Origin of the sequence: Diplocloster agilis (genome assembly GCF_019042275.1) — a bacterium.
Classification (GTDB): Bacteria; Bacillota; Clostridia; order Lachnospirales; family Lachnospiraceae; genus Diplocloster; species Diplocloster agilis.
Map to the genome: position 1 here is coordinate 57,672 of NZ_JAHQCW010000008.1, position 57,671 is coordinate 115,342.

Below are 57,671 nucleotides of genomic sequence, written 5' to 3' on the forward strand. Positions count from 1 at the left end.
GACAAGGACCGGATCGGGGCCGCAGGAATCAGTATGGGAGCCGCTACCAGCGTATATGTAAGCGGCATGGACGACCGGATTAAAAGTACGGTGTCCATGGGTGGTATCGGCGATTGTTTTACCTGGATGCGCGGCGTATGGGAAAAATCGGGCGGTCGTTTTGATGATTTTCTGGCCCGCCTGGACCGTGACCGCGAGCTGACAGCCGTGACCGGTCATTCCCAGGTGATCCATTCCCTGGACATGTATAACGGAACAGAGGAAGATAAGCGGAACCTGCTGATCGAAGGCTTCTTAAACAGCGATGTCAATACCTATGTGACTCTGGCTTCCCTGCGCAACATGCTGTATTACAGACCGCTGGAAAAATGCCCGAATATCCGCAATCCTATTTTCTTTGCCCATGGAGGCGACGATCTGGTCGTTCCGGTCGAACAGTCCCGCCGGATGTACGAAGCTGTGGCTTCCGGCAGAAAACAGTTCAAAGAATATCCTGGAGTCGAGCACAACATACCTATGGATCCGAACCGGATGCTCGTCTTTGAAGATATGAAGCAATGGTTTACAGAAACTCTTTAACAAAAATGTATAATGAACAAGGGAGGAAATGAAAAATGAAAAGAAAACTTTTATCCGTTTTACTAGCAGTTACCTTAGTTGCCGGTATGCTGACCGGCTGCGGCAGCAAAGAAGAAGCGCCTGCTGCCGATCCCGCATCCGAACCTGCTAAAACCGCCGCGCCGGAAGCCACTCCGGATGCAGCTCCCGCTGAAAGCCCCGCCGCAGACGCAGCCCAGACCGACGCTGACAGCGCTAGCGGCTTGAAAATCGGCGTCTGCTACTGTATGTTAAGCGCCCCCGCTGTAAAAGTATTCGCACAGGGCATCCAGGAAAAAGCAAAAGAGCTGGGCGTGGAACTCATCGAACTGGACGGCGGATTTGACGCATCAAAACAGACCGACCAGATCAATTCCCTGGTGTCTCAGAAGGTTGACGGCATCGTCTTAAATCCGGTTGACGGAACCTCCATTATCCCTGCGGTAAAAGCTGCCAAGGAAGCCGGAATCCCGGTTGTTATGGGCGCTATGGATATCGATGAATCCGGCAGAGAATACGTAGTCTCCTTCGTAGGAGCTGATGATAAAGATGTAGGAGCCGCAGCCGGTAAGAAAATGCTGGAAACACTGGGCAACAAAGGCGGTAAAGTAGCCATCGTGGAAGGTACCGCAGGAACCTCCGCCGCAACTCTTCGTACCGAAGGATTTGAGGAAGCGGTCAAGGGAAGCAACATCGAAGTGGTAACCAAATTATCCGCTGATTTTGATAAAGCAAAAGCCATGTCCATTACGGAAGATATTTTAACAAAATATCCCGATCTGTCCGGTATCTGGGTACATGACGACACCATGTGCGTTGGCGTTGCACAGGCTATGAAATCCATGGGATACTCCGGAGAGGACTTAAAAGTAGTCAGCTACAACGGAAGCAAAAACGGCGCCGACATGGTGAAAAGCGGCGAGATCGTGGCAACCAGCGTGCAGCCCCTGGTGGACGAAGGCCGTACCTCTATTGAAGTTCTGGTGAAAGCCATTAACGGCGAAACTGTTGAGACCTGGTATAAAGATAAGATTGACATGCTGGATGCGGACAATGTAGACAGCTATGATCCTGCTTTACTCTGGTAGGATGGCAGGCCGGCTGAGGATGGGGCTTGATAGCTTGCCCCATCCTCAGCTTTTCATTCGATCGGAAAAAGCGTGCCGGCTGCGGTGCGGATAGATTGCAGAAACGGAGAATGCATATGAGTACAGACGATTACATTCTGAAATTAGACCATATTGAGAAAAGCTTCCCCGGTGTCAAGGCGCTAAAGGACATCACTCTTCATGTAAAAAAGGGCGAGGTCCGCGGGCTTGTGGGAGAAAACGGCGCCGGAAAGTCGACGATGATGAAGGTATTGACCGGGATTATCCCTATGGATTCCGGCCGAATTACCATAGACGGACAGGCGGTCTCCATCACTTCCCCCTTACATGCGCAGACCTTGGGTTTAAGCATTATTTTCCAGGAATTCAATCTGGTCAATTCCCTGAGTATCGCAGAAAATATCTATGTGGGACGCCTGCCGAAGAAGGGGATGCGGGGTATCCAGTGGAAAAAGGTCCATGAGGACGCGAAAGCGCTTCTTAACCGGGTAGGCCTGGACGTGGACCCTTCCGCCCGGGTCGGCTCCTTAAGCGTAGCCGGCAAACAGATGGTGGAGATCGCCAAAGCCCTGTCCCAGAATTCTAAAATTATTATCATGGACGAGCCTTCCGCCACATTGACGGACAAGGAATTGGAACATCTCTTCGGCATCATCGATGATCTGAAAAAACAGGGCGTTACCGTGATCTATATCTCCCACCGGCTGGACGAAATCTTCCGGCTGTGCGACAGCGTAACCGTAATCCGGGACGGAGAGGTGATCGACACGAATCCCATCGAATCCCTCACGAAAGAGCTGATCATTTCCAAAATGGTAGGCCGGAACATGGATCAGGAATATCCTGTCCGGGCAGGCTCCTCGAGTGATGAGGTGATTCTGGAGGTTCGGGATCTGTGCCGGAAAGGGGTATTTGAGCATATCAATTTTTCCCTGCATAAAGGGGAACGGTTGGGTATCGCCGGACTGGTCGGAGCCGGAAGAACCGAGATCGTCCGCGCCATCTTCGGAGCGGACAAACTGACCGGCGGGGAAATCCTCCTCCACGGTAAGCCGGTTACCATCCGCTCGCCAAAGGAAGCCATTTCTCACAAGATCGCTCTCGTTACGGAAGACCGCAAGACCCAGGGCCTGGTTCTTGAGAGCTCGATCAGTGAAAATACCACGCTGGCCGCCCTGAAGAAAATCTGCCGTGCCGGATTTGTTAACCGCCGGGAGGAGAACTCCGTCGCCGCGCAGTATGTAGAAACGCTGAAAACCAAAACCCCCGGCACCAAAGCCCTGGTCTTAAACCTAAGCGGAGGGAATCAGCAGAAAGTCGTCCTGGCTAAATGGCTGTATACCGACGCGGAAGTGCTGATTCTGGACGAACCCACCCGCGGAATCGACGTGGGCGCCAAATACGAAATCTATCAGCTCATCAATCAGCTGGCGGACAGCGGAAAAGCCATCATTATCATTTCTTCCGAAATGCCCGAGGTCATCAGTATGAGCGACCGCCTTCTGGTCATCCACGACGGAAAATGCAAAGGGGAGCTGACCGGGGATCAGAAGACCGGCGAAAACATTATGAAATACGCCATACTGGAGGAGGATGCCTGATGAAGACCAATGCAAAAAAAATAATATACCGTTACTCCAGTCTGATTTTACTGTTTCTATTTATCCTGATCGCCTCCATCTTCGCGGAGAACTTTTTCACCGCCAGAAACCTGACGAATGTAGTGCGGCAAAGCTGCGTGCTGGGGCTTCTGACCGTGGGTATGTCCTTTGTGCTGATCTGCGGGCACATGGATCTGTCCATCGGAAGCATTATGACCTTCACCGGACTGATCGCCATTTCCTTCGGGACCCGGATGCCGGCCGGCGCGGCCATCGCCTGTGCTTTGCTGGCGGGTATCTTGTGCGGCGCGGTGAACGGCCTTATCATCACTCTGACCCATGCAAATTCCGGTGAATCGCTGATGATTACCTTTGGCACCCAGCTTCTGTTCTCTGCGGTCAGCCTTCTGTACACCGGCGGGTTCTCCCTGTCCGGAAGCGAATCGGATTTTTACAACGCCCTTGGAACCGGCAGCATCGGAAAATGGCTTCCGGTCCCGGTATTGATCTATATCATCTTCGCGGTGCTGCTCTGGGTGCTGGAAAGCAAGACCTCCTTCGGCCGTCAGATGCATATGATCGGTTTTAACCCTGTGTGCAGCCATCTGTCCGGCGTGCGCACCGGCCTGGTGAAAATGGTCTGCTATTGCATTTCCGGCTTCTGCGCCGCGGCGGGAGCCATTATCCTGACTTCCAGGACCCTGGGCGCTACGCCCACGGCGGGTGTCGGCTATGAGATGGATGCCATCGTGGCGGCGGTCCTGGGAGGCATCAGCCTTTCCGGCGGCCTCGGGAGCATCGCCAAAGCTTTCGTCGGCGTCATCACCTTAAGCGTGCTGAGCAACGCCATGAACCTCTTCGGCTTCCAGTCCTTCGACCAGAGCATCGTCAAGGGCTGTGTCCTGATCGCGGCCATTGCCTTCGATGTGTGGAACCGCAAGCAAACTGTCTGAGAGAGGGAAGGTGATACTATGACGAAAGTTAAGAAAATAGTTACGGAGCAAAAAACACTGGTCTTTTTACTGCTGCTGGTGATCCTGATGGGTATCATATCTCCTTTTTTCCTGACCGGAGATAACATCGTCAACGTTCTGGTGCAGTCTTCCATCTACGGGATCATGGCCTGCGGTATGACTTTTGCGATCATAGGCGGAGATTTCGACTTATCGGTGGGGTCCACCATGGCCCTGTCCGGTCTGGTGGCCATCCTGTGCGAGCCTTATGTGGGACAGGTTCCCGCTATGCTGCTGGCATTGCTTACCGCCGCGGCAGTAGGTCTGGTGAATGGATTTCTGGTGGCCAAATGCCGGATCAGTTCCTTTATTGTTACGATCGGAACCTCCTATATTTTCAAGGGAATTGCGCTGAAGATATCCAACGGAGATCCCATCGCCAGCTCAAACCCCTGGTTTGGCCGGATGGGAAATGATAAGATCCTGGGAATCCCGTATCTTGTGATTATTATGGTTCTGCTGGTTCTGATTACACATTATGTGCTGACGGCCACCAGATTCGGCCGGAATATCTATACCATCGGCGGCAACATGGAAGTCGCCCACAACAGCGGCATCCGTACCGGCTTTTACAAGACATCGATCTTTGTGTTAAGCGCATTTACAGCCGGCATCGCCGGTATCCTGAACGCGTCGAAGTTAAACACCGCCTCCGCGGTACAAGGCGACAACGCTGCGCTCTCTGTTATTACCGGTGTGGTAATCGGAGGGACGAGCCTGATCGGGGGAGTCGGGAGTATCGGGAAGAGTATGATCGGGATATTGATCTTTTCTGTGATTACCAATGCGCTGGATTTGATGGGTGTGTTTTCTTATTATCAGACGGGGATTCGGGGGCTTATGCTGATTGTTATTATTGGTATGGAAGCTTATGCACGGTATCGGGAATCCTAAAGGGGCCTTGAGGCCCCTTTGGGGACATGTCCATTTCGGTTTGGGACATGTCCATTTCGGTTTGGGACATGTCCATTCCAGTTTGGGACATGTCCATTCCAGTTTGGGACATGTCCCATTCATTCAGTTCCGCCCGCCGGAAGCGTACTCCCCAGGGCAAATATCCATCACATCCCGCACCGGCTGAATCAACGCCCTCTCATACCGGCACTTCCACTGCCGGCCGCGGTCAATCCCCTTCTCGGAAATCCCATCAATCGTCTCGCCACTCTGAACCGGAGCATTATTCTCAAATATATAGATCACAGTATTATACGCATGATTTACCACCTGGTTCGGGTCCAGTCCATGGTAATGATACTGAACATCCGGAAGACCCACCGCATAGAGCCCCAGCGTATCCACCACGCAATCCTCTGACCCATCCACGGTAAAAAACCTGGCGTTCACCCCAAAATATAGGAACCGCAAACCGTCTTTATAAGGATTCTCAAGCAGCTGTTCTCTGGTGAGCAGTTTCCCGCTGGCCGGGAACCATACCGCCTCGCACTCCGGCAAAAACCCCAGAACTAAGTCCAGCCATCCCGCCAGCATATCGCAGCGTTCCATATAGGGCAGTCCCGCCGCCAGAAAGTCAGCGAGAACCAGCTCATATCCGCATTTATCCAGAAGCTGCTCTGCTTGCGGACAGTCCCAGAACTGGCTTCTCTGAAAAGCGTCTATGCGCTCCTGGTCAAATGGCTGATAATCCATCATCATAACCTGCGCCGGCACCTTCTCCCCATCCTTATACTCCACAAGATACCGGAACAGCGCAAACGAAGTCAACTTCTGATCCGCGTCCGTAACCAGATCCGTCCTGCCGTATCTCTTCTCAAGCTCCCCTTTCAGCGTTTCCGCCAAAGGACGTTCCCCTTTCTCACGAAATAGCAGATGCATGTAATATACATGGGAAAATTCCGCTTCCTCTTTCGTATTTTGCCGGAATGTTTCTTTTGCCATCCTGCCTCTCCTCTCTGGCCGGCATCTGCCTTCAGCCTAACCGCGCCTCCCACTCTTGCTCTTTAAATCCGACCAATACAAAATCGGAGCCAACAATCAACGGCCGTTTCACTACCATTCCGTCCGACGCCAGTACCTCAATCATCTCATCCCCACTCATATTCGGCAGCTTATCCTTCAAGCCCAGCTCTTTGTAGACCATGCCGCTGGTATTGAAAAATTTCCGGACCGGAAGCCCGCTTCTCGCTATCCATTCCTTTAATTCTGAAGCGGTAGGCCGGTCATCTTTAATGTGGCGGTCCTCAAAAGAAACTTCATGGGCCTGCAGCCACTTTTTTGCCCTCTGGCAGGTAGAACATTTCGGATACTCCATAAATAATACGTTCATACGAACACCTCCAACGCCGCAGTTCAGCGGCATAAATTCTATAGAAAAAGGCCTGTATCCCTTTTCTTGCATACTTTTGCGGGATTGTTAAAATAATTTTAACCTTTCCCCTCTACTCATTGACTCCTTTTTCTTCTCATGATATCATTAGATCGAATCAAACACAATTCAACTTTAAAACAAGAAATACCACATATAAAATTATATTTATACAAATGTTACAGAAGTTTCCAGCTATTATTCGGAAATCTCATTGAAAGGAACCTACATGAACAGCCAGCGGCCAAATTTACCTACCAATACAACTGAATTCATCGGAACAGCCGTACTGGATACCATCGGTCTGCTCATTCCCAATATCGATCCCGCGCTGCAGGCACATACCGGTTATGATCCCCGCTACCGCTCTCTTGGCGTCTTCAGCTCCCGTACCGGCGCGGCCGGACAGATTATGGCCGTCGATGAAGCGGTAAAGGCCACAAACTGCGAAATTCTGACCATCGAGCTTCCCCGTGACACCAAAGGCTGGGGCGGCCACGGTAACTATATTGTACTCGGTTCTGAAAGTGTCTCCGACGTACGCCGTGCCATCGAGATCAGTCTCGAACTGACCAATGTAAACGCCGGTGAACTGTACATCAGTCAGGCCGGGCATCTGGAATTTGCTTATTCCGCCAGAGCAGGCGCCGCATTGGCCCAGGCTTTTGATGTCCCTTATGGGCAGCCTTTCGGATTCATCTGCGGTTCTCCCGCCGCCATCGGACTGGTCATCGCCGACACTGCTGTGAAAGCCTCCCATGTAGAAATCGTAAAATATATGACGCCCAATATCGGAACCAGCCATTCCAATGAGGTAATCATCGCTGTGACCGGAGACGCTTCTTCCGTAAAAGAGGCTGTGATCACAGCCCGGGAAACCGGTCTGCAGCTGTTGAATTCCATGGGCAGCATCGCCGAGTCTCCCACCGGTATTCCTTACCTGTAAGCTGTATTTTTAAACTTTAACGGGGTTCTTCCTCAGGTTTGGGTATGCCTGAGGAAGAACCTTTAACGGTAACTCCTACCCGTAAATATTCCCGGAACATATTACTTGTAACACATATCTGCAAAAACCCGGACAGATCAGCACTATTATAACATAGATAGCCGATTCTGTCCGGGTTTGCATAAAATAGTATCATCCGAAAATCAACCCGGGTAATACCCGGTTGTCTATTTTTTACGCATCATGAATAAATAGTTTCGATTGAGAAACTCTCCGCCTGTGGTGGGCCGCGTAAGCGGCACCCTACTTTTCCCGCTGTGCGATCCCCCGGAGGGAATTTCCTCCATAGGAGCACTATAGGAGCATTTTCCTAAAGAAGAATGTAAACGCCCAAATGCCGCGCTTTAAGTGGTCCCGGCGCTCACAAGCCCCCCATGCATAACTATACGTCCTGAGGTGAAAACATATGAAATCAGAATCCCGCGCCAAAGCTACACTGATCACCGCCATGCTTCTGTTCGGCAGTATCGGCTTATTTGTAAAAGGTATCCCGCTGTCGTCCGCCCAGATCGCATTTACCAGGGGATTCATCGGCTGTTTGATCCTGCTTGCTTTTGGCTGTCTGGGAAAGCAGAAAATGAACTGGTCCCATATCCGTTCCAATCTCCCGGTACTGTTCGCTTCCGGAGCCGCGATCGCGCTAAACTGGATTTTTCTGTTTCAGGCGTATCGCTATACAACCGTACAGACCGCCACGGTCTGCTATTATTTCGCACCGGTGATCGTAACATTGGTCTCGCCCCTCCTGCTAAAAGAACGGCTGACGCCGTTAAAAGTAATCTGTATCGCCGCCTCTGCCGTCGGCATGTTCCTGGTGGCGGGCGCAGGCGGCAAAGGCCCTTCCGAGCCCGCCGGGATCGTCTGCGGTCTCCTGGCCGCTTTATTCTACGCTTCCGTTATGGTATTAAATAAGTTCCAGCGCAACCTGACCGGAACCGAGAGTACCTTTGTCCAGCTTGCGGTCGCCGCCCTCTGCCTGCTCCCCTACGTGCTGGCTACCGGGGGGATCGGGCTCGGGGCTTTGCATGCGCTGCCTTTATTTCTGCTGTTGTTCGTCGGTATCGTTCACACCGGCATCGGATACCTGCTCTATTTTACGTCCCTGCACCAGCTCAAAGGGCAGACCGCCGCGGCCATGAGCTATATCGACCCGGTATCCGCTCTTTTGATGGCCGGCATCTTTCTGGGCGAACGCATGACCGGGATACAGCTGCTTGGAGCCTGCCTGGTCCTGGGCGCTGCCTTTGCCAGCGAATATAAATAAAAAAGCTAAAAGGGGACATGTCCATTCCGTTTGGACATGTCCCAAATCGATTTGGACATGTCCCCTTTTGGTCTTTTGGTACCCGGGCTATGTCCCCTTCTGGGCTATTCTTTAATTCCGCCGGCCGTCAGGCCGCTCTTCAGCTTATCCTGCATAAAGATATAGAAGATAATCGTAGGAATCGCGATCACGATAATCGAGGCGAATAACGGCCCGATATCGCTCTTGTTAAGCGCCAGGTTGAAGAATCCCGGCGCCATGGTCAGCGTGTAGTGGGACTGCACGCTGTTGAACATCAGCGGGATTGTGTAATCATTCCAGGTCAGCATAAATACCACCACCAGCACATTGACCACCGCCGGTGACACCATCGGCAGCAGCACGTAGAAAAATGTGGTAAATGTGTTACTCCCGTCTATGGTCGCCGCCTCGATAAAGGAATCCGGGATGGTGTCGAAGAAATTCTTCAGGATCATAAGGGCCAGCGGCAGGTTGATGGCCACCATCGGAATGATCATGGCAAAATACGTGTCTTTCAGATTCAGGAACCGCTCGATCGTGGAGATCGGCAGCAGAATCGATATCACCGGTATGGAGTAGAAGGACAGGATCAGAATGAAAAGGAAATTCCTCCCCCTGAACTTTAATTTCGAAAACGCGTAGGCGGCCAGTGAAGAAAACACCAGAATAATCGCCAGAGATCCGCCCACTACCAGGATACTGTTTAAAAACATCCGGGGCAGGAAATACTGTCCCTTAATCTGAAACGTAAATACGGTCTGATAGTTTACAAGACCGTTGCCTTTCAGCGACAGAAAAAAGGAATTGACCAGCGGAACGATCCAGATCACCGCCAGCAGGATCAGGCACAGAAGTATCAGCCAGTCTCCCGCTTTATATTTCTTAACTTTGTGCAATAGTTTCATGCTCTTCCTCCTCCGCCCCTATTCATCCCTGTTGAACAGCTTCACCTGGAGCGCGGATATGACAAACGCGATCACCAGGATCACCACCGCCAGCGCGCTGGCCAGCCCGTTGTTGGCTTCCAGGCTGAACCGTTTGTACAGATAGGTCATAGGGAATTCCGTGGCCCCGGCCGGGCCTCCCTGCGTCATGATGTATACCAGGTCGAAGAATTTCAGCGTTCCGATGGTCCCCATCAGCACCATGGTCAGATGCGCCGGCTTCAGCAGGGGAAATGTAATATAGCGGAACCTCTGCCAGTAGCCCGCCCCGTCAATGGTGGCGCTTTCATATACGTCGTGGGAAATATTAGCCAGGCCCGCACGGTAATAGATAATCCCCATGCCGGTCCATTGGTAGACATTTGCCGCCAGGATGCAGTAGAGCGCAAGCCTCATGTCGCTGAGCCAGATATGCTGCAGGGATTTTAAGCCGACCGCCCCCAGAAACGAGTTCAGGAATCCAAAGTTCGGTTCGTAGATCTGATTAAAGGTATAAGCAATAATTACAGAAGACAGTACCGACGGCACGAAGAAGATCACTTCAAAAAGTCTGCTGCCAATCAGCCCTCTCTCCAAAAATATAGTCATGACCAGGCTGATTCCCACCTGAAACACAATCGTCAGCGCCATAAAGATGACGGTATTCTTAATCGCCGTCCGAAAATTCGGGTCCGCAAACAGGGTTTTATAATTTCCGATCCCATTCCAGGTCATATTCGATAAATCAATCCCTTTAAAATCCGTAAAACTGACTGTGATGTTATATAAGACCGGGATCAGCAGAAATACCGTTACGGTCAGAAAACATGGTAGTATATATAAATAAGGTGTAACTTTTTTCATAATCTGCCTCCTGCTTCAGAAAAGGCGCACGCTTCTATTTTGAAGATTCATAAGCCTGCTGCATCTGCGCAGTCGCGTCTTTTGCATCCATCATTCCCTGCACAAATGCCTGGACGACCTCGCCGGTCTTATTATCAACCGCGGCATTACCGGTCGATCTGGGTCCGGCCAGCTGATCGGAAAGCGTGTCGCTGATGACGCCGATGGTATCTTTTGCTTCCTGGGAAGGAAGATTCGCAGTATCCAGCGTAACGCCTGCCGCGCAGGGAATCCCATACAATTCTTCCAGCCATATCTGCGCCGCATCCCCGGCTGCCCACTCGGCAACCAGCTTCATCGCCGCTTCTTTGTTTTTGGAATTTTTGTTGATCGCCCAGCCGTGGTCGATGGAGCCTACCACATAGGGATTGTCATTGATCGGAGTGGGCATGGCGAATACGCCGATCTCGTCCTTGGCTATCTTGGAATCCGCAAGCTGCGTTCCCGCCAGATAGGCTCCCGCCTGCCATGCGCCGGTCAGAATCATGGGGGATTTTCTTTCTTTAAATAAACTGTCCGCGTCAGTAGTGGGATCAATGCCGAAGGAGTTCTTAGGGATAACCCCGTCGTCCATCATCTTCTGCAGATCCTCGAACCCTTTCAGGAAAGCCTCATCCTCAAAGCTGGCCTCGCCGGCCGCGGCTTTCGAAACGATTCCGGGATTCTGGTTGTTTACCAGCCACAGATAGAGATAGGCTACATTCAGCGCTTCTTTTCCGCCGAAGATCATAGGGATCGTGTCATTTTCCACTGCTTTTGCGTAGTCCGCGAACGCCTGATAACCGTTGGGAACGCTCTGCCCCAGCTCGCCTAACAGGGTTTTATTATAGAATACATACCACTGTCCGCCAAAATCAACCGGGAATATTTTCAAGTCCTCATCCACATAGGTGCTTTCCAGCATCTTTTCGTTAAAGAGCGTTTTCCAGTCATCCCCGATCACCTGGGCGGCCAGCCCGTCCAGCGGTTCCATATAATCTTTGTATTTTTCATAGTTATCCAGGTTCATGGCAAATACGTCCGGCCCTTCCCCATTAGCCAGATCCAGCGTCAGCTTGTCCCAGTAAGCCCCCCAATCCATAATCTGAACATCTACGTCAATGTCCGCATTCTCTTCCTGGAACGCCGCGGTCATCGGCTCTATCACGTTATTGTAAGGGATCCACCCCCAGAAGCTTAAGGAAGCCGCAGACGCGCTGTCTCCCGTATCACCGGCCGTATCCTTCTCCTGCTGCGCTCCCGCAGTTTGGGAAGGTTCTGCCGTATCGGCGCCCTGTTCCTTCTCAGATCCGCATCCCGATAATATCGTACCCACCATCGCCGCAGCCAGCAGCAATGAACATAATTTCCTCCAATTTCTAGTCATCAACAACTTCTCCTTTCGTTTTCCACAGGCTTGCACAGGTATAACCGGAGTCTGCTTACGCCCCCTGCGGTCCTGCTGCCTGTGTTATGTCTCGCTGATCAGCGGACATACCGAGTCTCTCTCAATGATCTCCGAAGGAAATATCACTTTCTTGCCTTTCATCAGATTTTTACCCATGATGTTTTCCGCCAGCATCCGGACCGCCATTCGGCCCAGCTCTTCCTTCGGATAATTTACGGTTGTCAGTCTGGGATTTACATAGTTGGTGGTCTCAATATTATCAAACCCGATGACGGAGATGTCCTGGGGAATCCGAAGCCCCCGCTCCTGAATCGCGCGCATGACGCCCAGAGCCATCTTATCTCCCGCCGCTTCCACAGCATGAATCGTCTGACCGCTGTCCAGCAGCTCTTTCATCTTGTTATATGCGATCTCGATATCCCAATGGCCGTTTCGGACCAACTCCTGCTTAATCGGGACATGGTAATCCATCAAAGCCTTCAGATATCCCTGAAAACGCTCATCCTTATGATCAAAGATGGGGCCGCCTTCTTCGATGGATCTTTTATAGGTCTCGCCGCCGATATAGGCAATATTGGTCCGGCCCATCTCGATGAGTTTGCGTGTCAGTTCATAAAAAGGCTGCTCGTACTCGACGGTTACACAGTCCAGCGTTTCCTCAAGAGGCGCATCAAAGATGGAGATAATATTTGAAAAATGTGACACCAACTGTCTAAGGAGATCTTTGGGCATATTCCCAATCAGGATCAACCCGTCTACCTCAGACTCCATGACTGTTTTCATAATCAATGAATTTTCCAGATCCGTAGCGCTGTAGGCGAAATTGATGGAGCACTTATTATCGATAGCCTCCCTCTCAATTCCATGGATAATGGTAGCAAAACAGGAATCCTCGAACTTTTCCTTCGTAACGGTCAGGATATATCCGATCTTCTTCATGGTGGATTTTTTCTTTAGTGATGTTTCCCGTTTTTTCGCTTTGTCATAGCCCAGTTCCCGGGCGCAGTTCCAGATAAGCTCTTCCGTCTCTTTCGATACGGAAAAATTCTCATCTTTATTAATCACTCTGGATACTGTCGTCAGGGAATATCCTGTTTTTTCCGCAATATCTTTTAACCTCATTGTCTACTCATCCTCACCTGTATTTTACTAAATTTACTAAAATTAATTATAGTTTGATTTTATTTATCAGTCAACTATTATTTCGTTTTTTTATGATTTTCACAATTTTTGCTGGATGTATTTGTGAAAATCAGAGACATTTTATTTGTTTTACGAAAAATATTGACGTGTTTTACTAATTATGTTATGTTTGTGTCATGAATTTTCTCATGTATTTTACTTACTAATTTACTAAATTTTACTAAATTTACTTTTATTACTTATTATTTTATCAGTACTGCCATTGTATGTTAACTACTGTATGTACTACCATATGTAAACTACTATATGTTGACTGCTGTATGTTAGCGGCTGTATATTAGCCGCCGCATATCAACTACCGCATCATTTTATTTTAGCTACTTTATGATTTTATTTTTCAAAATTGTAATTTACCTGAACTATAAGTTTATCTGAATTATTTACATTCGTTTCAATTTCAATTACAACATGCCGACGGGATAATAACCTTTTTATCCCTGCTAAGGAGATCTTTATGCTGCAAAACAAATTTTTACCTACCTATGAGCCCACAGGGAAATACCTCCCAACCTGGGAGTCCTTGAATGAGCATACCCTGCCGAAATGGTTCATGGATGCCAAATTCGGTATTTTCATCCATTGGGGCCCGTATTCCGTACCGGCCTGGGCTCCCAAAAAAACCGCTACCGGGGAATACTACAACGATCAGGTTGGCAATCATCCCTACGCCGAGATCTACGGTTATGGGATGATGTATAAAGATTCCGCTGTCTGGAAGCATCACAAAGCCACCTATGGCGCGGGCTTCCAATACGAGGACTTTTTCCCGCAGTTCCGGGCGGAAAACTGGGACCCAGGGCTGTGGGCAGAGACCTTCCGCAAGGTAGGCGCGAAATACGTAGTCCTGGTGACCAAGCACAGCGACTGTTACAGCATGTTCGACACCAAGTTAACGGACAGATGCTGCACCAAAATCGGGCCTATGAGAGACATCACGGGTGAATTGACTGCTGAGCTGCGAAAACAAGGGTTAAAGTCCGGTCTCTACTATTCGACTACCTTTGACTGGTACTCCCGGAATTTCCCTCATGTGATCTACAAGGAATTTACCCACGGACAAATCAAAGAACTGGTGGATCAGTACCATCCTGATATCCTCTGGTCGGATGATTATTGGAAACCAATTGAGAAAAGCTGCAGCGACACCTGGGGCAGCAAAGAATTAATCAGTTACTTTTATAATCACTCCGAGCATCCGGAAGAGGTTCTGGTCAACGACCGATGGGGCTGCGAGAAAGATGGAAGGCAGATCGGGGATTTCTCGACGCCGGAATACACGGCCCTGCCCACCATCCAGGATTTTTACTGGGAAACCAACCGCGGAATCGGCCGCTCCTTTGGTTACAACCAGGAAGAGGGCGACGAGGATTACGCCGCCGCCGAAGATTTGATCTTTATGCTGGCGGATATTGTCAGCAAAAACGGTAATTTATTGCTCAATGTAGGCCCCAGAGCAGATGGGACGATTCATCCGCTCCAGCTGCAAAGGCTGGAAGAAATCGGCTCCTGGCTTCAGGTCAATGGAGAGGCAATCTACCAGACCAGGCCATGGATCGATGCCGCCGGCCTGACGGGCGCAGACGGACGCGTCCGTTTTACCCAAAAAGGCAGCGCCGTATACGCCAACATATTTGATACAAAGACCCGGGACTTCACTATCCGCAACCTGTTCGTGCCCTCCGGCACAAAGGTGGAGCTTCTCGGATCAGACGCTCCCGTCGTATGGGAACAGCAGGGGGCCGACACCATTTTCCACCTGCCGGCCGCACAGTCTGCAGTTTCCTTTGTTCTTAAATTTAATGAGGAACCGCTGCGTTTATTGCGAAAACCCGGCCTTCTGGTTCCCGAGAACCGGACAGGGGAAATATTCCGCAGGATGGGATATTACAGCGTGAACCTATAACCAAAGGGGACATGTCCATTTCGACCCATACAAAAAGGGGACATGTCCATTTCGGCCAGTTTATTCTCAGGATTAGGCAAAACCAGCTGACAGCTCTGCCCGATTCTAAGGAATGGTCAAATGGACATGTCCCCTTTTTACTATTCTTTGGCCAGCTCCCGCACCGCTACGACAGCCTGGTCTATCTCTTCCGTGGTATTCGCATATGAAAAACTGAACCGTACAGCTCCCTGTTCCACGGTTCCCAGCGCTTCATGCATCAGCGGAGCGCAATGCGCGCCCGGCCGGGTGGCGATCCCGTATTCTTCCGATAACGCGTCGCTTATTTCCGCAGAATCGTAATCCCGGATGTTGAGCGACACGATCGCCGCCCGTTCATTGCTCTCAAAGTCCCCATACACCTTCACGCCCGGGATATCCTTCACGCCTTCATAAAACCTAGTCATCAGCATGCGTTCTCCCGCCCGGATCCGGTCTATTCCGGTCTCATTCAGATAGTCAATCGCAGCGGATAATCCCGCGATACCGTGCAAATTCAAAGTCCCCGCCTCCAGCGCGGTGGGCATGTCATGGGGATGCTTTTTCTCGTAGGTCCGAATTCCGCTGCCGCCTGTCTTAAGGGGTTCCACCGTAACATTCTCCCTGATACAGATCCCGCCGGTACCCTGAGGTCCCAGCAGGCCCTTATGTCCGGTAAAACATAGAATATCGATTCCCATTTGCCGCATATCGATCGGAAATACACCCGCCGTCTGCGCGGCATCCACCACAAAAAGAATTCCTTCTCTTTTGCAAAAGGCTCCGATATCCGCGATGTCCACCAGATTCCCGGTCAGATTGGAAGCGTGTGTGCAGATTACCATGCGCGCTTTTCCGGCCGCCATTTCCTTTAATTGTTCTGTATCCGGCCGGCCGTTTTGATCCGCGCCCGCAATTAAAAGCTCCACTCCCTTGGCCTGCATTTCATAGAGCGGCCGAAGCACGGAGTTATGCTCCAGCACCGTCGTGACCACTCGGTCTCCCGGTTTGAGAACCCCTTTGACCGCTGTGTTTAACGCTTCTGTCGCATTGGCGGCAAATGCCGTCTGCGTCGGTATTCCCAAGCCGAAGAAATCCGAAATTTTTTCCCTGGCCTCATATATGATCCGGGAGGCATCCAATGAGGCGCCGTGCGTCCCCCGCCCGGCGTTCCCCGAATGACGCATAGCCTCACCGACCGCGCGAATGACGCTTTCCGGCTTCCAGAAACTGGTCGCCGCGTTATCCAGATATATCACAATCCAACATCCTCTCTGATGAAAATCCGCCAAAACTGTCGTTTACGGCCTTATGACTTTCCCGGCCTGAGCCATTTTTTCAACGATGGAATACATATTCGTAACGCTTCCTACGGCCAGTTTTTCTGTAAGCCCAAAATGATTCAGACAGGTTCCGCAGGTCAGGATCTCTACTCCCTGGCTTTCCATATACTTCAGATCCTCCAGTGCATCCGAGCCTTCCACCGTCAGCCTTGCCCCTCCGTTGTAAAACAGAACCGTATCCGGCAGCGGTTCCAGCTGCGAAACCGCAAACAGAAATCCTTTTATCAGGAGTCTTCCCAGTTCCTCGTCACCGGCGCCCATCTGATCGGAGGCAACCACTACAACCGCCCCGTCCCCATTTTTTAACTTATCGGCATCGGCTTCCTTTTCCATTGTAATCGTCAGCCGGAATTCCTTCTCGGATAACTTCTCCACCTCACAGGCCGCGCCGGAATGCCCGGCCATTTTCTCCACATTTTTCACAGCCGTCTCATTATCCACCAGCACTTCAATCACCCCGGGGCCCTTAAGCTCCTCTATCGCCTTTTTTGTCTTTATGACAGGAATCGGACACCTGTCGCCTCTGGCATCTACCCGTATCATTTTCTTACCACCTTCCTGCCCTGTATCATATCACAAATAAGGGTTTTATGATATAATTACCATGATGTGACAGAAATGTCAAATATGATCCGTTTGTACCATATCATCCGTTTGTACAGTGTTCACATTTTAATCATATAATTTTAAAGGAAAGCGAGTGAATGAAATTGAAATCCTATCGAAAAGAGCTCTACTTCAACATTCCCAGCAGGCGCGGCCTGGTCAACATTACCCCTCAGGTACAGCAGGCAATCCGTGACAGCGGCATAAAAGAAGGCCTGGTCCTGATCAACGCCATGAACATTACGGCAAGTGTGTTTATTAACGATGACGAAAGCGGGCTTCATCAGGATTTTGAAACCTGGCTTGAGGGGCTGGCTCCCGAAAAACCTTACAGCCGTTATCATCACAACGGATTCGAGGATAACGCCGACGCCCATCTGAAAAGATCCGTCATGGGCCGGGAAACTGTAGTGGCCGTCACCGACGGAAAACTGGACTTTGGGACATGGGAACAGATATTTTATTATGAATTTGACGGAAAGCGCCAGAAGCATGTCTTGATCAAGATAATAGGAGAATAAGGGAAAATTGGGGCGAAAACGGGAAATTCCAGCCGCGTCTTCACAATCTATCTTTAATTATTTCACAATTCATTTAAAATTTCATAATATCAGATACACATCTTCTGATTATACTTTAATCATAGTCAACAAGACAACAACTTCTTTTTCATAAATGACCTCCTTTTTCATATAAAGCCGATGGAACAGTCCATCGGCTTTCTCCTTGCCATCTTTACTTTTTAACCCTCTAGGATCGGATAAAGTTTGTCCTGACTGTCTTCTCTGTATCCGGCAGCGCAATACCGGCTTCTCTCCCTTTTTCAAAACATTTCATCATCCATGCCATGTTCTTTGCAAGATTCCGCATTGTCTGTATTCCTTCGCCGTCCGACTCCACTTCACCCGGTCTCATTCCGTGAATGACATTCCAATAGGTTGTTCCCGCTACCGGCATCTGCGAAATTCCAAAATATTTATTCATTACATCAAAGGACGCCGTCGTTCCGGCGCGCCTTGCGACAGCCACAGACGCTCCCGGCTTGTACGCAAACACGTTTCCGGAGCTGTAAAATACCCGGTCTAAAAAGGAAAGGACACGCCCCGACGGATGCGCATAATAAACCGGAGTGCCGAAGATAAATCCATCCGCTTCCTTTGCCTTTGCCACAAACGCATTTACCTTATCGTCCGTGAAAACACATCCGCTTTCGCCGCACCTGCCGCATCCGATACAGTCTCTGACCGGAGCGCCGCCAATCTGAAAAATCTCGTATTCGATTCCTTCTTTTTGCAGCTGCTCTCCTATATAGGAGAGGGCACAAAAAGTATTCCCCTTCATATTTGAACTTCCATTTAACATTAAAACCTTCATACACGTCTCCCCTTCTTTTCTTCCGCTACTATCTTTTATCGCTATGAGCACTTAGTGCCCGTATTTTGGGCACTTACGTGCGATGCATGAAAAATAGTCAGCGAGGCTTTTTCGAGCGCTACTATTTTTTATCGCTATGAGCACTTAGCGCCCGTATTTTGGGCACTTACGTGCGATGCATGAAAAATAGTCAGCGAGGCTTTTTCGAGCGCTACTATTTTTTATTTTGTTTCCCGAATATTTATGCTATAATGTCGGGAGAACAGCGGCGCCGGCTTATTCTCAAGCGCACGTGCGCCAAAATATAAAATATCGATAACCGCAAAGACAATGGAAAGGAATATATCATATTATGTGGATAGCAGACGGCTGGAAAGATTACGAGGTGCTGGATACCTCGAATGGTGAAAAACTGGAGCGTTGGGGCAAGTACCTGCTGATCCGTCCCGATCCCCAGGTCATCTGGGACACCCCCCGCACCCAGAAAGGCTGGAACGCACCCAACGGCCATTACCACCGCAGCAGCAAAGGCGGCGGTGAATGGGAATTTTTCCATCTGCCCGAGCAATGGACCATCTCATACCAGTCCCTGACCTTTAACCTGAAGCCTTTCAGTTTCAAGCATACAGGACTGTTTCCCGAGCAAGCCGCCAACTGGGACTGGTTCGGCGCGAAGATCCGGGAGGCCGGGCGTCCGGTAAAAGTGCTGAACCTGTTTGCCTATACCGGCGGCGCAACCTTGGCAGCGGCGGCGGCCGGCGCTTCGGTCACCCACGTGGACGCTTCCAAGGGGATGGTCGCCTGGGCCAAAGAAAACGCCCGTTCCTCCGGCCTTGCGGACGCTCCGATCCGCTGGCTGGTGGATGACTGCGTCAAATTCGTGGAGCGGGAGATCCGCCGGGGCAATCAGTATGACGCCATCATCATGGACCCGCCTTCCTACGGCCGCGGGCCAAAGGGCGAGATATGGAAGATCGAAGATTCCATCTATCCCTTTATTAAGCTCTGCGCGAACCTTTTATCGGAGAAGCCATTGTTCTTCCTGGTCAATTCTTACACCACCGGGCTGGCCCCTTCCGTACTGACTTATATGCTCTCCACAGTATTAAAATCGCAGAACGGGCATGTCATGTCGGATGAACTGGGTCTGCCGGTCACCTCCAACCAGCTATATCTCCCCTGCGGCGCTTCCGGACGCTGGGAGGCTAATTAAACGGCTGATTCCTATATCCGTTCACATACAAACATAAAGCCGGCAGTACGGAATCACCATCCGTTACTGCCGGTCTTTTCAGCGCTTCCGGTACCAACACGCTTTACAGTTCAATTTCCATATGATCTTCTTCCGGATAATCCACCACATAGCAGTCGTTATAATACACTCTCTCCGGCAGAACAATCAGCACATGGCTCTTGTCATTATGTAACGCCATAGGCGCCAGATGCCATACGGCCGCGTTCAATTTTACCACTGTGCCCTTGGGAACCAGGAAAGCTTCCGTCAGCTCAGGAACCGGCTCTTTCGACGGAGTCGCCACATGGATCACAACATCGTCATCCAGGGGAAGCAGTACCTCGCCGGTATAGTTATGATATTCCGCGGAATCAACGATATATTTTTCCGGTTTGTCCACCACCAGGGAAGAAAACGCCACCGGCATCCTTCCTGAAGTATGGTATAGAACATGATCATGGTAAAAACTACCCAGATTTTTGCCGGTGGGTTCAACCAGATTATAAAACTCACCGTAGGGAGCGAATCCTTCCACTGTCAATTCCTTTGCTTTAATTTTTCTCATCAGAAATATCCTCCTTCATTAATTAGTATAGGCTGTACACCCATGGCCATTATAGCATAAAATACTCCGGATGTATCCAGTATTATCCTGATTTCCTGATTCTTTTCCATAACCTGTTTTTCATGACAGCGCCTGCCTTTATCCTCAGTCAGGACCGCCATCTCCCGCATCCGTAGATCTCCCTGTCCTCAATACTGCCGGAAATGTACAGGATACCTCTTGTCCCGGCTCCTTCAGCAGCTCTAATACAGCCCGGGCCGCCCTTCGGCCCAACTCCTCCTGGGGATGTACAATCGTAGTCAGACTGATATCCATCGTCGCATATTCCGAATCATCAAATCCCGTAACCGCCATATCCTCCGGCACCCGGATTCCCTTATCCTTCAAAAGCTGAATCAGACGGAACGCAATTCTGTCGTCGTGGCACATCACCGCCGTACAGCCGCTGATCCTATCCAGATACTCTCTCATTTTATGGCCGGTAAACATCGTTTGTATATCTTCCGACGAATACCATAGAATCCTGTCATTCTTTATTTCCAGCTGATGCTCCAGCATAAACTTCATATATCCTTCATACCGGGCCACTCCGGTACTTTCATCCAGCTTGCAGACCGCCGCGATCTTCCGATGCCCTAACCCATATAAGTGCTCCGCCAGTTTCCAAAATCCGCCCGCATCGTCCAGCATCATACTGCCGGCCCGGAAGCCCGACGTTCCCCGCATTTCATCCGCTCTGCGGTGGAGAAATACCAGCGGGTGTTCCCTGGCAAATGAACAATAAAGCTCCCGGTTGATCAATGGAAGCCCTGATTTTACAGGCTCCGCGATCAGACCGCTGACCCGGTCGCCGGTCATCCTTTTGATGGCCTCCCGCTCCAGCTCGTATTGTTGGGAAAGGATACACAGCCGCATGGCATATCCGTTTTCATACAGGCAGTCGCTGATTCCTTTTAAAACCTGCGGAAATATATAATCATTCACGCTGTTCATCAGGACTCCGATGCTCTTAAGGCTGCTCTTCTCCTCGGTTTGCCGCGCGCCGTTTCCCGGAGATACATAGGTTCCGCTGCCTTGTATTTTATATACGAGGCCTTCCTCCTCCAAGATCTTCATCGCCTGTCTGACCGTCTGCCTGCTCACGTCAAATCTGCCGCATAATTCTTCTTCTCCCGGAATCCGTTTGTCTTCCTCAAAGAATCCGCTCTTCACCTGATCACGGATCCAGCCTGCAACCCTCTGATATTTAAACTCTGGCATTTTAACCTCCATCGGTGCGTCTTTTCACACATTGCAAGGCGAACACTTTTTTGTTCAGCCTTTGTTTTTTCATAAGTATAGGATTTGGAAATTTTATGTTAAAATCGGGATTGTCTGAAATTATTATACAATAATACATACAACTTTACAACAAAAACAATACAATTTAAAATATTTCATAATTTCCTTACACTCTAAATACAATTTTTACGTATTTTCATTGACTATTGTACGGTTATATGTTATATTATATTCTAATATAACAATCATTTTAAATACATTTCGGTCCCTTTTTATTTCACTATCCTTTTCCTGGCGGGGTGAGGCAATTGAACACAAGTACATGGTTTCAAATGATACAATACATATATGTCAACGATCGAACCACCGAAATAAGTCATATGACCGAATCTGAAATAAAAAGCTTATATAATAAGTTAAAGAACAGCCAGGAGGAACCGGAGCGCGAAAAACCGGGAATGCCGTAACAGCCAATAAGCAGTTACGGTATTCCCGGTTTTAGCATTCCATGTTCTGTCTCATTTCACCGGCAATTCTTTCGTATATTTCACCATCAGGTATCCCACCGCGGCCGTTATCAGCAGTTCCGTGACCGGCATGGCAAACCACAGCGCGCCGGCTCCCATAAACAAAGGCAGAAACCAGATCAGCAGCCCGCTGACCAGCACTCCCCGGAAAACCGACACGAAGAACGAGGCCCGGGGCTTCATCAGGGATTGAAAGTAATAGGTGGAAAATATATTAAAAGGCAGCAACAAAAACGAGATCCCGTAAGCCCGGAGAATCGAAGGCCCAACGGCCAGCACTTCAGCGGTAGGATTCATAAAGATACGGATAAACCCATTCGGGAAATAAAGGATCAGCGCAGTCCAGGCCAGCCCGAAAAAGGCGGCGCTCAACAGCGCATATCTCAGTGTCTGCCGGATCCGTTCCCATTGCCGGGCTCCGAAATTAATCGAAAATATCGGTTGGGAAGCCTGTCCCACACTGTACGCGCAGCACTGTACTATCGTACTGATATTGACTATGACGCCATAGACCGCCAGCTCATTGGTTCCCGCATATTTCATAATCTGCCTGTTAAACAGCGTCGTCAGGATGCCCATCGCAATGTCGATAAAAAAAGTGGAAAATCCTGTGATCCCGATATTTTTCAGTTTTACCGGCAGTCCTTTCGGCCTGGTAAACCTCAGCGTATTCTTACCGGTCAAAAAGTGGGAAAGCATAATGAGAAAGGTAATAAGCGCCCCTATAGCGGTAGCCACGCCCGCCCCTTTAATACCCATATCCAACCGGAATACGCAGATATAATCCCCAGCCACATTAAAGATCCCTCCGGCCAGGACAGCGGCAGTCGCAAGGCCCGGATTGCTGTCGTTGCGCAGAAATGCCGCCAGCATCTGGTTAAATAAAAAGAAAGGCACCGCAAATTTCACCGGTCCTAAGTATTCCCTGGCTAGCGGCAGCAGCGTCTCTTCCGCGCCGAAAAATTTCAGCATCGGCCGGTCAAAGAACACTATGGCCCCCCAGCTTGCCAGGGCCAGCACAATGGTACCGACCAGCGCGGCGGTAAAGTATTCGTTCGCCGCTTCGCCCTGCCCTTTTCCCCTGGCTGTGCTGAACAAAACTGATCCGCCGATTCCCGTCAGAAGCCCCAGGCTGTATATAATATTCCAGACCGGAGCTACCACAGCCAGCGCGGCGGTACCGGCCGGTCCCTGATACTGACCCACCATGGCCATGTCCACCAGTCCGTAGATGGAAGAGATCAACGCGCTTCCGAAAGCCGCCGCCAGATATTTAAAATATATCTTTCTCACTTTCCCATGTAATAGATCCATGATGTCCTCCTTTAATAAATGTACTGAACAAAAAAACCGGATAAAGAACAGGCATTTCAACCTGTCACCTTATCCGGCTTCGCATTTCTCTTGAATGATCCGCCCTCCGAGTGAGCGTAGATATTATAGCATATGATTTTCGAACAATCAAGAATAGAAAAACCTTTTATTAGCTTCTCTGCAAAGAAGAATACCAACCGATGGATTTTCACCGCTCACCAATCTCCAGATAATAACGTTTCCCAGCCAGTGTTTGAAATTCAATTCTGTCACTGCTTACGCGCTGCGCCTCTACCGTGCTGCCCGCTTCATCCAGCAGTCTGGCCTGTTGAATACCGGCATAGTGAACGGACACCGTCCCCGCTTTGACTGCATGCACACAGGCACGCAGCAGCCGGCCCGCTTTCCATTCCACATCCCAGATATTATTCCCCCGGGCTGCCAGCCCCTGAAAGCTTCCGTCCCGCCACTCCCGCGGCAGCGCAGGCAGCAGACGCGTGACGCCCGTCTTGCTCTGCAGCAGCATCTCACAGATACCCGCCGTCAGTCCAAAGTTTCCGTCGATCTGGAACGGAGGATGCGCGTCGAAGAGATTCGGATATATACCTGTCCGGATCAGCATTTGAATCAGCCGATAAGCCTTATCGCCTTCTCCGGTTCTGGCCCGGGCATTGATCCTTTGCCCCATTCCCCAGCCGGTGCTCACATCCGTGCGCTGATCCAGCGCCACAACCGCGGCGCGCAGAAGCTTCTCATTGTCCAAGGAAATCAGGCTTCCCGGATACAGCCCCAGCATATGGGACAGATGGCGGTGCGCATATCCTTCCGATTCTTTTATACTGTCCGCCTTGCCTTCCTCGAACCATTCTTTCAGCTGTCCGTCATCTCCGATTTCAACGGGGCCTTTTAGCCGCTTCTGGTTCTCTTTCCAGATTTCCGTCAATTCACGGTCCACCCCCAGCAGCCCGGCCCCGCGGATGGCGTCCTCATAGAGCTGCCAGATCAGCGTATGCTCGTAGGTATTTCCCTCGGTCCGCGGGCCGTGCTCGGGTGAATAGGCCGGGGACGCTGCCAGCGTTTTGTCAGCCCTCAGGACCAGCAGCTGGTCATAAAGCTTTGCCTCCTCGCGCATCATGGGGTATATGATATTTTTCAGCATCTCCTTGTCGCCTGTAAATTCATAGTATTCCCAGCAATTCTGAAGAATCCAGGGCACCGCCGCAGGGGACCAGCCCCAGTCGAAGGACCAGCCCGGGCAGGTCCAGCCAAACGGAGTATTCTGGGTATGGGCCATGAATCCATTTTCCGGCTCCATGGGCGTACTTTCGATACCGGCATAGATCTTCGCGGTAACCCGGCCCGGCTCTCTTAAGGAGTCCACATAGCGGATCAGCGGCAGGATACATTCCGCCATATTGGCGGGGCCTGCCGGCCAGTAATTCATCTGAAGGTTCACATTCAGGTGATAATCGGAGCTCCAGATGGGAGCATTGGACACGTTCCAGACCCCCTGAAGGTTCGCCGGGAGCTGTGAATCCTCACGGGAGGAACTGATCAGCAGATACCTTCCATACTGGAACAGCAGCACCTCCAGATAGCTTTTCTCCGATTCGGAGGCCAGTCCGCTTTTATATCTTTCCAGCAGCCGGTCTGTCGTATAACGGGAGCTTTCCGTTCCAAGGTTAAGGCTGACCCGGGAAAATATCTTCCGATAGTCACGGATATGTTCTTCCTTTAACCGTTCGTAACCACAGGCAGCCGCGCGTTCCAATACCTGCGCGACTCTCTCTCTGAGCGCCTCCGAGGTTTCCCCGGTGCGGTATGCAGGCCAGCGGTTTTCATAATCGGTCGCGGCGGCCAGATATAAGACAGCGGATTCTGCCTCATTGATAACCAGCCGGTCACCGGCCGCCTTTATATTTCCCCCGTCCGTCTCTACTTTTAGGATCGAGCAATATTTTAGCCCGTTATCCTTCACTTCTCCTTCAAGTTTAAGAATATTCTGTTCTGCAATCGTAATTCCCTGCTGCGCGGAGTCAAAAGAGATCACCAGATTCAGCTTATCTTCTCCCTGGGCCGACAGCTTTGCAGCCAATACCTTCGCCGGATGGCTCATAAAATATTCCCGTTCGTAACGGGTCCCACCGTGTACCTTCGGCGTTTCATCAGAAGCGCAGCAGGCTTGGCCGCAGTCAAAGGCCACCTGCGCCATCGCATTGTCAAGATTAAGGCTCCGCCGGTAATTTCCGGCAATGTCCTCATCTATCCCTTCGTACCGGATTCTTAAGTTTCCCCAGCACTGATAAGCGCCGTATCCATCGACGCCTCCTGTCAGTTCCTCGCAGGCCTCGGAGGCCTCGGCATTTCTTCCTTCCCGAAAGAGCTTCTGTATCTTTCTGAGGGTCTTGCCATCGCGCCCGCGTTCTTCCAGATTCCCGCCCATATAATCCGGCCGGCCAGGGCCGGGGCCTCCGGTCCAGAGGGTCTTCTCATTAAAGGTCAGGCGTTCTTCACCGATTCCGCCATAAATATTCGCCCCCATATCACCGTTGCCGATCGGCAGGGTGTACTGCTGCCATATATTTTCCTCCGCCGACCTGCCGGCACCGGGACTTAATATCAGAGCGCCTTTGGCGGCCGGTTCGTTATATTGTAGAATAAGCTTTGATCCGTTCAGGCCCGGATTCTTCCCCAATTGTTCCATGAGTGGTCTCCTATTCGATTATTCCGGCTGGTTCTGCCAACTTCCCTTTCCGCCGTCCGTTTACATTTGTACCGGAAGCGCATACTCTCTTAAAATACAAACCTTGGTCGAATACAGGCGGGACATCAGGGACGCCGGGCTGTCCGACAGCAGGATGGGTTCCTTCCCCTCCTCAATAATCGTAATCCCCTCCTGAAGCCGCCGTATCCTCATGATATCTGCCTGCTGCGGGCTGATCTTACCCTCTTCCAGAAGTTTTAGCAGCTTCTGTTCATACACCGCCGAAGGCTGCTGATGGGTAAAGCTCTCGATATTCAGAATCGGAACCGTTTCGGCATCATCCCTGTATACATTCCGGCAGATCGGGTTTTCCTTAAGATGCTCCCGCAATTCTTCCTCGCTCGAAAAGGTCACGGAGATCTGCTTATTCTCCGTCAGATCCAGTTCCTGGTATTTCAGCAGAAGTTCCTGGAATACATCCGCATAAGGGGAATATCCCATGGACACATGATGCACGCTGTCCCAGAACGCCCGGTCTGTAAAATACAAAAACTCCGTCTTACCGTTATGTTTCTTGATATACTGGAGCAGCACCTCGGGAGACGGATACTCGCTGGTATTCTTGCTGATGAAGATCTCCGTCAGTGTGCGGGCCATGAATTCCAGTATGGAAACATGCCGGTTAAAAAAGACCTGGGTATAAGAATAATAGCGGTTCATCAGGAACTGATCGGCGATGGATATCCCTTTGGGATGAACCCCGATAATCTCCCCGCCGTGATAATCCGTCCTCGCTAAATTTCTCAAAAAGAGGCCCAGCTCAAATCCGCCGTAGCTGGTCCCGGAAAACGTGGCGTCCCTCATGATATAATCGATCCGGTCGGCGTCCAGTTCGGAATGGACCAGCTGCACCAGGCCGGAGATTTTGGGATTGCGTTCCACATTTCCAACTATAATATCACAGATATTTTCAATGGTGATCAGAGGACAGCCGCCGCAATGTCTGTCAATGATACCGCGGATATCCCCGTCGCTTTTAATCACCTGTTCCGTAATATGTTCATGGTGATAGGGATTCGAGGGTTCCTGCATATAGTGCAGCCGGGTATCCCCAACGGAATGAAGTCCATCGATCACCCTTTGCTTCTGATTCCTCACAACGTCCTCGGGATTCGCAGGCAGGCTTTTATACGCCCGCTCCCCCACATGGGAAAGCGGGTAATGCCCGATGTCATGAAGCAGCCCGGCCAGCCGAACCAGCTGCCGTTCTTCGCCGGAATACCGCAGCTGGATCGCCATCTGATCCGCCAGATGCATTACGCCCAGGGAATGGATAAATCGGGTATGTTCCGCTCCCGGGAATATCCAGTTCGTAAGCCCCAGCTGTTTGATACTCTGCAGTCGCTTAAAAATCGGGAGCTCTATAATTTCCTTTTCCACGGCCGTGAATTCAATAAAGCCATGCACATTGTCCAATATTTTGTCTATAAATCTGACCTGATATCCGTCCATTTTTCATCCTCCGAAAACTGCCCCATTACCGCATCCTGCACACGGCAGCCCAATTAAGGCTCCCAATGATCCAGCTTAGCCAACAGTTCCACATTTCCCTGCTCTACCTCATTAAACACCGAGGCATCAAACTCGTCCGCCGCCGTTTCGGGATTATACCATTCCTGTCCCCGGAAATATGCATCCAGATCCGGATCGCTGAACATGTAACCATGTCTGGCATAGATTTCATTTTTTGCCAGATGGATTATGAGACTCGGGCAATCCTGAAAATCTTCCTCTTCATATTTTCTTTTGTCCGTTTCAAACATCGGCTCCATGACAATGTCCATACCGGTGCGTTCGTGCTGTTCATGCCACCCCACTACCTCGGGCCAAAAAGAACATTGTTCCCTGTATGCCGCCGGCTCATTTTCTCCTGACGAGCCGCCGTCCGGTAATATTTCCGGGTCTGATACGCTTCCCTGGCGCCGCACTGTGGAACCGGTGACCGACATGCCGATCGGATTGCTGTCACTTAACTTTAAGTCTTCCACCGTTACGGTGATCTCATCCCCGTTGAATGCAAACCGCAGCACACCACTGCTGCCCCAGCCGTCGTCGGCAAAAGAATACTCCGCCTGTCCAGCCTTAATCTCACAGGAAATCTCATCCACTCCGGCTTCCCGGTTATAGGAGCTGGTATTATAGTAATAGCTTCCTGTCATCTTCGTCTGTTCGATTTCCACCGACAAGCTCGCGCCGCCCTGCGCCCTTGTGTAGTCCGCCGAATAGCCTCCCGTGGTCCATAAACCGCTATAGGAAGAATAATCTTCCCGTTCCGGAGTTTTCCCGCATCCGAGCGTCTGAAAGGCCAATAGTATCAAGCTTAATAATGTAAGTTTTCTAAGCATCCAAGTAGTCCTCCTGTTTTCAATACTGCCGCTGTCAAATTATTATATAGTCTCACTATAACATCCTATCACACATCCGGTATAATAAAATACTGTCTCTATTATATATTCCCGGAACCTAATTGACTATATTTATTTTTATTTCGTAATAGCCGGTCCGCTATTCAGGAATACTAAAGCATCTGCAACCCTCCACTATAACACCAGCCTTTTCAACTATGATATGATCTTCTTAGTCAGGAGGTACATCCATGAATACTTACAGAACTTCCCAGGTGGCGGCCATCGTCGGAGTGCATCCGAATACGGTGCGGCTGTATGAAAAATTGGATCTTATACCAAAACCGGAGCGGAGGCCTAACGGCTACCGCATATACACGGATTTTCATATCGAGCAGTTCAAGCTCGTGCGGCTCGCTTTTCAGGTTGAGGTGCTGCAAAACGGCCTTCGGAAAAAAATTGTCCGCATGGTAAAAGCGTCAGCCTCAGGTAACTTTGATCATGCGCTGGCCCTCACACAGGAATATCTGACCCAGCTCGGCCAAGAGCGTCAAAACGCGGAGGAGGCGGTTGAAATCGCAAAACGCATCCTGGCCGGGCAGCCCCAGGAAAACGCGCGTTTTCTGAAACGCAGGGAAGTATCCGCCTATCTGAATATTTCCATGGATACTCTGCGGAATTGGGAGATGAACGGCCTGCTTTCGGTCAGGCGAAAACAAAACGGATACCGGGTGTACACAGACCAGGACATCAAACGTTTGAAAATTATTCGTTCCCTGCGCTGCGCCAACTATTCACTGGAAGCGATTTTGCGCATGCTGCAGCAATTATCGGCCAATCCGGACGCGGATCTCAAAGAGGCGCTCAACACGCCGGAGGAAGACACGGACATTATCTCGGTGTGCGATAAACTGATCGTTTCCCTGTCCGCCGCCGAACATAACGCCCTGCTTTTAATCGAAAAACTGCAGGCGATGAAAATCCGTTTTTCCTAAACCCTCCACTTTACCACCAATGTTTTTCTTGGTGGTATTCTTTTTTCACAAACAAGGAGGTAAACATATGCAGGAAATCATTAAAGTGGAGCATCTCACAAAATCTTATGGCAAGCGGATCGCGGCGGACAACATAAACCTGTCCGTCCCCCGGGGAACGGTCTTCGGACTGCTGGGCGCTAATGGGGCCGGAAAAAGTACCACTATGGAGTGCATCTTAGGCACCAAAAAAGCGGACGGCGGAAAGGTATCCGTGCTGGGCATGAATCCGCTGACGGACCGCAGACAGCTGTTCGAGAAGGTTGGCGTGCAGTTTCAGGAAGCCAGCTATCCGGACAAAATAACCGTATCCGAGCTGTGCGAAGTCACCGCGTCTTTGTACCGGCAGACGGCCTGCCCGGATGAGCTGCTGGACCGCTTCGGCATCGGCGGCTGTAAAAAAAGCCTGGTCAAAGATCTGTCCGGCGGGCAGCGCCAGCGCTTGTTTATCGTTCTGGCCCTCATTCCCGATCCCGAAGTCGTCTTTCTGGACGAGCTGACCACAGGGCTGGACGCGAAGGCCCGCCGGGATGTCTGGAAAATACTCTTTGCCCTCAAAGAAAAAGGGGTAACGATTCTTCTGACTTCCCATTTTATGGATGAGGTTGAGGTACTGTGCGATCGCATTTGTATTTTAAGAAAAGGAAACATCGTGTTTTCCGGCACGGTTTCGGAAGCGGTAAAAAACAGTTCCTGCGATAAATTCGAGGACGCCTATCTTTGGTATGCGGAAAGGGAGGAAGAAACAAATGAAAGCTTTTAAGACCATGTTAAAGACGGAGCTGAAATTGTCCCTGCGGGGAATGGATATGTTCATATTTGCGATTTGTATGCCCTTGATTGTACTTATCATTCTTGGGGTAATATATGGAAACAAGCCGGCCTTTGAAGGCGCGGGATATACATTTTTGGAGCAATCCTTCGGGGCGCTGGCCGCTATCTCCATCTGCGCCGGCGGGGTGATGGGACTGCCGCTGGTCGTCTCAGAATACAGAAGCCAGGGTATCTTAAAGCATTATAAAGTAACTCCGGTAAGCCCTTCCCTGATCCTGGCCGTCCAGGTAACTATCTATACGTTGTATTCGGTAGTTTCCCTTATCCTTCTGTACCTTACGGCCGCTTTATTCTTTGCGTACCGGTTTTCCGGATCCTTACTGCACTTTTTAGGCGGTTATCTTCTGGTGATCCTGTCCATGTTCAGCATCGGCATGATGGTGGGCGGCATTGCCCCGAATCCTAAAATTGCCGGCGTGACCGCCAGTATCTTGTATTTCCCCATGCTGATTTTCTCGGGCGCGACCCTGCCTTACGAGGTAATGCCGGCGGCGCTTCAAAAGGCTGCGGATATATTGCCGCTGACCCAGGGGATCAAATTGCTGAAGGCAGCCACTTTGGGGCCGGGGGCCGGCCAGACTTTATTTCCTGTCATTGTGATGGCCGTCGTCGCCGCCGTCTGCATTTTCGTATCCGTTACCTGTTTTAAATGGGAATGACCGGAGGATCAGACCTGTCTTCCAGCAGCCGCATAAATTCCTTCATGGGAACCGTCAGGAATTTGTTCTTATGCCAGAACACCTGGCGGTAAATAAGCACCTCATATTCGGGAATCCGGATTGGTACGATGGTTTTATCCGCCAGTTCCTTCTCCACGATATACAGCGGCAGATAGGAAATCCCCTGGTTTTGCTCCAGCAGTCTGCGGATCACCTCCGTATTCCCGGTTTCCAGATAAGGACTAAGCGTCATGCCGTTCAGGGATAACAGCTGGCTTAACGCATAGCTGTATCCCACATGGCATTCCGTCAGGATCAGTTCTTCGTTTAATATCTCTTCAATGCCGATCTTCTCCCCGCGCTTTGCTCTGACTGCCAGCGGGTGCTCCGGCGACGCCAGAAAATAGACGGTCTCTTCTTTGATCACACGCCCTACCCATTCGGAACCAATGATATTCTGATCGATGATATATGCGAAATCCAGTTCATTGTGCAGCAGCATATCATACATCATTTCCCTTGTTCCAACCTTGACGCAGACCTGAATCTTCGGGTATTTCCGGTGGTATTCCTGAATCATACCGGGAAATTCGGCCGCCAGAATCGATTCCGACATACCCACATTGATCTTTCCCGCATGCCGTTTTTCCGTGTGAAATAATTCTTTCAGCGAATCGCTGTCCGAGAGCACCTGCCTGGCGTAGGTCAGGAACAAATTCCCGTCCTGCGTCAGATAGATATTTTTTCCGATCCGGTCAAAGAGCAAAACCCCCAGCTCCGCCTCCAGATTCTTAATCTGCAGGGTTACATTGGCCTGGGTATAACCAAGCTCTTCCGCGGTTCTTGAAAAATTCAGTTTTTCCGCTGCCTTGACAAATATCCGCAATTCCCTGAGATCCATAGCCCTATCACCTGTCACTTATTATCAATAAAAAATAGTAGCGCTCGAAAAAGCCTCGCTGACTATTTTTCATGCATCGCACGTAAGCGGCTAAAGGACAGCCGCTAAGTGCTCATAGCTATAAATAATATTTATAATTATTCTAAATTTTATTAATTTTACTTAATCTTAAGCTTATCTTATAGTATTATTAGTCATCCGTCCAGTATTATTCGGTTCCGCCGAAAAAGCCGTCGGATGCCTGAACGGTGATGGAAAAGCATACATGGGGAGGAACTTATGATTGGGTTAGGGACATTGATCAACACAGCGGCCGTCATCGGGGGAAGCGCCCTCGGCATGTTGTTTAAAAACGGTCTTAATGAAAAGATACAGGATACCATGATGAAAGGAAGCGGCGTCGCCATCATTTTTATCGGCGTCACCGGCACACTGCAGCATATGCTGGTGGTAACTGAAACCGGTATCGAGACGCAGGGCACGATGCTTCTCATATTCTCCCTGGTTCTCGGAAGCCTGCTGGGGCAGATCATTAACGTGGAAGCCAGAATGGAACAGATCGGAGAAAAGTTAAAGGCCGCCGTCCATGCGAAAAATGACAACCATTTTGTAGAGGGCTTTGTCAATACTTCTTTGATTATCTGCGTGGGCGCCATGGCCATCGTGGGGGCGCTCCAGGATGGACTGACCGGGGATTACTCCATGCTGGCGGTAAAGTCCGTGCTGGATTTCGTGATCGTCCTGGTCTGCGCGTCCACATACGGTATCGGGGTGCTTTTCTCCGCCATCCCGATCTTTGTTTATCAGGGCCTGATTACTGTGCTGTGCTCGCTGTTCGGGGTGTTCGTCAGCGACCCGTTGATCGCCAATCTTTCTTACATAGGCTCCGCATTGATTTTCTGCGTGGGTATCAACGTATCCTTCGGCAAGAAGTTCCCGGTTGGAAATATGCTGCCGTCTCTTTTTATACCTGTTATATATGAATTGCTCCAGTTGATTCATATTTTATAGCTATGAGCACTTAACGGCTGCCTTATAGCCGCTTACGTGCGATGCATGAAAAATAGGAATTGTCACTTAGCCAGTATAAGCCTTATCTGCACTATTTGAAAAATCCTGTTTCTCAAGCCATGCCCTTTCTTCCTCTGTTTCAGGAATATCAATTCTTTCAATCTTAAAAATAACTGGTCTTGTTCCATCGTTACAGCAGGCAATCATCATCCTGTCATCATTCGTCCAATTATGCATGATTGAACCACCCTGTAAAGCTGTGTAAACATATCTGCTGATGGCATCCCACGCTTCTCCACAAAACTGTCCATTGAGCAGATGGTAAAAATCGTCCCTCTCTGGCGTTCTCTTTAATGTGAAAGTATCTCCAACTTTGAAACATGGGCAGGCACCCGACTTCGGATCAGCAAGATATTTTTCTTGATATTCCGGAAAAACCTTTGTTTCCAACACCGTAATTTTACATTCATGTTGCATTTATAGCACCTCCAGCATATAGCTTTTGTCGAGCACATCTTCTCTGTCGAAGGTTCTTGTTACCTTTATCCAACAAGACATAGCAAACAATCTAATGAATTAGTCACTTTAATCGTTCCATTGATAATCGGAAATATATGCGCTTCTATATAATTTCAAGATTGGTAAATCGTCATAAATATAAAACATCAATGGTCGTTTTAATAAATTATTTGGCAAGTCCTCATCTAATTCCATTATAAAGCACTCTGTTAAACCGTCAGTTGTGGTTTTGTTATCAATGGCTATAATCAACGAGGTTTCATCTATGATAACTTTTTCGTCTGTATCCGAAAATGATATTTCTAATCTCTTCATTGTTACTCCCTGTTATGTTTGGATAGTGTAATGGAAAATCCATATCCTTGTTGTAAAAGTCCGGCATATTCCAAAGTGTCATGGTATTCTTCCTGGAATTTCCTGACACTGTCTGCCGCAAACAGACTTTCCACGGTACAAATGTCATCCACCACCAGAGGAATATATTCTGCCGTTTCCTCAAAGAGTGAGCTGTCAATACCGTGCTTTATTGCTTCCCTTTTTGAATCTTTACTGTACTGTAAGAAACTGTAATTACTCCAATTAACATTACAATACCATCTGTTCTTATGAGCCAATCAGGCAAATGGAAGATAAATTTATTTACGACCATTACAAGTACGGTGACAATCAAGACACAGATGCTGACCCACTGCATTTTTTTCATTTTCGCATCTCCTCAGCTTATGATTTTTATCGTACATCTTTTCTGCCAAAAGCAAATAAACACGACCTAGCTATTTCCATTCTAATATCAGCGTGCGGTAATGTCAAACGGCTCCTTTCGCATCATAACTTTATGTTAACATATCCTTTTTTGTTCATCCGCCCCCCAATCGTACACCTTCCTTTAACTGACAAACTGCCGCCCCATCGGACGGCAGTTGTCATTTTTTAGAAATAATTCTTTGCAATTACATAATCCTATTCAGGCGGAAAACCGCAACGTTTTGTGAGTCGCCAAAATTCTTAACCGTAAAGCGCAGCCCCCCGTCGATCTTAGCAGTATCCGCTTCCACTTTCGGGTCCAGCGGTACGGCGTTTCCGCTCAGGCCGGGAACCGTAACCGAGACTTGGCTTTTGCCCTTGGCATCGATCAGCACATAGAGCGCGCCGTCCCGTTCTGTAAAATGCACCTGGATCTGATCCGTATATTTTATGGATTCCCTGCTGCTGCAGCGGCTTCCGTAGATCGCTTCCCCATTAACGCCAAGCCATTCTCCGATGGCCAGCAGGCGTTTTTCCTGTTCTTCCGGAATCGTGCCATCCGCTCTGGGCCCGATGTTCAGCAGCAGATTTCCATTGTTGGCTACGGTGGAAACCAGCAGGCTGATGGCATCCTCGATGCTGATTATCTTGTCGTCGCTCTCCATGGCATTATAGCCGAAGGAAAGGCCCATTCCGCGGCACATTTCCCATTTTTCCCTGCGGTTGGCGCTTCCGGACTGGTATTCTTTCGTGGTAAAGTCATAGTAAAGGTCATTGAACCGGTCATTTACCACACCGTCCTCCACCGTATTATAGTAATGCGACAGCAGATAAGGCAGATTGTGTTCTCCCTGGCGGGGCCATCCGATATCGTTCCAGAATACGGACGGGGCGTAGCGGTCGATCAGCTCCATGGACTGGTTATACGCGTAATCCGCGTATGCGAACGTCGGGCTGGCCGTGTGGAACAGGTCGTCATTATTCAGGATCGGATCATCCGCGAAAGTCCAGTCCACGATTCCCGAATAATAAAGACCCATCCGCAGATTCTCTCCCCGCACCGCGTCCGTCAGATCTCCGACGATATCCCGCTGCGGGCCTCTTTTCGAAGCGTTATAATCGGTATATTTGCTCGGGAAGAGACAGAATCCATCGTGATGCTTGGTCGTCAGTACCACATATTCCGCTCCCGCTTTTTTAAACAGCCTGGCCCATTCGGCCGGGTTCCATTTCTCCGCCTTCCACATGTCCGCAAACTGCTCGTATTTGAAATCCTTCCCGTACTTTTTTACATGGTAATCATACGACGGCCCATAACCCACATGGATGGAATTATAATACCACTCGGCGTAAGGATTGTTGGAAAACCAGGTTTCATCCGGAGGGACTTCCCCCAGTTCCCATGTCTGCGGCGCAAAAGCCGGAACCGAATACAAACCCCAGTGAATAAAAATACCGAATTTTCCGTCCTCGTACCACTGCGGAACCTGATGTTCTTTCAGCGATTCCCAAGTGCTGGCATATCTTTTTTTCATTGCTTATACCCCTTTTACATTTTTCTTTTATTCTATCCCTTGGCGACGGGTAAAATCCAGACAGGCAGAGGACATTCTCCTGGCGTCGATGTCGTATACGCATATTTTTCTGTTCTAATTGTCCATCGGAATCAAGATGCAAAAACATAGGCGCTGCAGCAAGCAGCCGCCGCAAAAAGAAATGTGCGAGTTGACAAAATGCTGTCCTGAAATTAAACTTAACAGTATCCTATTAACACATGACCTTCGGAGGATTCCTATGGCCGATTATCCGTTTCAGCTGGGCTCCTGGCTGTTCCTCACCCCCCAGCTCTCCTCTTCCATAATGCAGGCGCCGGTGCCGGAGCATGAGCACAGTACCGGAATCTATGAGGTGCACTATATTACATCGGGTTATGGCACGCTGATCGCATCCGGCCAGCGTTTTGACCTGTATCCCGGTATTCTCTATGTGACAGGTCCCCATATCCCCCACAGCCAGCTGCTGCCGGAGCAAAATCCCATGGCGGAGGCATGCGTCTACTACAAAGTCTCTGCGCTTACCGGCAAATCGGCCGCTGCGCCCGGTTCTGAGAAAGAAGATTCTGTCGTCCGCGTTCTACTGGAACATCCATTTTGGATCGGCAGGGATCATCACGGAATCCGTCCGCTGCTGGATCATATCTTCACTGAGCTGGCGCAAAAAAGTCCTGAAACGGACCTTATGGTAAGCTGTTACTTAAAGCAGCTGGTTCTGCTTCTGGTCCGCAATATAAGAGACAGCCGTAAGCTCCAGGGAAATGTAACTACGCCCGCTGCCGGTGAAATCGACCTGAACAGCAAACGCTTTTATCTGATCGAATGCGCTTTTTTGTCGGAATTCCAGACGATCACCCTTTCTTCACTGTCCTCCCGGATCGGCCTGAGCACAAGACAGACGCAGCGGCTGCTGCAAACCTATTACGGCATGGACTTTAACCAGAAACGTGTACAGGCCAGGATGGCAAAAGCCAGGCTTCTGCTGGAATCCACCGATCTGCCGGTGGGAAAAATCGCCGAGGCGGCAGGCTACGCCACCTCGGAACACTTTTGTAATACATTCCGTAAAGTCTATCAGATGACGCCTTTGCAATACCGCAGGAAAGAGGGGGGCCAGCCTTCTTGATTACTATGGCAGAAAGAGCCGGAGGGCTAGCTTTCGCTATCCTTCCGGCTCATAGCTGGAAAATGTCTGTTCATAAAATCTTATTCCTCCGGTTCACAGATGCCGATCGTCCGAAGCACCTCTAACGCCCTCTTTGCGTCATCCCTGTCAACAATGATGTCTTCTCCAAATATGGAGTTTCCTCCGTATACATCCATGATTCCGCCGCTGCCCACTCCCTGCCGGAATGCGGGGATGTCATTTTTCTTGAGTACTTCCAAAATCATATCCGCCTGTACCCGATCCTCAGCGGAATATATTTTTACTTCTCGCATTGCTCTCATAGGAGCACCTCCTTCATTCATCCGAGTATATTTACGGTTTCAACAGCCTTTCCACTAATGATAATGCAAATAAACTCACCGGTTCACCGTCTTCCCTACGATAACAAACCCATTGGCGTTATCCGCAGGACGCACCCGGAACACCACGGAACCCGCATTTTCATCCCCTTCAAACGCAGTATTATATTTCACTATATAGATATCATCCCCTTCAAGGGTACCGTCCTGATACGTAAATGTGAAATCCGGAAAATCCGAAAGACCGATATAATAATAACCATCCCGGTAAAAGCAGGACGTCTGTCCCGGACTCATATCCTCAAACGCAGGCTTATAATCCGGCAGATCCACGCCTAAGGCCAATTTCACATAGGCCTCCATATCTTCAAGGCTAACCTTCACTACCTTTTCCTGCATCTGCAGGTCTTCCCGCGTTACTTCCTCGATCTCCTCATCTCCCCAGGCGCCGGTATATGACAAGAAGATAAACTCATGCCAGAATTCATCATCCATCTCGGCAGGATCAGAAAATTCCGGCAGGCAATAACACATTTTTCTCAAAAACTCTTTGCCCGCTTCGGACAACTGTAACTCAGCGGCTTTTCCATCCGCCGCCGCGCCTTCCTTACCCGAAGAACTGCTTCCCTGATCCGTCACATCCTTTTGACCGGGTTCCTGTTCCTGGGCGGATTTGTTTTCCTGCTCTGCTCCTACCGGAGTAGTTTCACTGTCCTGTTCCGCTTCCTTTCCCGCCGGCTCCGGTGTAGCTGAATCCGCGGAAGGCTTAGCAGTATTTCCGTTTCCGGAAGCGCATCCGCTCACCCCTGCCATACTCAAGACTGCGCACAACATCATAACAACCGCTAGTTTTTTCATAGGATACTCCTCTCTTTCTGATTGTCCTAAGAAGTTTCTGATAGTCAAATCCCCGGCATACGTATGATTTTAAACCACCTCAACCAATGCCTGGAATCCATATTTGCTTTAGCATTATTATAACATAAAGGCAGATAAAATTCTTGTAAATTATCATATATGTGCCGCCCTTCTTTCATCCTACCAGAATGGATCAGGAAAATGGTCAAAGCCTGTATCTTGGAGCCGGTATTGGTATGTTCCTGCCCGGTTTGATTCGAAAAGGTATTAGAGAACAGGCTGAACCTTTTCTTTTATGTCTACGCACAGCATAATAGGCGCTGCCAAAACCAGCGCCTATTATGAAATCGCGCCATTTATCGGGGACGCGCTTTCCTGGGTTCTCTTCCGGGAGACTCCCAGTTATTTTATTTTTTCATATAGAAAATCACACAGGTACAAAAGCAGCCGTCTTCCGATATCATTTCATAGTCGCCAAAATACGCGGGTACCGCTGCGCATTGCAGCCTTTCTATACTTGCGCATAATTCCGGGTTGGTTTTACTGCGTATAGTCACATTATGGCCAACCGTCAAGGTGATCATCTGCAGATGCCTGCCTGCCGTCGTATATTCACCCCGCTTATCGAAATAGATCCGTTCTATATCAAACGGCATCTCCGGCAGACTAGAGAACTTATCCATCCAATATTCTTTTGTCCAGAGGGTTACCTCCGCCCGGGCGCGCAGGTTCTCCTGCACATACCCGGCCCGCCGCCAGTGTTCATTGTCAAATGCATGTTCCAGATGCATTTTCAGCGGCTTACCGGTCATAGTCTTCTTTTCATCATCCCATGACGGACGGGCGAAATCGTACTGGAAGAAGGAATACTCGGTTCCGGCTATAGAAGGGCTGGTGTCCATTTCCAGCACCATCTGGTTGCCGCCGTGTCCATGAGCCGTTCCCGGCGGAATCAGATACAAATCCCCTACATTGGACTTCCAGTTCGCAATATAATCTTTCCAGTTTTCAATAGGCTCCAGATTATTGGACTCATAGCACTTATTTTCAAACTCTTCCAGATCACAGTTGTCTTTGAACCCCATCCACGTATTCGCGCCTTCATATGCCTCTGCGATATAATAAGTTTCATATCTGCCCAACGGCTCATTGAAATGCTGCTTTACATAACGGCTTCCCGGATGATTATGGATCGGCATGGAAATGCGCTCCGCAGGCTGCCGGTCCGGAAAATACCCGTCATCCAGCCAGATATCAAGGGGCCACAAGTCCGGATAGTTTTCAGCCATATAGTCGCCTGTCACTTCCCGGTTATATTGCAGCAGATTGATCAACGGGAAATTAAGCGTGCGTTCCGCGCCGAAATCGATCACCACCGACATTTCCGGCCCGGACATCTTATTCCAAGCGGATATCTCAAGGCCCTCGATCTCCCAAAGGTCTTTGTGCCGGTATGCCCCCCATGGGCCGGGCTGGAAGATCTGTACCTGTTTGATCGGATATTTCACAGCGGTGTTTATCATTTCGTCATAGGCAGTCCGGGGAACCAGTTTCAGATCCTCCGTATCGAAAGCCTCCACAAAATAATCCATCTGTGTCAGCATGTATTTCTTGTGGCGGTATAACAGATAGAAATCATTATAATGATACTCTTTCCAGTTATAGCTTTGAGCCGGTTTCGTACAGCCAAACGGGATCAGTTCCCCTTCCCACATTTTAAGTTCAAGGCGCTGCATGGTAATATCCAGGTAAAAGATTCTGTTATACCTGCTCTTAAGTTCCGGTACCGCAGCCCCCGGTCCGTACACCATAGCCGGCTTCTGCGCCTGTCCCAGCTTATCATATAGCGCTTTCCATGCGTCCGCATCCATAATATCCGAAATCATGCCGCTGTCATTGACATACCCAAACCCCGGATCTTCCGTAACATAAGGCTGTTTATATTTCGCAAGCTCCTCCTGTGTAATATATAATGTACTTGCATCAATAAACTCACAGTCCGCCCCTCGCCGCTCCAGTTCCAAATGCACCTTTTCCGCAATCGCCTGATAATCCACTCCATACCAGCCGTCAAGGGCTACCACGCCCGCAGCCTGCATCTCATCCGCGATCAATTCCACTACCTTATCCGTACCAAATACGGCCGATTCTCTGGATTCCTTACTGATTCTGATCACATTTTCCGCGTTATGCTTATCTTCATACAATGGCATTTTCCTTACCTCCTGTTTTTATCCAATTTTGCTTCTTTCCTGATCCTATTCAGGCAGCGCCAGAATTCTGGCCGGATTCGATACCAGCATGCGCCTGATTGCCGTATCCCGGATACCCTCCAGACGCATAAGCGGGAGAATATTTTCCAGAATATGCGCGTATCCGCCCCCGCCGTTTTTTACATAGCAGACCTTGAAGCACAAATCCTGGGACAGTACCAGCTGTTTGCCGTAACCCAGCTCGCAGAGCCGGGCAATCCTCCGAATCCGGTCAATATCCCGCGGCAGCCACAGTCCTTTTTCACCTTCCACCTTAATCAGGAACTCCAATCCGAACTGATCGAAGGAAATATTGACGCCGCGCTGCAGGAGCCGCTCCAGATAGCCCGCATCCCCGCTGAAGGGATCACAGTGGCACAATACCGTTTTTTTCAGGTCTCCGCCGTTTTCTTCAAAGACGTCCAGGATGTCATGGCCGATCTTCTTTAATCCGGGCTGATGAATCAGTACGGCCGCCCCTGTCGCAGACTGAGCTTTTGCGGCGGCGGCCAGGGACTGCTGCTCGCATTCGGGAAAGTCTTCGGTGACGCCGATCTCCCCGATCACTCCCGCTTTGATATCCGTACCGTCCACTCCCTCGGTCAGTTCCCTTACGAACAGCTCCGTTTTTTCTTCACATGTCAGGTTCTTAGTCTCAGCGCAGGAGCCCTGCACATAAACGCCGGTTGCCATGATAATATGAAGCCCTGTCTTTTGGGATATTATTTTCTCCGCTTCCGGATACCGCCCGATTCCCAGGCAGGAACAGTCTACCAGGGCGCCGCCGCCGGCCTTCTTAAGACGCATCACCTCCGGTACCGCTTCCTCCGTATCCAGCTGCTTCGCATTATCCCTGTGATTATGCATATGGCACAAGCGGATCTTGCAGAGATCCTCCAAGCAAATCTTTCTGGCCAGAAATGCTTCTTCCGGCTTCTCCGGATCGATCTCTTTTTGATAAACTTCCTGGTTCCATAAAAGGTGCTCGTGCATCATGGTGATCCCAAGCTGTTCCGGCGCAATGGGTCCCAACACTGTATTGATATAACTCATATATCCTCCTTCCGCCGTCATATAGCCGGCATAAATAAACCGATCTTTAAAACCGTACCCTTACCGTAACCGTTTCATACGCCCCTACGGGTATACGCTCCGGCGCTATCTCACAGATGTCTTCTTCCGTAATGGTGCACTTTACGGCGGAGCATACTTTCCGATCCGCAAACGAAAGCCCCGCCTCCACCGCCCGTCCCTCTGTCTCTTTGATTCTGATAATGAATCCGTCATTGTTTTCCGCCTTTTTAAAGCAGGTAATACAGAGATTTTCCGGATCTACATTGACCTCTTCGCAAGGCATGGTGCCGGGCAGAATCACAGGCGGATATATGGCGTTTTCCGCAAAGGATTCCGCCTGCACCCGGCTCCCTGTGGTTACCGAGTAGCGGTAGATCACTTCGCCCTGCTGTACCGGAGGGAAATTCGTCTGGCAGTTATTATATAAAATCATCGATGCCATGCTGGCGTTTTTCATATCTCTTCCGTTCACGTACGGCTCCTGGGACCCTGCCGGGCTTAAATGCCGGTGCGCCTGGGATACCGCCGTCGGATGAATCCCTCCGAATTCCATGATACGCGCTTCGTCCATAATCAACAGACAGGCATAATCTTTTCCTTCCGCCTTACACCAGTGCTGGCATGCGAACTGATTTGTATTCCCGCCTTCTACGATATCTTCAAAAACCCGCACCGGTGTTCCGATCCCCTGGAATGTAAACCTGGGACTCTCCATTTGAAATGGAAATACCACAAATGCCTCCCGCAGCGGTATTCTGTCCAGAACCAGCCGGTACGAAAAATCAATCCTTTTCATGGTGTGGTACAGCGTGATCTCCGTTACGATCATCGGTATCGAATAAACCGTGTGGTATAGCACCATACTATCCGCCACCGCTCCCGACATGCGGTGATACATACGCTCCATTTTCGGCTCTAAGATCTCGTTCGTCTCTATATTTCTGACCAATACCTGCCCTGCCGGGCGGCTCTTATCCATAACGTACCTGCCGGTCTCTTTATCATATACCCCGGCCAATACGCCGTTGACCGTATCGAACTCCAACCGGTAAAAGCGGTTTTCAAATATGTTTTCCGTGCATTTTACCTCTTCCGGGATCGCAATACTTCCTGCAGGCCGCAGTTGTGTCAGGGTAAGATTACCTCTTTCTGGCGTTACGATGGTATACTGTTTGACCGCTTCGTCCGGAAGTTTCATGGCGTATCTGTCTGTCAGCCCACAGACCGGCAGCCGGACATCCTCTATCATGTCACACTGAACAAGAACCGCATGTTTTATTAAATCTGTTTTTTCCGATTCCATGTTTCTGACCTCGGTTTTTCCAGGCTCTATGATAGCGGCATCTATTAGCATATATGTATCATTTCCCGGCTCCTTTTCACGCGGCCCGCACTGCAATAATGTGGCCGCCGACTTACCCTTCCTGCCCGATGCACAGAATAAGGTATAGATATTCTCTTCATTTCCAGCGGCAGCGGATTTTACAGCATCCCACAGTTCCCGGACCTTTTTTGCAGCCCGGAACGCGTAATTCATCTTCAGGGACCTGTTATACTCATATTGATAGCCAAAGGTGTCCATGCCAAAGCAATGCTCGTCATATAAGATAACATCCGAATATGCCGATTCCATCGCCTCTCTGATATCATTCCCGCGTCCTGATAAAAGCGACATTGCATTCAGCTTCTCCAGTATCGAAAGCTTTCCTTTTGTCCGGGCATTCAGCGCGGACATCTGCGCTTCTGAGACAGAACACGTGGTATAATCCGTATGAGGCAGTTCCCCCACGACCGTCTTTCGCGTTTTACCCTCACAATCCCTTTGCAGCGCTTCAAAAAACATGCTTTCCGTCGCCACAATGCATTTGATATCCTCATGCTCCTGGTTCCAGCGCCTGACCACATCGGAAATAGCCATGACAGGCGGTACATTATCCATACCGTGATCCACATAGCGCATGACCTGATACGGGACTCCTTTTGCCTTTAGTTCCGCTATATATTCCGGCAGCTCCCTGCATACCTCCTCATAAACTTCCGCTTCAAACACGGTTCGGATCACTTTGCTCATATGCCCATAGCCGAACTGGTACCACGTAAAGACCTGGCCCCCGTCAAGTGCTTTCCACCGATATGCCGCCGGATATCCCCAGTCAAAGAGCTTTTTTTCGTCCCAAAAAGATTTTTTATTTTCCAAACGATTGCCTTCACAGTCTTCCCATTCGAAATAGGTCGGAAAACCGGTAAACAGATAGGGGACGCCCGCCTCAGAAAGGGCTTTGATAATCCCCGCGCTCATTCCGGGTATATCCGTTAAGGCTGCGGAGGTGATTTTTACGCCGCATTCCCTAGCATAAGCCGCAGACGGATACATCAGCCGTGCAATTTCCTCCTCCGAACAGATACCGTCTATGACATTGGCATAAAATGCCTGTATCTCAATCCTGCCGCTTTTTACATAGTCCTTCATACGTTCCCGGTTGGCCTTTGACGTGTGTTTCAGATAGTAGTCCAAAGACCAGAAGGACTCCACGGTATACCGGTACTGCGCTTCGGCCGGATAATCTGCCGTACGGTCACAGAAATCCAACACGTCGTCATAATAACCACAATAGGTTTCCAAAAGCTCATCGATTGCCTGCGTGTACCCCAGGTCGTGATGTGTCTTTGGTACAAAATAAACATAAAATGGCTTCTTCATATAACCTCCCCGTTCCTCTGCCGTCCTTATCCTTTTACGGCCCCGGCCGTCATCCCGTCGATAATGTATTTCTGACACAGGAAATATATAATCACGATCGGGAGGGTCACCAGCACGATATCTGCGAACACCATGTTCCATTGCGAGCTGTACCGCCCGCAGAAATTATAAATCGTCATGGTAATCGGCCATCTTTTCGGATCGTTCATCAGGTAGAGCGGCATCCGGAATTCATTCCAAATGGATACGAATACCGCTATGACGATGGTGGCATTCACAGGCTTCAACAGCGGAAATATGACCTGGAAAAACACCCGCAAGGGACTGCAGCCGTCAATAATCGCCGCTTCATCAATGGTCGTTGAGATCGTCGGTACGAAGCCATGATAAATGAAAACGCAGAATGAGACCGAGGTAGCCGTATAGACCAGAATCAAGCCGGTCAGTGTATTCATCAGTTTGAGGCTCTGCATAATCTTAATCGTGGGGATCATGGCTATATTGAACACAAGTCCCAGCAGCAGCAGATAAAACAAAAACCGGCTGAGCCTGTTACGGTTTCTGGAGAGTACATAAGCAGCCATGGAGCTTAACACCACGCACAAGAGCACCGTAACCCCTGTTATCACCACGCTGTTTCCAAAGCATCGGACCACATCCGCCTTCTGAAACACTTCTACATAGTTCCGGAATTGAAAAACTGCAGGAAGCTCCAGGCTTAAATAATCCGCTTCCGCCGCCGTCTTTAAGGAATTTACCACCACAACCGCTATCGGACACAGAATTGTGAGGGAAAGGAGCCACAAAAATATCTCCAGACATATATTAAATATGGTACCCCGCTTTGTCTGCAATTCCATTACAGCTCCACCTCCCTTTTTTTCAACAGAGCCAGACCCGCGAAAGCAAGAACCGCGATAATAATATTCAGTACCAGTTCATATGCCGTTGCCATTCCATATCTGCCGGCAGACAGCTCTTTATATACCATCGTAGCCAATACCTGGGTCTGCATTCCCGGCCCTCCTTTTGTTATGGTAATGACAAAGTCAAACACTTTGAGGCCGCCTACGAAGCCCAAAAACAGATTGATCGTTACCGAAGAGATCAGCAACGGAAGTGTAATCCTAAAAAAGGTCTGGATCTTTCCCGCCCCGTCAATCTTAGCGGCCTCATAATATTCACCCGGGATTCCCTGAAGGCCGGCCAGATAAATCAGGGACGTCATACCGACGCCTTTCCATATTCCGGCTATAATCACGCTGTTCATGGCGATGGCCGGGTCCGCGATCCACTGCTGCGTAAGATTTCCAAGCCCTATTCCCCGCAGCACCGTATTGATAATCCCGTACTGTGGATTATAGACCGCGGTAAAAATCAGTCCCACCGCAAGCGCACAGAGCATCGTGGGTATAAAGTAGATGGTCCGAAGAATGCTTTTTGTCTTTAAGTTTTTGTTCAAAGCCAGCGCCAGCATAAGGGATATAATATTACCCAGTATTAACGTCATAAACGCATAGTAGAGGGTATTTGACACTGCCCGCCAGAATATCCTGGCTGTGGATGAGTCGGTAAACATCTGCTTGAAATTGTCCAGTCCGTTGAATTTGATATCGGACACATAGATATTCCAATTGGTAAAGGCATAGACTTCTCCGAACGTTATGGGGATCAGATAAAAAATGCCATACACCAGCAGAACCGGCAGGACAAAATAAAGAGGATAGAATTTGCTCTTCTTCATGGTTTCTCACTCCTTTCTTTGCGATTATTTCCATCATTATACCGGAGTGACCCAGCCAGTAAAATGAACATTCTTAAGATCTGCCCTGGACATTCTTAATCTAAAGCGTCCACCCTCTGTCATTCTTTTTTTAACTCTGCTATAATTTTTGTTAGCAATGAACATACCTCTCCTATAGAACAGGGTGAATTCCATATGAAACACAGGTCTCAAAGAAGAAATTTATTTTTATCCTTTACCGTAGTAATTATCGCTTTCACCATTGCCTATCTTCTGCTGATTTTCGGCCGGGATTACCAGAATTCCAAGGAACGGTATCTGAATGACCGGGCACAGCTTGTGGGGCAGGTTGCCAGTCAGGCGGAAAACTATTTTTCGTTAATGGACAACATATTGCTCCAGATTATTTACAGCGATGCGATCTATGAAGCGCTCACCGCCGCAAACCATGACCTGAGCCCTACCAATTATTTTGATATTAATCTACAGGCAAAGAAGAACTGTACCCAGGATATGTCCGCCTATATTTCCATCACCAATCAGATATCCCGGGCCAGCATATTTGGCGTGCGGGGGGATTACTGCTCCATCGGTTCCCCCAGGCGCAATCTGAATACCTCCGATATCTTAGAATTAGACGCTGTAAAAAACGCGGAGCTACTGAATGGTTCCCTGTGCATTCAGGGTCCTTCCGCAGATCCGCTTTCCTCGTCCAGCGATAAATTGTATTACAGTGCATCCAGGCTCAGCAAACGAGGCTATGTGTCCTACGGATATACGGAGGTGCTGCAGTCCTATGAAAACCTGGAAAAAATCTGTCAGCCCGCCCCCACGGTTGATATTTTTATCTTTGACGGCAGTGAGCAGCTGCTGTATCCGGCGCCGTCCTATGTGACCGTTTCCGAAGAAGTCTTACGCTCCCGTTACCAGGAGGCCTGCGCTCATTTGGATTCCGGCGATACGAGCCAGTTTGAATATGAAGGGGAAATCATCAGCTCCATTAAGCTTAATAACGGCTTTACTCTTCTGGCAGTGGAGAACCGCATGGATTTATTTGAATATCTGTATCATATACGCAATACCACCTTCTTCTTCGCGTTCCTGGTGTCTTTGTTCAGTATATGGATTGTATATTATATCAGCAAATACACCTCCCAGTCCGTGGAAAAGCTGACCGCAGCAGTAAAAAAGATCGATTTCCACGATTATATACTTCCGCTCAATCCGGATGACTGCACCACCCACGAAACCCGGCAGCTCGCCCAGGCTACCGGACAGATGCTGCAAAAGCTTCAGCAGTACGCGGTGCTGTCCTCGGAATCCCAGATGCGGGAGCTGCAGGCCACCATCGTGGCCCTCCAGTCCCAGCTCAACCCGCATTTTATAAACAATACGCTGGCGGCCATCAGTTCCGCCGCGCTATCGAGCGGAGACTTTAACATCGTAAATATGTGTTCCCATCTATCCCGCATACTGATCTATACGCAGGAGGTAGACACGGCAACAACCCTAAAGATGGAATTCGAGTATACGGAACATTATCTTGCTCTCATGAAATATCGTTATGGAGACCGTCTGGAATACACCCTTAAGTTCGACCATGCTCTCGAAGAGATACCTGTGCCCAGGCTAATTCTGCAGCCCCTGGTCGAAAACTGCATCTATCACGGTTTCAACAGTGACCGGGCGCTGAAAAAAATAGATATCTCAGGAGAGGCGGACGGGAATACCTGGAAGATTTATATAACAGATAACGGCCGCGGGTTTTCTGAGGAATCAAAAGCCGCTATCCACGACGGGCAGGAGCGGATCAAACGTCTGCTGGACAGCGGCCAGGCATCCTACATCCGTTCCGATGAGCTGGGTGTTTTAAATACCTTTTCAAGACTCTATATACGCCAAAAGCAGAATACCGTTTTCGAAATCCATTCCACTCACTCCGGCGCCACGGTCACAATAGGAGGACTCATTTATGATTAAAGTGTTTCTGGTTGAAGATGAACAGCTCTTGTTAAACGGGCTGGCCGCGTTACTGCATTCCCTCGATACCGAATTGGAAATCACAGGCTATGCCTATGACGGCCAGGAAGCATGGGAGATGATCCCCAAAAACCCTCCTGATATGCTGATCACGGATATTCGGATGCCGGGTATGACAGGCCTTGAATTAATCGAATTGGTTACGGCAGCTTATCCGGATGTGCTGCCGATTATCATCAGCGGATATGCCGACTTCGAATACGCCAGAACCTCCCTGCGGCTAAATGTGTATGATTACCTGTTAAAGCCCCTGATCCCGAATGAAGTAAAACGGACGATTGCCAATGGAGCGGAAGAAATAGAAAACCGGAAAAAACAGAATATAGACGACTATTTCAGAAATATTTTTCCCATTTCCCCCAAAACCCGAAACGTACCCGCCGGCCTGCAAAACATAAACTGCTTCCGGATTGCCTACATCTGCATCGGCCCTATCCTATCGGAAGATTGTTTGGGTATTTTGGACGCGATTCCCCATTTTAAAGACCAGGCGGCGGCCGGCGCCCACGACCTGTTTCCGGAAGCCCAATGCTGGGTGGTACCCGGAAAATATGCAAATGAGTATATTATTATTCTGGGTTTCCCCTCCAGTTTGTCCGATGCATCCGAAGAATCTCTCTCCCAACTGTGGGAGAAAATCTATCTTCTCATTCCGAATACCACTATGGTCGTCAGCTGTCCTTTAGACGGCTCAAACCACATACTGGAAGAAATCATGAACCTGAGGACCTTTTTAAAGCAGCATATTACTTCCGATATCCCTCATACCTCATACTATGAGTATGAAACGAAAAATCTTGCCGATCAGATGAAAGAATATATGGTGAGCAATTATAACCGACCTATTTCCCTAAATGATTTATCCGAACATTTCCATTACTCTATAGGGTATCTCTGCAGCGTGTTCCGCGCCGCCTACCAGGTGGCCCCTCTGCGGTACCTAAACCAGATCCGCATTGCCAACGCAAAATATCTGTTATCCGATCAAAATAGAGACACCCTTTTAAAGGATGTCTCCACATTGGTCGGCTTTACCGATCCGTTTTATTTCAGCCGGCTGTTTAAAAAAGAAACGGGAATGTCTCCATCTGAATATCGCCGAAACGCTCTGAATGCCGAATGATTACCAGCCGGGAAGGCCCTGGGCTTCCGCATTCTTCGCGATTTCATCATCGATCGCTTTTAATACTTCTTTTGGAGTTAAATTCCCCAAAAGCATCTCGGGAATCACTTCATATGTTATATGGGAATAGCTGGCGGGGACATAATCAAACCATACGCTGCCAATCTTTCCGCTCTGGACTGCCTTCTGCGCCTCCTGAATCTGGGGAATCAGATCCAGAGTGACACCCTCGAAATAGCATGCCTGCTGTTCTGCATTATACTGCTTCTCCACATTTTCAGGCCTTGCCAGAAAATTAAACAGTTGAAGGGCTTCCTCAATGTGCTCACTGTCTTTGTTAATATAAAGGGCTTCCGAACAGGGTACTGCATAAGCTCCGCTTCCATCGACCGGGAACGGCATAAGACCGATCTTCTCCGTAAAATCCGGATATTTTTGGGCGCCGTAAGCGAAGACGTGATCGCCAAATACGAACATTGCGGCTCTGCCTTCATAAAGTGCGCCATACATTCCATCATGCATGTCGGACAACGGCGTCTCTCCGTAATATCCTTTCTCAAAAAAGTCCAGCTGGCGCTGCAGACACTCTACCGCTTCCGGCAGATCTGCAAGCTTTACTTTATTCTGCGCATATTGTTCCCAAAAATCAGGTACTTGCGCCGCAATATAGGCTCCCCAATAGGTATCCAGCCACGTTTCCGTCGGCCAGGCATCTCCGCCGGAGAGATAGATCGGTATCACGCCCGAATCTTTTATTTTCCCGCAGATCGCTTCCAGCTCCTCGAACGTGTTCGGCTGTTCCAGGCCCAGATCTTCAAAAACCTGTTTGTTATAGAGAATGCCCCAATTCTGAACGCCGGCATTCGGAAATCCATATACTTCGCCGCCCCAGTTCAAATAAGTGTCCAAAAGTTCTTTATTTACATTCTCCAGGCAGGGATCATCCGTGATCGGAAGAAAATTATCTTCCGGCATCAGGATACTGCGTCCGCCCTCCCCGTTGAAATAGGCTACCACATCCGGCAATTCCTTGGTTGCGATCTTAGCGCCCAGTATACTATTATTCATGTCGTTCGGATTTGTGATCAGCTCAATGGCGATTCCGGTTTCATCCTCGAATTGCTGGTAGAGTTCCAGTTCCACCTCGGAAAAACAATCTTCCGATCCCATGATAGTAAGAGTAGTATTTTTCTTTGACCCTTGTGTGGCCGTTTCTCCCTCCTGTTTTTTCGCCGACTCCTGTCCGCCGGTATTCTCAGGCTGCGCCTCCTGCCCCGTACTTTTGTCCGAACCGCAGGCGGCCAGTGATACTAACATCGCTCCAGCCAACAAAATACTCCATAATTTCCTCATACCTTTCCTCCTTGCATAAAAGTTATGGTCCCGGAATCCAAGCGACCAGAATGGAACCGTCTTTATGTAGAGAGATTCCGGGATATTAGATAGTTCATTCTACATGGGTAATTGCAATCACCAACCCCGATGAGGTTAGTAATATTATAGGTTTATTTTTCCGGAAAGCAAATGGATAAAATTTCTGTAAGACCTAGATGATATTAACATTCTATGAGATAAAATGATTCCAAGCGGAATAAACAGGAGCTGTCGCACTAACAAAAGAACCAGGCCACCCGGAGCGTCCCCAAATACCGCCCGCGGTTCCAAGCCATAAGCAGCGGACATACAAAGCCTCCGCATATCAATTCACCGGCCCTTCCCCCACTTTACCGCTTCCTACATACAATTCATATTCCGTGTTATATTTATCACGCAGCGTATCGGAAGCTTCCTTGGCCTCTTTCTCTGTATCAAACTCCCCGATCACAATGATATACTTCCCCTCCCGTGTCTTCACCTGGGACGGATGCTCGTCACGGTATTGTGAAACCAGGCTTTCCAGTTTCTTCCCATACGGTACCGGATTAGATCTTATATAATAGACCGTCTGGTCGGGATGCCGTTCATCTTCTGTATAATACGCGTCCGGAAAAAAGTTGATAGACAAAGAACCCGGATTGGAGAACTCCATCACTTCATAATTATATCCTTTCTCCAAAACTACGGAAAATGCTAAGTCATTCTCCTTCCCTGTAATTCTGTATACATCAGCCACTGCGTCAATTTTCATCAATTCCTCTTCTATCCTATGAAAATCAGCGTTCTTAAGTCCGTAAAACACAATTTCCATTCTGACCGGCGAGGAAAAATAGGTGACGGAATAGGAAAGTGCATTTTCCGCCGCGGCATGCTCATGTTTAAAAAATATATTTACATTTCCGGAATCCCCGGTAACTTCAATATCGACATCCGGCATCTCTTTTCCGCCGCTGCCTACATGAAAGGCCGTAACAAACATACTGACAATGGGGATTTCCTGTGCATATGTATAAAAAACAGGTATATTCGCACAGGTAAACAAAATGATGATGACGGAAGCCGCCGTGGCCGTTAAGCTTTTCAACCGCTTCTTTTTCTGGAGCCGGTGTTTTTTATGGATACCTTTTTTTATGGCGTCTAACAGTTCATCCTCAGGAATCGGAATCTGATCATACTTTTCTTTACCGGAATTTGTCATGGCACTTCACTCCTTCCATATAATTCTTCATATGTCTCAGGCATTTATATATTTTCGATTTTACCGTGCTTTCCGGCATATTCAGAATTTCCGATATCTCACGAAAGGTATACTCCTCAAAATATTTCAGGATGATACATGTTTTTTCGTCCGGCTCCAGGATATCGATTGCGTCATATAAGTCAAATATAACTTCCTCATCGAAACCAGTAAGGCCATGCTCTTCCGGCTCCATCATATAATCCCCGAATATGACCAGCCGGGCATTTTTTCTTTCATGGTCAATTGCCGTATTGATTACAATCCGAGTCATCCAGGTGATAAAAAAGGCGCTTTCCTTTAATGATTTTAAGTATTTCAGGCCCTTATATGTAGATTCGCTGACAATATCAAGCGCGTCCTGTTCATTTTTCACATAACTATAGGCGATCCGGTAAAACCTCCGCCTATTGTCTGTCATCAGCTGAGCATATTTCTGTTCGCTAATATGTCCCATTTTTCCTGCGGCTCCTATACACGGTTTTCTCTAATCCTGTAAGGTCAAATAGTTTTGGTTTTCAATATCCGCGGCCAAATCATTACAAATAATAGCGGTTCCCTTCACATCATCGATAGAACCGATTGCTTCCGCATCCGCGACATTTGTATACACACCCTTCTTATATGTTAAAATGACATTTTCGCATGCCGCTCCGCCGCCGGACCGTTGTAGGATCAAGCTTCTGTTCCCGTTTACTTTTTCATCTGTCACAATAACCGGCGTGTTCACCAGCGTAAATGCCTGTTCTATAGAACCGTCCTCTCCGTTTAACAGCAGCGCCGAAGATCCGCCCGAACCGCTTACGTAGTTTCCCATAACGAAAACAAAGATTTCATCCTTGTTATCCTCATTTAAATCTACATAGTTATAATAATATCTTGTCTCCCCCCACTCTTCCTCAGGGATTTCATAGTATTTGATGATTGCCGCTTTCACCTGATCGTTTGGTTTTGTTTCCGACATTACTTTTGTTATACCCTTCGGGAGCCAATCCATGAAACCAGATGCCGTGTCCATCTGATCTGCCGCCTCCGGTTCGTCTGTCTTATTTGCCCCGGAGGACTGATCTGTCCCACCGGCTATTATATTTTTACTTTCTGCCTCTTCTGTCCCATCTGTTTTCACATCCGTTTTCACTTCTGTTTTCAAACCCGAACATCCGTTAAACACGATTACTGACGCAATAACGATACACAGGAACTTAAATAATTGGTTACGCATTGTATTATCCTCCATTTTCAAATAATTGTCTCTATCTATTAGACGAAGCAGCCGGCCATCCAGACGAAATTAATTTCCTTTTTCATAACTATATTTTATCACCCGACGTTTCTTAAAAATAGATTACAGGGCCGGTTCCAAAAACACAGCCCTGCATCACAGCCAATCCGCTCATCGCAGCGAATACAAATATATATAGCTTTCGGTCCAATCCTCATTTGCCGCATTTATCATAATACGGTCCCCGTCCCAGCCGATGGAATATTCATGAGCGCCGGTGCTGTTCTTGCGGTCCAGCAGGTAAAACACTTCATTTCTCACGTCAATTACTCCGATCCGGGAGATCCCGTCTTCTGAAAAAGCGGAAACCAGGAGTTTATCATTCTTCTCATTGATAATGATGCTTTCCGCCAATTCATCTGTCAGCCCTTCCACGCTCATCCTTTTCCCGGTTTGTTCATCTGCCAAATAGATCCGGCCTGCTTCTTTAACACAGTCATACCGTCCCCCGGAGAACTTTACTTTCAGCCCCTCCTGCTCCTGTGTATCTGATGTCCAGTATTGCGCATGCTCATATATAGTCAGACGCGTATCCTCCGAATAATCATAGCAGTAATAATTAAATTTACCATCCGGGCAATTTTCAAGAATCATAAACTTACCGTCAATCACTTTGACGGAAGAAATATCCTCGATCCCCGTCAGCTCGCTGACTGAAACCGCCCGCTTCCCGGAGGTATCGATCAGATATATCCGGGCCGTTTTCCTATCTGTCCCCAACGATACCGTGAAAAGTCCGTTTCCGGCATCCTCCCAGCTTCTCAGCACAGTATAATCCTTTATCTCCGTCCCCTCTGCATAAATTCCTTCGAACAGGTCTGTCACCTTACCGGTTTCTATATCAAAGATGGCCGAGTAGGAGAATTCATCGCTCTGGGGATTTTTATACAGTGTCAGAATGAACTGGTTGTCATCGGATACCGACAGCAGGAACTCCGCATCGCTGGCTGCATCCGTCATGAAACGGTCCCGCGCACGTTCCCTTACTATCGTCTTCCCCTGATACCGGCAGTAATCATAATCTATACTTCCACTCACTCCCAGCAAAGATACCTCCTTCTCAATCCGGGCGGATGGCACCTCGATAAATTCATTATTCTCAGCAGCATAAAATATCGTGTTATTCTCATCATTAACATAGTAAAATAAGTTCCCGATCCTATCCAGATAGGAATCCGACTGAAGATACTGTACGTTAAAAATCTCGTCCAGTGTACCGTCGGCATACAGATCAATCTGGCTGTCCCTGACATTTCCACTACCCCTTTGTCCTTGAGCCGGGGATGTCTGCGTTGCCGCATTCGTTTCCTTCGGTGCCGGCACATTTTCCCGCTGCTGTGGTAAAGGGGGTGTCCCCTTCTCCATAGGCGGCGGCACCTCCTCCGTTTCCAGGAACTGGAACAGCGATATCACCCATTCCCTGAACTGGGCGTTTGCGGTGAATGCGGTCACGAGGGAAATCCCAATCACCACCGCGATCATGGCCGCCCACTTTAAACAGGCATGCCTCTTTGGCATTTTCACAGCTTTGCCGCCGGTCAGATCCCCGGCTTCGATCGCCGCTGATAAATAAGTATCGTCGATCTGTCCCACCGCTTCTATTATTCTATCTGATCTCATCGCCGTACCCCCTTTCCTGCAGGTACAGGCGCAGTTTTTTCCCATCTCTTGAAAGGATCGATTTCACTTTGCTCTCCGTCATCCTATACATAGCCGCGATATCAGGAACCGTATCGAAGAAAAAATATCTTCTGATAAATATATTTCTTTTCTCCAAGGTTAGTTTACTTAAAAACGCGTTGATCGTTTCCACAAGCTCCTGCTGCGAAATCCGCTCCGTCAAGTCGCAGCTGTCTCCCAGGGCTTCTTCCAGTTCCTCATAGACCGGCAGCACATCCATTTTTCTCTTTTTCGCCATATAGTATTTCAGCCTGCCAAGTGAAAGGTTTCTGGTGATCTTGCACAGGAAGGCGCTAAAGTAGGCCGGCCGTTCCTGGGGGATTACATTCCAGAGCCTGAGGTAAGTATCGTTGGTACATTCCTCCGCATCCTGCATATTGTGAAGGATGTTCATCGAAATTCTCATACACAGATGTTCGTATTTTTCTCTGGTCTCTGCGATCGCTCTCTCCGACCTGCTCCAGAATAAATCTATTATTTGCTTATCTTCCATACAGGTTCCTCTCCTTTCACTTGATAGGTAGGATTTTCGTGAGTAAGCGTCGCATTATTCAAATAAAATTTTTCCCGAATTTTAAAAAAGGGCTTCCCCATCTTCAGGGAAGCCCTTTAAAGTCAATATTTATCGATTACTCGATGATCGTAGCAACACGGCCGGAACCAACGGTACGTCCGCCTTCACGGATAGCGAAGGTTAAACCTTGCTCCATAGCGATCGGGTGGATCAGCTCGATGCTCATCTCTACGTTATCGCCAGGCATACACATCTCTACGCCTTCCGGAAGATTAACAACACCGGTAACGTCAGTTGTTCTGAAGTAGAACTGAGGTCTGTAGTTGTTGAAGAAAGGAGTATGACGTCCACCTTCATCTTTGGTCAGAACGTAAACCTGAGCGGTAAATTTCTTATGGCATTTTACAGAGCCGGGTTTTGCAAGAACCTGTCCTCTTTCGATTTCAGTTCTCTGAACACCACGAAGCAGTGCGCCAATGTTATCACCAGCCTGGCCTTCGTCCAGTAATTTACGGAACATTTCGATACCGGTTACAACAGTCTTTCTGGACTCTTCTTTGATACCGATGATTTCAACTTCCTCGTTTACATGCAGAACACCACGCTCTACTCTACCGGTTGCAACAGTACCACGGCCGGTGATCGTAAATACGTCCTCTACAGGCATCAGGAAAGGTTTGTCAGTGTCACGCTGAGGATCGGGAACCCAAGAGTCAACAGCTTCCATTAACTCAAGGATCTTGTCGCCCCACTCGCTGGAGGGATCTTCCAGAGCTTTCAGAGCAGAACCTCTGATAACAGGAGTGTCATCTCCGGGGAACTCATACTCGCTTAACAGATCTCTGATTTCCATCTCTACTAATTCAAGCAGTTCTTCGTCGTCTACCATGTCACATTTGTTCATGAATACAACGATGTAAGGAACACCTACCTGACGGGACAGAAGGATATGCTCTTTTGTCTGAGCCATTACACCATCGGTAGCAGCTACAACCAGGATAGCACCGTCCATCTGAGCAGCACCGGTGATCATGTTCTTAACGTAGTCAGCATGTCCGGGGCAGTCAACGTGAGCGTAGTGTCTGTTGGGGGTCTCATACTCAACGTGAGCGGTAGAGATCGTGATTCCTCTTTCTCTCTCTTCGGGAGCTTTATCGATATTCTCGAAAGCTACCTCTTCGCCGGTACCATATCTTGCATGAAGAGTTTTGGTAATAGCAGCGGTCAGAGTAGTTTTACCATGGTCTACGTGACCAATGGTACCGATATTACAATGCGGTTTGGATCTTTCAAATTTAGCTTTAGCCATTTTAAAACGTCCTCCTTATAAATATCTTGCCTCACGGGCTTATTTTTACTGGTTTTTGGATACTAATCGGCTATTTTTGATTATATTTCATAACGGAAATAAATTCAAGCCTAATTTACTAAATTATGGGCTGATTTCGTCTTATTTATTCTTATCAGCGATAATCTTTTCCTGTACGGACTTCGGCACCTGCTCGTAGTTGTTGAAGAACATAGAGTAGTTACCACGGCCCTGTGTTTTGGAACGAAGGTCGGTAGCGTAACCGAACATCTCGGAAAGCGGAACATATGCTTTGATCAGCTCGGAGCCATTGATGTTATCCATACCTTCGATACGGCCACGGCGGGAGTTGATATCACCGATAACATCACCCATGTAGTCCTCGGGAGTGGTTACTTCCACCTTCATGATCGGCTCTAACAGCACCGGGTTACCTTTTGACATCGCGTCCTTGAATGCAAGGGAACCTGCGATGTGGAACGCCATCTCACTGGAGTCGACCTCATGGTAAGAACCGTCGTATACGGTAGCTTTGATACCAAGAACGGGATACCCGCCCAGGATACCTGCTTTCGCAGCTTCCTCGATACCTTCGCCGACAGCCGGGATGTATTCCTTCGGAATAGCGCCGCCGACAACCGCGGATTCGAAAATGAATGTGGTTTCCGCATTGGCATCCATCGGCTCGAAACGAACCTTACAATGACCATACTGTCCACGTCCACCGGACTGTTTCGCGTATTTGCTGTCCACTTCCACGGTCTTGGTAAAGGTTTCTTTGTAAGCAACCTGAGGAGCGCCTACGTTTGCCTCTACTTTGAACTCTCTTAAAAGTCTGTCTACGATAATTTCCAGATGCAGCTCGCCCATACCTTCGATGATGGTCTGGCCGGTCTCATGATTCGTATGCGTCCGGAAGGTGGGATCTTCTTCCGCCAGCTTCGCCAGCGCTTCACCCATCTTGCCCTGACCTGCTTTGGTCTTAGGCTCGATCGCAACGGAGATAACCGGTTCCGGGAACTCCATGGACTCTAAGATAACCGGGTGCTGCTCGTCGCAGATCGTATCACCGGTTGTTGTCAGCTTGAAACCAACAGCAGCGGCGATGTCACCGGAATATACCTTATCCAGTTC

53 protein-coding genes (2 of these 53 cut by a window edge) are annotated in these 57,671 nt (G+C 49.0%); 17 read left to right on the forward strand and 36 right to left on the reverse strand.

Annotated features, from left to right (window positions below):
- The 5 genes from KTH89_RS06860 to KTH89_RS06880 form a co-directional block, all read left to right on the forward strand.
- On the forward strand, window positions 1–579 hold the 3' portion of the coding sequence (locus tag KTH89_RS06860; RefSeq protein ID WP_238721164.1) for an alpha/beta hydrolase. 303 nt of this gene lie to the left of the window's left edge; 579 of the gene's 882 nt are visible here — the last part of the coding sequence; the start codon falls outside the window, past its left edge; it ends in the stop codon at window positions 577–579.
- A 35-nt stretch (window positions 580–614) separates the two neighbouring features.
- Window positions 615–1,685, forward strand: coding sequence for a sugar ABC transporter substrate-binding protein (locus KTH89_RS06865; protein ID WP_238721165.1), 1,071 nt, complete (start codon window positions 615–617; stop codon window positions 1,683–1,685).
- Between the two features lie 116 nt (window positions 1,686–1,801).
- Complete coding sequence (locus tag KTH89_RS06870) at window positions 1,802–3,307, forward strand: sugar ABC transporter ATP-binding protein (RefSeq protein WP_158343662.1); 1,506 nt, start codon at window positions 1,802–1,804, stop codon at window positions 3,305–3,307.
- The gene (locus KTH89_RS06875; protein ID WP_238721166.1) at window positions 3,307–4,260 is read left to right on the forward strand and encodes an ABC transporter permease; all 954 of its coding nucleotides are present in this window, start codon (window positions 3,307–3,309) and stop codon (window positions 4,258–4,260) included. The genes KTH89_RS06870 and KTH89_RS06875 overlap by 1 nt, the downstream gene beginning before the upstream one ends.
- Before the next feature lie 18 nt (window positions 4,261–4,278).
- Entirely contained in the window at window positions 4,279–5,214 is a 936-nt protein-coding gene (locus tag KTH89_RS06880) for an ABC transporter permease (protein WP_158343658.1), read from the forward strand.
- 123 nt (window positions 5,215–5,337) lie between these two features.
- Here the strand turns inward: KTH89_RS06880 and KTH89_RS06885 are convergent, their stop codons facing one another.
- Window positions 5,338–6,216, reverse strand: coding sequence for a DUF4261 domain-containing protein (locus KTH89_RS06885; protein WP_238721167.1), 879 nt, complete (start codon window positions 6,214–6,216; stop codon window positions 5,338–5,340).
- A gap of 31 nt (window positions 6,217–6,247) precedes the next feature.
- A complete protein-coding gene (locus tag KTH89_RS06890) occupies window positions 6,248–6,604 on the reverse strand; it encodes an arsenate reductase family protein (protein WP_238721168.1) in 357 nt (118 codons plus the stop codon).
- 268 nt (window positions 6,605–6,872) lie between these two features.
- Between KTH89_RS06890 and pduB the strand changes: the two genes are divergently transcribed.
- Window positions 6,873–7,589: a microcompartment protein PduB gene (gene pduB, locus KTH89_RS06895; RefSeq protein ID WP_158343797.1), complete on the forward strand. Its 717-nt coding sequence runs from the start codon at window positions 6,873–6,875 to the stop codon at window positions 7,587–7,589.
- Between the two features lie 466 nt (window positions 7,590–8,055).
- Complete coding sequence (locus KTH89_RS06900; protein WP_238721169.1) at window positions 8,056–8,913, forward strand: DMT family transporter; 858 nt, start codon at window positions 8,056–8,058, stop codon at window positions 8,911–8,913.
- 104 nt (window positions 8,914–9,017) lie between these two features.
- On the opposite strand, the gene KTH89_RS06905 is transcribed toward KTH89_RS06900, so the two are convergent.
- From KTH89_RS06905 to KTH89_RS06920, 4 genes are all read right to left on the reverse strand, one after another.
- A complete protein-coding gene (locus KTH89_RS06905) occupies window positions 9,018–9,839 on the reverse strand; it encodes a carbohydrate ABC transporter permease (RefSeq protein ID WP_238721170.1) in 822 nt (273 codons plus the stop codon).
- A gap of 18 nt (window positions 9,840–9,857) precedes the next feature.
- A complete protein-coding gene (locus KTH89_RS06910) occupies window positions 9,858–10,721 on the reverse strand; it encodes a carbohydrate ABC transporter permease (RefSeq protein WP_238721171.1) in 864 nt (287 codons plus the stop codon).
- A gap of 34 nt (window positions 10,722–10,755) precedes the next feature.
- A complete protein-coding gene (locus KTH89_RS06915; protein ID WP_158343645.1) occupies window positions 10,756–12,126 on the reverse strand; it encodes an extracellular solute-binding protein in 1,371 nt (456 codons plus the stop codon).
- 84 nt (window positions 12,127–12,210) lie between these two features.
- Window positions 12,211–13,269, reverse strand: coding sequence for a LacI family DNA-binding transcriptional regulator (locus KTH89_RS06920; protein ID WP_158343643.1), 1,059 nt, complete (start codon window positions 13,267–13,269; stop codon window positions 12,211–12,213).
- Window positions 13,270–13,804: 535 nt separating this feature from the next.
- Here KTH89_RS06920 and KTH89_RS06925 point away from each other — a divergent pair.
- The gene (locus KTH89_RS06925; protein WP_158343641.1) at window positions 13,805–15,253 is read left to right on the forward strand and encodes an alpha-L-fucosidase; all 1,449 of its coding nucleotides are present in this window, start codon (window positions 13,805–13,807) and stop codon (window positions 15,251–15,253) included.
- A 140-nt stretch (window positions 15,254–15,393) separates the two neighbouring features.
- On the opposite strand, the gene KTH89_RS06930 is transcribed toward KTH89_RS06925, so the two are convergent.
- Together KTH89_RS06930 and yedF are read right to left on the reverse strand one after the other, a co-directional pair.
- Complete coding sequence (locus KTH89_RS06930) at window positions 15,394–16,530, reverse strand: aminotransferase class V-fold PLP-dependent enzyme (RefSeq protein ID WP_238721172.1); 1,137 nt, start codon at window positions 16,528–16,530, stop codon at window positions 15,394–15,396.
- Window positions 16,531–16,572: 42 nt separating this feature from the next.
- Window positions 16,573–17,157 (reverse strand): sulfurtransferase-like selenium metabolism protein YedF, encoded by a 585-nt coding sequence (yedF, locus tag KTH89_RS06935; RefSeq protein WP_238721173.1) that lies wholly within the window; start codon window positions 17,155–17,157, stop codon window positions 16,573–16,575.
- Between the two features lie 161 nt (window positions 17,158–17,318).
- Here yedF and KTH89_RS06940 point away from each other — a divergent pair, with 161 nt between their 5' ends.
- On the forward strand, window positions 17,319–17,741 hold the full coding sequence (locus KTH89_RS06940; RefSeq protein WP_330654947.1) for a secondary thiamine-phosphate synthase enzyme YjbQ: 423 nt from the start codon (window positions 17,319–17,321) through the stop codon (window positions 17,739–17,741).
- A gap of 229 nt (window positions 17,742–17,970) precedes the next feature.
- Here KTH89_RS06940 and KTH89_RS06945 read toward each other — a convergent pair whose 3' ends face one another.
- Window positions 17,971–18,594: a flavodoxin family protein gene (locus KTH89_RS06945; RefSeq protein ID WP_238721174.1), complete on the reverse strand. Its 624-nt coding sequence runs from the start codon at window positions 18,592–18,594 to the stop codon at window positions 17,971–17,973.
- Window positions 18,595–18,946: 352 nt separating this feature from the next.
- Between KTH89_RS06945 and KTH89_RS06950 the strand changes: the two genes are divergently transcribed.
- On the forward strand, window positions 18,947–19,807 hold the full coding sequence (locus KTH89_RS06950; RefSeq protein ID WP_158343633.1) for a class I SAM-dependent methyltransferase: 861 nt from the start codon (window positions 18,947–18,949) through the stop codon (window positions 19,805–19,807).
- A 103-nt stretch (window positions 19,808–19,910) separates the two neighbouring features.
- On the opposite strand, the gene KTH89_RS06955 is transcribed toward KTH89_RS06950, so the two are convergent.
- From KTH89_RS06955 to KTH89_RS06985, 7 genes are all read right to left on the reverse strand, one after another.
- Window positions 19,911–20,393: an ureidoglycolate lyase gene (locus KTH89_RS06955; protein ID WP_158343631.1), complete on the reverse strand. Its 483-nt coding sequence runs from the start codon at window positions 20,391–20,393 to the stop codon at window positions 19,911–19,913.
- Window positions 20,393–20,563, reverse strand: coding sequence for a hypothetical protein (locus KTH89_RS06960; RefSeq protein ID WP_238721175.1), 171 nt, complete (start codon window positions 20,561–20,563; stop codon window positions 20,393–20,395). The genes KTH89_RS06955 and KTH89_RS06960 overlap by 1 nt, the downstream gene beginning before the upstream one ends.
- On the reverse strand, window positions 20,538–21,653 hold the full coding sequence (locus tag KTH89_RS06965; RefSeq protein WP_238721176.1) for a GntR family transcriptional regulator: 1,116 nt from the start codon (window positions 21,651–21,653) through the stop codon (window positions 20,538–20,540). The genes KTH89_RS06960 and KTH89_RS06965 overlap by 26 nt, the downstream gene beginning before the upstream one ends.
- Before the next feature lie 539 nt (window positions 21,654–22,192).
- A complete protein-coding gene (locus KTH89_RS06970) occupies window positions 22,193–23,515 on the reverse strand; it encodes an MATE family efflux transporter (RefSeq protein ID WP_238721177.1) in 1,323 nt (440 codons plus the stop codon).
- Between the two features lie 208 nt (window positions 23,516–23,723).
- Window positions 23,724–26,219 (reverse strand): glycosyl hydrolase family 95 catalytic domain-containing protein, encoded by a 2,496-nt coding sequence (locus KTH89_RS06975; protein WP_238721178.1) that lies wholly within the window; start codon window positions 26,217–26,219, stop codon window positions 23,724–23,726.
- A 60-nt stretch (window positions 26,220–26,279) separates the two neighbouring features.
- A complete protein-coding gene (locus KTH89_RS06980; RefSeq protein ID WP_238721179.1) occupies window positions 26,280–27,731 on the reverse strand; it encodes an HD domain-containing protein in 1,452 nt (483 codons plus the stop codon).
- Window positions 27,732–27,784: 53 nt separating this feature from the next.
- A complete protein-coding gene (locus KTH89_RS06985; protein ID WP_238721180.1) occupies window positions 27,785–28,624 on the reverse strand; it encodes a YARHG domain-containing protein in 840 nt (279 codons plus the stop codon).
- A gap of 251 nt (window positions 28,625–28,875) precedes the next feature.
- Here KTH89_RS06985 and KTH89_RS06990 point away from each other — a divergent pair, with 251 nt between their 5' ends.
- The 3 genes from KTH89_RS06990 (at window position 28,876) to KTH89_RS07000 (ending at window position 31,151) form a co-directional block, all read left to right on the forward strand.
- The gene (locus KTH89_RS06990; protein ID WP_238721181.1) at window positions 28,876–29,619 is read left to right on the forward strand and encodes a MerR family transcriptional regulator; all 744 of its coding nucleotides are present in this window, start codon (window positions 28,876–28,878) and stop codon (window positions 29,617–29,619) included.
- 67 nt (window positions 29,620–29,686) lie between these two features.
- Window positions 29,687–30,421: an ABC transporter ATP-binding protein gene (locus KTH89_RS06995; protein WP_238721182.1), complete on the forward strand. Its 735-nt coding sequence runs from the start codon at window positions 29,687–29,689 to the stop codon at window positions 30,419–30,421.
- Complete coding sequence (locus KTH89_RS07000) at window positions 30,408–31,151, forward strand: ABC transporter permease (protein ID WP_238721183.1); 744 nt, start codon at window positions 30,408–30,410, stop codon at window positions 31,149–31,151. The genes KTH89_RS06995 and KTH89_RS07000 overlap by 14 nt, the downstream gene beginning before the upstream one ends.
- On the opposite strand, the gene KTH89_RS07005 is transcribed toward KTH89_RS07000, so the two are convergent.
- Window positions 31,138–32,052, reverse strand: coding sequence for a LysR family transcriptional regulator (locus tag KTH89_RS07005; protein WP_238721184.1), 915 nt, complete (start codon window positions 32,050–32,052; stop codon window positions 31,138–31,140). The two genes, KTH89_RS07000 and KTH89_RS07005, sit on opposite strands and share 14 nt — an antisense overlap.
- Before the next feature lie 279 nt (window positions 32,053–32,331).
- On the opposite strand from KTH89_RS07005, the gene KTH89_RS07010 reads away from it, so the two are divergent.
- A complete protein-coding gene (locus tag KTH89_RS07010) occupies window positions 32,332–33,063 on the forward strand; it encodes a DUF554 domain-containing protein (RefSeq protein ID WP_238721185.1) in 732 nt (243 codons plus the stop codon).
- Between the two features lie 66 nt (window positions 33,064–33,129).
- Here the strand turns inward: KTH89_RS07010 and KTH89_RS07015 are convergent, their stop codons facing one another.
- The 4 genes from KTH89_RS07015 to KTH89_RS07030 all read right to left on the reverse strand — a co-directional run bounded on the left by KTH89_RS07015 (window position 33,130) and on the right by KTH89_RS07030 (window position 35,861).
- The gene (locus KTH89_RS07015) at window positions 33,130–33,540 is read right to left on the reverse strand and encodes a TIGR04076 family protein (protein ID WP_158343603.1); all 411 of its coding nucleotides are present in this window, start codon (window positions 33,538–33,540) and stop codon (window positions 33,130–33,132) included.
- Window positions 33,541–33,648: 108 nt separating this feature from the next.
- Window positions 33,649–33,897, reverse strand: a complete 249-nt coding sequence (locus tag KTH89_RS07020; RefSeq protein ID WP_238721186.1) for a hypothetical protein — start codon at window positions 33,895–33,897, stop codon at window positions 33,649–33,651.
- Window positions 33,898–34,105: 208 nt separating this feature from the next.
- Window positions 34,106–34,285, reverse strand: a complete 180-nt coding sequence (locus KTH89_RS07025) for a hypothetical protein (RefSeq protein ID WP_238721187.1) — start codon at window positions 34,283–34,285, stop codon at window positions 34,106–34,108.
- A 247-nt stretch (window positions 34,286–34,532) separates the two neighbouring features.
- On the reverse strand, window positions 34,533–35,861 hold the full coding sequence (locus KTH89_RS07030) for an alpha-L-fucosidase (RefSeq protein ID WP_238721188.1): 1,329 nt from the start codon (window positions 35,859–35,861) through the stop codon (window positions 34,533–34,535).
- A 259-nt stretch (window positions 35,862–36,120) separates the two neighbouring features.
- On the opposite strand from KTH89_RS07030, the gene KTH89_RS07035 reads away from it, so the two are divergent.
- The gene (locus tag KTH89_RS07035; protein WP_238721189.1) at window positions 36,121–37,005 is read left to right on the forward strand and encodes an AraC family transcriptional regulator; all 885 of its coding nucleotides are present in this window, start codon (window positions 36,121–36,123) and stop codon (window positions 37,003–37,005) included.
- A gap of 80 nt (window positions 37,006–37,085) precedes the next feature.
- On the opposite strand, the gene KTH89_RS07040 is transcribed toward KTH89_RS07035, so the two are convergent.
- The 7 genes from KTH89_RS07040 to KTH89_RS07075 form a co-directional block, all read right to left on the reverse strand.
- The gene (locus KTH89_RS07040; protein ID WP_238721190.1) at window positions 37,086–37,328 is read right to left on the reverse strand and encodes a putative signal transducing protein; all 243 of its coding nucleotides are present in this window, start codon (window positions 37,326–37,328) and stop codon (window positions 37,086–37,088) included.
- Window positions 37,329–37,403: 75 nt separating this feature from the next.
- On the reverse strand, window positions 37,404–38,204 hold the full coding sequence (locus KTH89_RS07045) for a hypothetical protein (RefSeq protein WP_238721191.1): 801 nt from the start codon (window positions 38,202–38,204) through the stop codon (window positions 37,404–37,406).
- A 407-nt stretch (window positions 38,205–38,611) separates the two neighbouring features.
- Window positions 38,612–40,417 (reverse strand): cupin domain-containing protein, encoded by a 1,806-nt coding sequence (locus KTH89_RS07055; RefSeq protein WP_238721192.1) that lies wholly within the window; start codon window positions 40,415–40,417, stop codon window positions 38,612–38,614.
- 45 nt (window positions 40,418–40,462) lie between these two features.
- Window positions 40,463–41,509, reverse strand: a complete 1,047-nt coding sequence (locus KTH89_RS07060) for a phosphotriesterase family protein (protein ID WP_238721193.1) — start codon at window positions 41,507–41,509, stop codon at window positions 40,463–40,465.
- Window positions 41,510–41,555: 46 nt separating this feature from the next.
- A complete protein-coding gene (locus tag KTH89_RS07065; protein WP_238721194.1) occupies window positions 41,556–44,231 on the reverse strand; it encodes a glycoside hydrolase family 38 N-terminal domain-containing protein in 2,676 nt (891 codons plus the stop codon).
- Between the two features lie 26 nt (window positions 44,232–44,257).
- Window positions 44,258–45,091: a carbohydrate ABC transporter permease gene (locus KTH89_RS07070; RefSeq protein ID WP_238721195.1), complete on the reverse strand. Its 834-nt coding sequence runs from the start codon at window positions 45,089–45,091 to the stop codon at window positions 44,258–44,260.
- Entirely contained in the window at window positions 45,091–45,975 is an 885-nt protein-coding gene (locus KTH89_RS07075) for a carbohydrate ABC transporter permease (RefSeq protein WP_238721196.1), read from the reverse strand. The genes KTH89_RS07070 and KTH89_RS07075 overlap by 1 nt, the downstream gene beginning before the upstream one ends.
- A gap of 195 nt (window positions 45,976–46,170) precedes the next feature.
- On the opposite strand from KTH89_RS07075, the gene KTH89_RS07080 reads away from it, so the two are divergent.
- Window positions 46,171–47,955: a sensor histidine kinase gene (locus KTH89_RS07080; RefSeq protein ID WP_158343579.1), complete on the forward strand. Its 1,785-nt coding sequence runs from the start codon at window positions 46,171–46,173 to the stop codon at window positions 47,953–47,955.
- The gene (locus tag KTH89_RS07085) at window positions 47,948–49,138 is read left to right on the forward strand and encodes a response regulator transcription factor (protein WP_238721197.1); all 1,191 of its coding nucleotides are present in this window, start codon (window positions 47,948–47,950) and stop codon (window positions 49,136–49,138) included. The genes KTH89_RS07080 and KTH89_RS07085 overlap by 8 nt, the downstream gene beginning before the upstream one ends.
- On the opposite strand, the gene KTH89_RS07090 is transcribed toward KTH89_RS07085, so the two are convergent.
- The 8 genes from KTH89_RS07090 to fusA all read right to left on the reverse strand — a co-directional run.
- Window positions 49,139–50,491 (reverse strand): ABC transporter substrate-binding protein, encoded by a 1,353-nt coding sequence (locus KTH89_RS07090; protein WP_158343575.1) that lies wholly within the window; start codon window positions 50,489–50,491, stop codon window positions 49,139–49,141.
- 346 nt (window positions 50,492–50,837) lie between these two features.
- On the reverse strand, window positions 50,838–51,713 hold the full coding sequence (locus tag KTH89_RS07095; RefSeq protein WP_238721198.1) for a hypothetical protein: 876 nt from the start codon (window positions 51,711–51,713) through the stop codon (window positions 50,838–50,840).
- A complete protein-coding gene (locus KTH89_RS07100; protein WP_238721199.1) occupies window positions 51,697–52,209 on the reverse strand; it encodes a sigma-70 family RNA polymerase sigma factor in 513 nt (170 codons plus the stop codon). Before KTH89_RS07100 ends, KTH89_RS07095 begins: the two co-directional genes overlap by 17 nt.
- A 30-nt stretch (window positions 52,210–52,239) precedes the next feature.
- The gene (locus tag KTH89_RS07105; protein WP_238721200.1) at window positions 52,240–52,974 is read right to left on the reverse strand and encodes a hypothetical protein; all 735 of its coding nucleotides are present in this window, start codon (window positions 52,972–52,974) and stop codon (window positions 52,240–52,242) included.
- A 171-nt stretch (window positions 52,975–53,145) separates the two neighbouring features.
- A complete protein-coding gene (locus KTH89_RS07110; protein WP_238721201.1) occupies window positions 53,146–54,654 on the reverse strand; it encodes a hypothetical protein in 1,509 nt (502 codons plus the stop codon).
- Window positions 54,641–55,207 carry an RNA polymerase sigma factor gene (locus KTH89_RS07115; RefSeq protein ID WP_238721202.1) on the reverse strand — a complete coding sequence of 189 codons (567 nt, stop codon included), beginning with the start codon at window positions 55,205–55,207 and terminating at the stop codon, window positions 54,641–54,643. Before KTH89_RS07115 ends, KTH89_RS07110 begins: the two co-directional genes overlap by 14 nt.
- A gap of 136 nt (window positions 55,208–55,343) precedes the next feature.
- Complete coding sequence (gene tuf, locus KTH89_RS07120; protein WP_158347861.1) at window positions 55,344–56,537, reverse strand: elongation factor Tu; 1,194 nt, start codon at window positions 56,535–56,537, stop codon at window positions 55,344–55,346.
- A 141-nt stretch (window positions 56,538–56,678) separates the two neighbouring features.
- Window positions 56,679–57,671, reverse strand: the end of a protein-coding gene (gene fusA, locus KTH89_RS07125) for an elongation factor G (protein WP_158347863.1). The gene runs 1,125 nt beyond the window's last position; only the last 993 of its 2,118 coding nucleotides appear in the window; its start codon lies beyond the right edge, outside the window — the gene reads right to left on this strand; its stop codon occupies window positions 56,679–56,681.

Coding starts and splice junctions, on each gene's coding strand:
- KTH89_RS06865 (WP_238721165.1), top strand. CDS start 615: ATGAAAAGAAAACTTTTATCCGTTTTACTAGCAGTTACCTTAGTTGCC.
- KTH89_RS06870 (WP_158343662.1), top strand. CDS start 1,802: ATGAGTACAGACGATTACATTCTGAAATTAGACCATATTGAGAAAAGC.
- KTH89_RS06875 (WP_238721166.1), top strand. CDS start 3,307: ATGAAGACCAATGCAAAAAAAATAATATACCGTTACTCCAGTCTGATT.
- KTH89_RS06880 (WP_158343658.1), top strand. CDS start 4,279: ATGACGAAAGTTAAGAAAATAGTTACGGAGCAAAAAACACTGGTCTTT.
- KTH89_RS06885 (WP_238721167.1), bottom strand. CDS start 6,216: ATGGCAAAAGAAACATTCCGGCAAAATACGAAAGAGGAAGCGGAATTT.
- KTH89_RS06890 (WP_238721168.1), bottom strand. CDS start 6,604: ATGAACGTATTATTTATGGAGTATCCGAAATGTTCTACCTGCCAGAGG.
- pduB (WP_158343797.1), top strand. CDS start 6,873: ATGAACAGCCAGCGGCCAAATTTACCTACCAATACAACTGAATTCATC.
- KTH89_RS06900 (WP_238721169.1), top strand. CDS start 8,056: ATGAAATCAGAATCCCGCGCCAAAGCTACACTGATCACCGCCATGCTT.
- KTH89_RS06905 (WP_238721170.1), bottom strand. CDS start 9,839: ATGAAACTATTGCACAAAGTTAAGAAATATAAAGCGGGAGACTGGCTG.
- KTH89_RS06910 (WP_238721171.1), bottom strand. CDS start 10,721: ATGAAAAAAGTTACACCTTATTTATATATACTACCATGTTTTCTGACC.
- KTH89_RS06915 (WP_158343645.1), bottom strand. CDS start 12,126: ATGACTAGAAATTGGAGGAAATTATGTTCATTGCTGCTGGCTGCGGCG.
- KTH89_RS06920 (WP_158343643.1), bottom strand. CDS start 13,269: ATGAGGTTAAAAGATATTGCGGAAAAAACAGGATATTCCCTGACGACA.
- KTH89_RS06925 (WP_158343641.1), top strand. CDS start 13,805: ATGCTGCAAAACAAATTTTTACCTACCTATGAGCCCACAGGGAAATAC.
- yedF (WP_238721173.1), bottom strand. CDS start 17,157: ATGATACGGGTAGATGCCAGAGGCGACAGGTGTCCGATTCCTGTCATA.
- KTH89_RS06940 (WP_330654947.1), top strand. CDS start 17,319: ATGAAATTGAAATCCTATCGAAAAGAGCTCTACTTCAACATTCCCAGC.
- KTH89_RS06945 (WP_238721174.1), bottom strand. CDS start 18,594: ATGAAGGTTTTAATGTTAAATGGAAGTTCAAATATGAAGGGGAATACT.
- KTH89_RS06950 (WP_158343633.1), top strand. CDS start 18,947: ATGTGGATAGCAGACGGCTGGAAAGATTACGAGGTGCTGGATACCTCG.
- KTH89_RS06955 (WP_158343631.1), bottom strand. CDS start 20,393: ATGAGAAAAATTAAAGCAAAGGAATTGACAGTGGAAGGATTCGCTCCC.
- KTH89_RS06960 (WP_238721175.1), bottom strand. CDS start 20,563: ATGCGGGAGATGGCGGTCCTGACTGAGGATAAAGGCAGGCGCTGTCAT.
- KTH89_RS06965 (WP_238721176.1), bottom strand. CDS start 21,653: ATGCCAGAGTTTAAATATCAGAGGGTTGCAGGCTGGATCCGTGATCAG.
- KTH89_RS06970 (WP_238721177.1), bottom strand. CDS start 23,515: ATGGATCTATTACATGGGAAAGTGAGAAAGATATATTTTAAATATCTG.
- KTH89_RS06975 (WP_238721178.1), bottom strand. CDS start 26,219: ATGGAACAATTGGGGAAGAATCCGGGCCTGAACGGATCAAAGCTTATT.
- KTH89_RS06980 (WP_238721179.1), bottom strand. CDS start 27,731: ATGGACGGATATCAGGTCAGATTTATAGACAAAATATTGGACAATGTG.
- KTH89_RS06985 (WP_238721180.1), bottom strand. CDS start 28,624: ATGCTTAGAAAACTTACATTATTAAGCTTGATACTATTGGCCTTTCAG.
- KTH89_RS06990 (WP_238721181.1), top strand. CDS start 28,876: ATGAATACTTACAGAACTTCCCAGGTGGCGGCCATCGTCGGAGTGCAT.
- KTH89_RS06995 (WP_238721182.1), top strand. CDS start 29,687: ATGCAGGAAATCATTAAAGTGGAGCATCTCACAAAATCTTATGGCAAG.
- KTH89_RS07000 (WP_238721183.1), top strand. CDS start 30,408: ATGAAAGCTTTTAAGACCATGTTAAAGACGGAGCTGAAATTGTCCCTG.
- KTH89_RS07005 (WP_238721184.1), bottom strand. CDS start 32,052: ATGGATCTCAGGGAATTGCGGATATTTGTCAAGGCAGCGGAAAAACTG.
- KTH89_RS07010 (WP_238721185.1), top strand. CDS start 32,332: ATGATTGGGTTAGGGACATTGATCAACACAGCGGCCGTCATCGGGGGA.
- KTH89_RS07015 (WP_158343603.1), bottom strand. CDS start 33,540: ATGCAACATGAATGTAAAATTACGGTGTTGGAAACAAAGGTTTTTCCG.
- KTH89_RS07020 (WP_238721186.1), bottom strand. CDS start 33,897: ATGAAGAGATTAGAAATATCATTTTCGGATACAGACGAAAAAGTTATC.
- KTH89_RS07025 (WP_238721187.1), bottom strand. CDS start 34,285: ATGAAAAAAATGCAGTGGGTCAGCATCTGTGTCTTGATTGTCACCGTA.
- KTH89_RS07030 (WP_238721188.1), bottom strand. CDS start 35,861: ATGAAAAAAAGATATGCCAGCACTTGGGAATCGCTGAAAGAACATCAG.
- KTH89_RS07035 (WP_238721189.1), top strand. CDS start 36,121: ATGGCCGATTATCCGTTTCAGCTGGGCTCCTGGCTGTTCCTCACCCCC.
- KTH89_RS07040 (WP_238721190.1), bottom strand. CDS start 37,328: ATGAGAGCAATGCGAGAAGTAAAAATATATTCCGCTGAGGATCGGGTA.
- KTH89_RS07045 (WP_238721191.1), bottom strand. CDS start 38,204: ATGAAAAAACTAGCGGTTGTTATGATGTTGTGCGCAGTCTTGAGTATG.
- KTH89_RS07055 (WP_238721192.1), bottom strand. CDS start 40,417: ATGCCATTGTATGAAGATAAGCATAACGCGGAAAATGTGATCAGAATC.
- KTH89_RS07060 (WP_238721193.1), bottom strand. CDS start 41,509: ATGAGTTATATCAATACAGTGTTGGGACCCATTGCGCCGGAACAGCTT.
- KTH89_RS07065 (WP_238721194.1), bottom strand. CDS start 44,231: ATGAAGAAGCCATTTTATGTTTATTTTGTACCAAAGACACATCACGAC.
- KTH89_RS07070 (WP_238721195.1), bottom strand. CDS start 45,091: ATGGAATTGCAGACAAAGCGGGGTACCATATTTAATATATGTCTGGAG.
- KTH89_RS07075 (WP_238721196.1), bottom strand. CDS start 45,975: ATGAAGAAGAGCAAATTCTATCCTCTTTATTTTGTCCTGCCGGTTCTG.
- KTH89_RS07080 (WP_158343579.1), top strand. CDS start 46,171: ATGAAACACAGGTCTCAAAGAAGAAATTTATTTTTATCCTTTACCGTA.
- KTH89_RS07085 (WP_238721197.1), top strand. CDS start 47,948: ATGATTAAAGTGTTTCTGGTTGAAGATGAACAGCTCTTGTTAAACGGG.
- KTH89_RS07090 (WP_158343575.1), bottom strand. CDS start 50,491: ATGAGGAAATTATGGAGTATTTTGTTGGCTGGAGCGATGTTAGTATCA.
- KTH89_RS07095 (WP_238721198.1), bottom strand. CDS start 51,713: ATGACAAATTCCGGTAAAGAAAAGTATGATCAGATTCCGATTCCTGAG.
- KTH89_RS07100 (WP_238721199.1), bottom strand. CDS start 52,209: ATGGGACATATTAGCGAACAGAAATATGCTCAGCTGATGACAGACAAT.
- KTH89_RS07105 (WP_238721200.1), bottom strand. CDS start 52,974: ATGCGTAACCAATTATTTAAGTTCCTGTGTATCGTTATTGCGTCAGTA.
- KTH89_RS07110 (WP_238721201.1), bottom strand. CDS start 54,654: ATGAGATCAGATAGAATAATAGAAGCGGTGGGACAGATCGACGATACT.
- KTH89_RS07115 (WP_238721202.1), bottom strand. CDS start 55,207: ATGGAAGATAAGCAAATAATAGATTTATTCTGGAGCAGGTCGGAGAGA.
- tuf (WP_158347861.1), bottom strand. CDS start 56,537: ATGGCTAAAGCTAAATTTGAAAGATCCAAACCGCATTGTAATATCGGT.